General features: G+C 71.1%; 55 protein-coding genes, 2 rRNA genes and 1 riboswitch (1 of these 58 only partly in view). Of the genes, 22 read left to right on the top strand and 35 right to left on the bottom strand.

Going from position 1 to position 55,452, the window contains the following annotated elements; all coding sequences use genetic code 11:
- Both AB0L89_RS14870 and AB0L89_RS14865 read right to left on the bottom strand, forming a co-directional pair.
- Positions 1-288, bottom strand: the 5' portion of a protein-coding gene (locus tag AB0L89_RS14870; RefSeq protein ID WP_365140018.1) for an SH3 domain-containing protein. The gene continues 87 nt to the left of window position 1, outside the view; only the first 288 of its 375 coding nucleotides appear in the window; it begins with the start codon at positions 286-288; the stop codon falls past the left edge of the window.
- 175 nt (positions 289-463) lie between these two features.
- Complete coding sequence (locus AB0L89_RS14865) at positions 464-766, bottom strand: hypothetical protein (RefSeq protein WP_365140016.1); 303 nt, start codon at positions 764-766, stop codon at positions 464-466.
- 174 nt (positions 767-940) lie between these two features.
- On the opposite strand from AB0L89_RS14865, the gene AB0L89_RS14860 reads away from it, so the two are divergent.
- The 3 genes from AB0L89_RS14860 (at position 941) to AB0L89_RS14850 (ending at position 3,284) form a co-directional block, all read left to right on the top strand.
- A complete protein-coding gene (locus tag AB0L89_RS14860; protein WP_365140013.1) occupies positions 941-1,603 on the top strand; it encodes a HEAT repeat domain-containing protein in 663 nt (220 codons plus the stop codon).
- A 3-nt stretch (positions 1,604-1,606) separates the two neighbouring features.
- Positions 1,607-2,626, top strand: a complete 1,020-nt coding sequence (locus AB0L89_RS14855) for a MerR family transcriptional regulator (protein WP_365140010.1) — start codon at positions 1,607-1,609, stop codon at positions 2,624-2,626.
- Positions 2,627-3,104: 478 nt separating this feature from the next.
- Positions 3,105-3,284: a hypothetical protein gene (locus AB0L89_RS14850; protein WP_365140007.1), complete on the top strand. Its 180-nt coding sequence runs from the start codon at positions 3,105-3,107 to the stop codon at positions 3,282-3,284.
- A 73-nt stretch (positions 3,285-3,357) separates the two neighbouring features.
- Here the strand turns inward: AB0L89_RS14850 and AB0L89_RS14845 are convergent, their stop codons facing one another.
- Positions 3,358-4,080, bottom strand: a complete 723-nt coding sequence (locus AB0L89_RS14845) for an HAD-IA family hydrolase (protein WP_365140004.1) — start codon at positions 4,078-4,080, stop codon at positions 3,358-3,360.
- 70 nt (positions 4,081-4,150) lie between these two features.
- Between AB0L89_RS14845 and AB0L89_RS14840 the strand changes: the two genes are divergently transcribed.
- Entirely contained in the window at positions 4,151-4,648 is a 498-nt protein-coding gene (locus tag AB0L89_RS14840; RefSeq protein WP_365140001.1) for a nuclear transport factor 2 family protein, read from the top strand.
- Between the two features lie 228 nt (positions 4,649-4,876).
- Positions 4,877-6,607 (top strand): apolipoprotein N-acyltransferase, encoded by a 1,731-nt coding sequence (gene lnt / locus AB0L89_RS14835; RefSeq protein ID WP_365139998.1) that lies wholly within the window; start codon positions 4,877-4,879, stop codon positions 6,605-6,607.
- Here the strand turns inward: lnt and AB0L89_RS14830 are convergent.
- Entirely contained in the window at positions 6,525-7,436 is a 912-nt protein-coding gene (locus AB0L89_RS14830) for a Gfo/Idh/MocA family oxidoreductase (protein WP_365139995.1), read from the bottom strand. The two genes, lnt and AB0L89_RS14830, sit on opposite strands and share 83 nt — an antisense overlap.
- 540 nt (positions 7,437-7,976) lie before the next feature.
- Between AB0L89_RS14830 and AB0L89_RS14825 the strand changes: the two genes are divergently transcribed.
- Positions 7,977-8,366 carry a hypothetical protein gene (locus AB0L89_RS14825; RefSeq protein ID WP_365139992.1) on the top strand — a complete coding sequence of 130 codons (390 nt, stop codon included), beginning with the start codon at positions 7,977-7,979 and terminating at the stop codon, positions 8,364-8,366.
- On the opposite strand, the gene AB0L89_RS14820 is transcribed toward AB0L89_RS14825, so the two are convergent.
- Positions 8,350-9,576, bottom strand: coding sequence for an FAD-dependent monooxygenase (locus AB0L89_RS14820; protein ID WP_365139989.1), 1,227 nt, complete (start codon positions 9,574-9,576; stop codon positions 8,350-8,352). The two genes, AB0L89_RS14825 and AB0L89_RS14820, sit on opposite strands and share 17 nt — an antisense overlap.
- 131 nt (positions 9,577-9,707) lie before the next feature.
- On the opposite strand from AB0L89_RS14820, the gene AB0L89_RS14815 reads away from it, so the two are divergent.
- Both AB0L89_RS14815 and AB0L89_RS14810 read left to right on the top strand, forming a co-directional pair.
- The gene (locus AB0L89_RS14815) at positions 9,708-10,301 is read left to right on the top strand and encodes a TetR/AcrR family transcriptional regulator (protein WP_365139986.1); all 594 of its coding nucleotides are present in this window, start codon (positions 9,708-9,710) and stop codon (positions 10,299-10,301) included.
- A gap of 289 nt (positions 10,302-10,590) precedes the next feature.
- Positions 10,591-11,079: a hypothetical protein gene (locus AB0L89_RS14810; protein WP_365139983.1), complete on the top strand. Its 489-nt coding sequence runs from the start codon at positions 10,591-10,593 to the stop codon at positions 11,077-11,079.
- Positions 11,080-11,230: 151 nt separating this feature from the next.
- On the opposite strand, the gene AB0L89_RS14805 is transcribed toward AB0L89_RS14810, so the two are convergent.
- Both AB0L89_RS14805 and AB0L89_RS14800 read right to left on the bottom strand, forming a co-directional pair.
- Entirely contained in the window at positions 11,231-11,719 is a 489-nt protein-coding gene (locus AB0L89_RS14805) for a hypothetical protein (protein WP_365139980.1), read from the bottom strand.
- 95 nt (positions 11,720-11,814) lie between these two features.
- On the bottom strand, positions 11,815-12,870 hold the full coding sequence (locus AB0L89_RS14800; protein ID WP_365139977.1) for a WYL domain-containing protein: 1,056 nt from the start codon (positions 12,868-12,870) through the stop codon (positions 11,815-11,817).
- A gap of 211 nt (positions 12,871-13,081) precedes the next feature.
- Here AB0L89_RS14800 and AB0L89_RS14795 point away from each other — a divergent pair, with 211 nt between their 5' ends.
- Positions 13,082-13,546: a DUF3224 domain-containing protein gene (locus tag AB0L89_RS14795; protein ID WP_365139974.1), complete on the top strand. Its 465-nt coding sequence runs from the start codon at positions 13,082-13,084 to the stop codon at positions 13,544-13,546.
- Positions 13,547-13,575: 29 nt separating this feature from the next.
- On the opposite strand, the gene ung is transcribed toward AB0L89_RS14795, so the two are convergent.
- The 6 genes from ung to AB0L89_RS14765 form a co-directional block, all read right to left on the bottom strand.
- Positions 13,576-14,259, bottom strand: a complete 684-nt coding sequence (ung, locus tag AB0L89_RS14790; protein WP_365139971.1) for a uracil-DNA glycosylase — start codon at positions 14,257-14,259, stop codon at positions 13,576-13,578.
- Between the two features lie 121 nt (positions 14,260-14,380).
- Positions 14,381-15,901 carry an ABC transporter substrate-binding protein gene (locus AB0L89_RS14785; RefSeq protein ID WP_365141039.1) on the bottom strand — a complete coding sequence of 507 codons (1,521 nt, stop codon included), beginning with the start codon at positions 15,899-15,901 and terminating at the stop codon, positions 14,381-14,383.
- 235 nt (positions 15,902-16,136) lie between these two features.
- Entirely contained in the window at positions 16,137-16,892 is a 756-nt protein-coding gene (locus AB0L89_RS14780) for an SDR family oxidoreductase (protein WP_365139968.1), read from the bottom strand.
- 17 nt (positions 16,893-16,909) lie between these two features.
- On the bottom strand, positions 16,910-17,671 hold the full coding sequence (gene fabG, locus AB0L89_RS14775; RefSeq protein ID WP_365139965.1) for a 3-oxoacyl-ACP reductase FabG: 762 nt from the start codon (positions 17,669-17,671) through the stop codon (positions 16,910-16,912).
- A gap of 189 nt (positions 17,672-17,860) precedes the next feature.
- The gene (locus tag AB0L89_RS14770; protein WP_365139962.1) at positions 17,861-18,259 is read right to left on the bottom strand and encodes a DUF3037 domain-containing protein; all 399 of its coding nucleotides are present in this window, start codon (positions 18,257-18,259) and stop codon (positions 17,861-17,863) included.
- Positions 18,256-19,044, bottom strand: coding sequence for a HipA family kinase (locus AB0L89_RS14765; RefSeq protein ID WP_365139959.1), 789 nt, complete (start codon positions 19,042-19,044; stop codon positions 18,256-18,258). Before AB0L89_RS14765 ends, AB0L89_RS14770 begins: the two co-directional genes overlap by 4 nt.
- An 86-nt stretch (positions 19,045-19,130) precedes the next feature.
- Here AB0L89_RS14765 and AB0L89_RS14760 point away from each other — a divergent pair, with 86 nt between their 5' ends.
- The gene (locus AB0L89_RS14760) at positions 19,131-21,269 is read left to right on the top strand and encodes a prolyl oligopeptidase family serine peptidase (protein ID WP_365139956.1); all 2,139 of its coding nucleotides are present in this window, start codon (positions 19,131-19,133) and stop codon (positions 21,267-21,269) included.
- Positions 21,270-21,301: 32 nt separating this feature from the next.
- Positions 21,302-21,814 carry a Rieske (2Fe-2S) protein gene (locus AB0L89_RS14755; protein ID WP_365139953.1) on the top strand — a complete coding sequence of 171 codons (513 nt, stop codon included), beginning with the start codon at positions 21,302-21,304 and terminating at the stop codon, positions 21,812-21,814.
- Here the strand turns inward: AB0L89_RS14755 and AB0L89_RS14750 are convergent.
- Positions 21,811-22,455: an isochorismatase family protein gene (locus AB0L89_RS14750; protein WP_365139949.1), complete on the bottom strand. Its 645-nt coding sequence runs from the start codon at positions 22,453-22,455 to the stop codon at positions 21,811-21,813. The two genes, AB0L89_RS14755 and AB0L89_RS14750, sit on opposite strands and share 4 nt — an antisense overlap.
- Before the next feature lie 165 nt (positions 22,456-22,620).
- On the opposite strand from AB0L89_RS14750, the gene AB0L89_RS14745 reads away from it, so the two are divergent.
- A complete protein-coding gene (locus AB0L89_RS14745; RefSeq protein ID WP_365139946.1) occupies positions 22,621-23,088 on the top strand; it encodes a pyridoxamine 5'-phosphate oxidase family protein in 468 nt (155 codons plus the stop codon).
- A gap of 168 nt (positions 23,089-23,256) precedes the next feature.
- Here AB0L89_RS14745 and AB0L89_RS14740 read toward each other — a convergent pair whose 3' ends face one another.
- Positions 23,257-24,159, bottom strand: a complete 903-nt coding sequence (locus AB0L89_RS14740; RefSeq protein WP_365139943.1) for a LysR family transcriptional regulator — start codon at positions 24,157-24,159, stop codon at positions 23,257-23,259.
- A gap of 74 nt (positions 24,160-24,233) precedes the next feature.
- Between AB0L89_RS14740 and AB0L89_RS14735 the strand changes: the two genes are divergently transcribed.
- Positions 24,234-25,262 carry a DMT family transporter gene (locus AB0L89_RS14735; protein ID WP_365139940.1) on the top strand — a complete coding sequence of 343 codons (1,029 nt, stop codon included), beginning with the start codon at positions 24,234-24,236 and terminating at the stop codon, positions 25,260-25,262.
- A 51-nt stretch (positions 25,263-25,313) separates the two neighbouring features.
- Here the strand turns inward: AB0L89_RS14735 and AB0L89_RS14730 are convergent, their stop codons facing one another.
- A complete protein-coding gene (locus AB0L89_RS14730) occupies positions 25,314-26,645 on the bottom strand; it encodes an aminotransferase class I/II-fold pyridoxal phosphate-dependent enzyme (protein ID WP_365139937.1) in 1,332 nt (443 codons plus the stop codon).
- A 128-nt stretch (positions 26,646-26,773) separates the two neighbouring features.
- On the opposite strand from AB0L89_RS14730, the gene AB0L89_RS14725 reads away from it, so the two are divergent.
- Entirely contained in the window at positions 26,774-27,484 is a 711-nt protein-coding gene (locus AB0L89_RS14725) for a pyridoxamine 5'-phosphate oxidase family protein (protein ID WP_365139934.1), read from the top strand.
- On the top strand, positions 27,484-28,125 hold the full coding sequence (locus AB0L89_RS14720; protein ID WP_365139931.1) for an FMN-binding negative transcriptional regulator: 642 nt from the start codon (positions 27,484-27,486) through the stop codon (positions 28,123-28,125). Before AB0L89_RS14725 ends, AB0L89_RS14720 begins: the two co-directional genes overlap by 1 nt.
- Before the next feature lie 154 nt (positions 28,126-28,279).
- Here the strand turns inward: AB0L89_RS14720 and AB0L89_RS14715 are convergent, their stop codons facing one another.
- Together AB0L89_RS14715 and AB0L89_RS14710 are read right to left on the bottom strand one after the other, a co-directional pair.
- Positions 28,280-29,251, bottom strand: a complete 972-nt coding sequence (locus AB0L89_RS14715; RefSeq protein WP_365141036.1) for an EamA family transporter — start codon at positions 29,249-29,251, stop codon at positions 28,280-28,282.
- A 246-nt stretch (positions 29,252-29,497) separates the two neighbouring features.
- Positions 29,498-30,043, bottom strand: coding sequence for a Clp protease N-terminal domain-containing protein (locus tag AB0L89_RS14710; RefSeq protein ID WP_365139928.1), 546 nt, complete (start codon positions 30,041-30,043; stop codon positions 29,498-29,500).
- A 199-nt stretch (positions 30,044-30,242) separates the two neighbouring features.
- Between AB0L89_RS14710 and AB0L89_RS14705 the strand changes: the two genes are divergently transcribed.
- On the top strand, positions 30,243-30,431 hold the full coding sequence (locus AB0L89_RS14705) for a hypothetical protein (RefSeq protein WP_079036666.1): 189 nt from the start codon (positions 30,243-30,245) through the stop codon (positions 30,429-30,431).
- A 99-nt stretch (positions 30,432-30,530) separates the two neighbouring features.
- Here the strand turns inward: AB0L89_RS14705 and AB0L89_RS14700 are convergent, their stop codons facing one another.
- A complete protein-coding gene (locus AB0L89_RS14700) occupies positions 30,531-31,331 on the bottom strand; it encodes a putative protein N(5)-glutamine methyltransferase (protein ID WP_365139924.1) in 801 nt (266 codons plus the stop codon).
- Between the two features lie 315 nt (positions 31,332-31,646).
- On the opposite strand from AB0L89_RS14700, the gene AB0L89_RS14695 reads away from it, so the two are divergent.
- Positions 31,647-32,075 (top strand): SRPBCC family protein, encoded by a 429-nt coding sequence (locus AB0L89_RS14695; protein WP_365139921.1) that lies wholly within the window; start codon positions 31,647-31,649, stop codon positions 32,073-32,075.
- Positions 32,076-32,229: 154 nt separating this feature from the next.
- Here AB0L89_RS14695 and AB0L89_RS14690 read toward each other — a convergent pair whose 3' ends face one another.
- A complete protein-coding gene (locus AB0L89_RS14690) occupies positions 32,230-32,877 on the bottom strand; it encodes a PadR family transcriptional regulator (RefSeq protein WP_365139918.1) in 648 nt (215 codons plus the stop codon).
- A 281-nt stretch (positions 32,878-33,158) separates the two neighbouring features.
- On the opposite strand from AB0L89_RS14690, the gene AB0L89_RS14685 reads away from it, so the two are divergent.
- Positions 33,159-33,980: a PhzF family phenazine biosynthesis protein gene (locus AB0L89_RS14685; RefSeq protein WP_365139915.1), complete on the top strand. Its 822-nt coding sequence runs from the start codon at positions 33,159-33,161 to the stop codon at positions 33,978-33,980.
- A gap of 52 nt (positions 33,981-34,032) precedes the next feature.
- On the opposite strand, the gene AB0L89_RS14680 is transcribed toward AB0L89_RS14685, so the two are convergent.
- Complete coding sequence (locus AB0L89_RS14680; protein WP_365139913.1) at positions 34,033-34,815, bottom strand: type II CAAX endopeptidase family protein; 783 nt, start codon at positions 34,813-34,815, stop codon at positions 34,033-34,035.
- A 188-nt stretch (positions 34,816-35,003) separates the two neighbouring features.
- Here AB0L89_RS14680 and AB0L89_RS14675 point away from each other — a divergent pair, with 188 nt between their 5' ends.
- On the top strand, positions 35,004-36,779 hold the full coding sequence (locus AB0L89_RS14675; protein ID WP_365139910.1) for a substrate-binding and VWA domain-containing protein: 1,776 nt from the start codon (positions 35,004-35,006) through the stop codon (positions 36,777-36,779).
- Positions 36,780-36,798: 19 nt separating this feature from the next.
- On the opposite strand, the gene AB0L89_RS14670 is transcribed toward AB0L89_RS14675, so the two are convergent.
- Positions 36,799-38,316: a glutamate--cysteine ligase gene (locus AB0L89_RS14670; RefSeq protein ID WP_365139907.1), complete on the bottom strand. Its 1,518-nt coding sequence runs from the start codon at positions 38,314-38,316 to the stop codon at positions 36,799-36,801.
- 492 nt (positions 38,317-38,808) lie between these two features.
- Here AB0L89_RS14670 and AB0L89_RS14665 point away from each other — a divergent pair, with 492 nt between their 5' ends.
- Positions 38,809-39,393, top strand: a complete 585-nt coding sequence (locus AB0L89_RS14665; protein ID WP_365139904.1) for a hypothetical protein — start codon at positions 38,809-38,811, stop codon at positions 39,391-39,393.
- A gap of 308 nt (positions 39,394-39,701) precedes the next feature.
- Positions 39,702-39,908: a DUF5999 family protein gene (locus AB0L89_RS14660; RefSeq protein WP_055703066.1), complete on the top strand. Its 207-nt coding sequence runs from the start codon at positions 39,702-39,704 to the stop codon at positions 39,906-39,908.
- A 145-nt stretch (positions 39,909-40,053) separates the two neighbouring features.
- On the opposite strand, the gene gcvP is transcribed toward AB0L89_RS14660, so the two are convergent.
- Positions 40,054-42,942: an aminomethyl-transferring glycine dehydrogenase gene (gene gcvP, locus AB0L89_RS14655; protein WP_365139901.1), complete on the bottom strand. Its 2,889-nt coding sequence runs from the start codon at positions 42,940-42,942 to the stop codon at positions 40,054-40,056.
- Between the two features lie 192 nt (positions 42,943-43,134).
- Positions 43,135-43,234: riboswitch (glycine riboswitch) on the bottom strand.
- A 144-nt stretch (positions 43,235-43,378) separates the two neighbouring features.
- On the opposite strand from gcvP, the gene AB0L89_RS14650 reads away from it, so the two are divergent.
- Positions 43,379-43,759 (top strand): PRC-barrel domain-containing protein, encoded by a 381-nt coding sequence (locus tag AB0L89_RS14650; RefSeq protein ID WP_365139898.1) that lies wholly within the window; start codon positions 43,379-43,381, stop codon positions 43,757-43,759.
- Positions 43,760-43,912: 153 nt separating this feature from the next.
- On the opposite strand, the gene AB0L89_RS14645 is transcribed toward AB0L89_RS14650, so the two are convergent.
- The 12 genes from AB0L89_RS14645 to AB0L89_RS14590 all read right to left on the bottom strand — a co-directional run.
- Positions 43,913-45,331 carry a DNA polymerase IV gene (locus AB0L89_RS14645; RefSeq protein ID WP_365139895.1) on the bottom strand — a complete coding sequence of 473 codons (1,419 nt, stop codon included), beginning with the start codon at positions 45,329-45,331 and terminating at the stop codon, positions 43,913-43,915.
- Between the two features lie 37 nt (positions 45,332-45,368).
- Complete coding sequence (locus AB0L89_RS14640; RefSeq protein WP_365139892.1) at positions 45,369-45,986, bottom strand: MerR family transcriptional regulator; 618 nt, start codon at positions 45,984-45,986, stop codon at positions 45,369-45,371.
- A 169-nt stretch (positions 45,987-46,155) separates the two neighbouring features.
- Positions 46,156-46,629: a bifunctional nuclease family protein gene (locus AB0L89_RS14635; RefSeq protein ID WP_063795355.1), complete on the bottom strand. Its 474-nt coding sequence runs from the start codon at positions 46,627-46,629 to the stop codon at positions 46,156-46,158.
- Positions 46,630-46,704: 75 nt separating this feature from the next.
- On the bottom strand, positions 46,705-47,448 hold the full coding sequence (locus AB0L89_RS14630; protein WP_365139888.1) for a MerR family transcriptional regulator: 744 nt from the start codon (positions 47,446-47,448) through the stop codon (positions 46,705-46,707).
- Positions 47,449-47,491: 43 nt separating this feature from the next.
- On the bottom strand, positions 47,492-48,454 hold the full coding sequence (locus AB0L89_RS14625; protein ID WP_365141033.1) for an FHA domain-containing protein: 963 nt from the start codon (positions 48,452-48,454) through the stop codon (positions 47,492-47,494).
- 82 nt (positions 48,455-48,536) lie between these two features.
- Complete coding sequence (locus tag AB0L89_RS14620; RefSeq protein WP_365139885.1) at positions 48,537-49,364, bottom strand: DUF881 domain-containing protein; 828 nt, start codon at positions 49,362-49,364, stop codon at positions 48,537-48,539.
- 5 nt (positions 49,365-49,369) lie between these two features.
- A complete protein-coding gene (locus AB0L89_RS14615) occupies positions 49,370-49,702 on the bottom strand; it encodes a small basic family protein (protein WP_003988855.1) in 333 nt (110 codons plus the stop codon).
- Positions 49,699-50,598, bottom strand: a complete 900-nt coding sequence (locus AB0L89_RS14610) for a DUF881 domain-containing protein (RefSeq protein ID WP_079036893.1) — start codon at positions 50,596-50,598, stop codon at positions 49,699-49,701. Before AB0L89_RS14610 ends, AB0L89_RS14615 begins: the two co-directional genes overlap by 4 nt.
- An 89-nt stretch (positions 50,599-50,687) precedes the next feature.
- Positions 50,688-53,183 carry a mannose-1-phosphate guanyltransferase gene (locus AB0L89_RS14605; protein WP_365141030.1) on the bottom strand — a complete coding sequence of 832 codons (2,496 nt, stop codon included), beginning with the start codon at positions 53,181-53,183 and terminating at the stop codon, positions 50,688-50,690.
- Positions 53,184-53,296: 113 nt separating this feature from the next.
- Positions 53,297-53,905 carry a CDP-alcohol phosphatidyltransferase family protein gene (locus tag AB0L89_RS14600; RefSeq protein ID WP_365139880.1) on the bottom strand — a complete coding sequence of 203 codons (609 nt, stop codon included), beginning with the start codon at positions 53,903-53,905 and terminating at the stop codon, positions 53,297-53,299.
- Between the two features lie 169 nt (positions 53,906-54,074).
- Positions 54,075-54,191: ribosomal RNA gene (gene rrf, locus AB0L89_RS14595) — 5S ribosomal RNA — on the bottom strand.
- A gap of 86 nt (positions 54,192-54,277) precedes the next feature.
- Positions 54,278-55,452 (bottom strand): 23S ribosomal RNA (locus AB0L89_RS14590); the annotation flags it as partial.

Raw genomic sequence — 55,452 nt, 5'->3', positions numbered from 1 at the left:
GTGCCACCACCGGCTCTCCCCGTGCACGCTGGTCCCGTTGGTCCAGCAGTGGAAGTACACGCCGTCGTCGTAGTTGAGTACGCCGGTGGAACCACAGCTGGTGTGCGGTCCGGTGCGAACGTTGACGCCGTTGCCGATGATGCGGCCGGTCTTGGACGACTTGTTGCTGTAGCCGTGGCTGCAGCTCATGGCATCGGCGGCAGCCGCCGGCGCCGCGACGATCAGCGGTGACGCCATGAGCGCGAGGGCGCCGACGGCCACTCCTGTCTTGCCGAGCACGGTACGCATATTTCCCCCCGGTCAGGTGGTGTGGTCACACACCAGAGTGGTGGAACACCGCCGGCGGGTCGTCGACCGAGGGGTGTGCATCCGGGTAAACCGTGGCGGTATCCCATCGCGTCGAAAAGAGGGGACTTCGGGGCTCGGGCGAGTCGCCAGGGGATCGACGAGTACCGGCACGCTCTCAGGAGAGGACACAGACGAGTACGCCCGTGGGCACGAGCGTGCCGAAAAGGCCGAGCGGCCAGAAGTGGGCCGCGCGGAGTGCGGTGCGGCGGGCGAGTCGCGAGTTGGCCGCCCACCAGAGGAATCCACAGGCCGCGACGATGGATCCCAGCGCGATGACGACGACGGCCAGCCCGTCGTTCTCCTCGGGCGCCGGGTGCGCCCACGTGGCGACGATGAAGTAGAGCATCCATATCGGGACGACGGCGGGAATGCCGAGCAGAACGTTCACACCCAGCACCGCGTACCAACGGCTCACCATTCCCCCACCGCGCCCTCTCTCCCCTCACGGCCCTGCGCCTCCGGCCTCGCGCACGGCCCGCCGACAACCTAGCGAACCTGGGACCCGGTTCATGGTGTCCGCGACCAAGCCGCCCCCGTCGTTTGACCTTGACACGGTGACAAGGCCTTCACTGCTCGCCAAGGAGGTGGTCCCATGACGATCACGACACAGGACACGGAAGCACTCCGGGCGCTGCGGGGGCTGGACGACGACCGTTCTTCGGTGCGGCTGCGGGCCGCTCTGGCGGTCGGCACGACGCCCGACCCCCGCTTCGTCGACAAGCTCGTCGAGCGGTGCGCGGTCGAGCCGGAGTTCTTCGTACGCGACATGCTGACCTGGGCGCTCACCCGCCACCCGGTGTCCCTGACGCTCCCCGCACTGCTCCGCGAGGTCCGTTCGGAGCGTACGCAGGCACGGAGCCAGGCGCTGCACACCCTGTCCAAGATCGGGGACCCGCGGGCATGGCCCGCGATCACGCGGACGCTGTTGACCGACGCCGACGACGAGGTGGCCCGCAGCGCCTGGCGTGCCGCGGTCCTGCTCGTGCCCGAGGGCGAGGAGCCCGCGCTGGCCGAGGTGTTGGCGACCCAGCTCGGGCGCGGCGGGCGGGAGACGCAACTGAGTCTCAGCCGGGCACTGGTCGCGCTGGGCGAGGTGATCGTGCCCGCGCTCCACGCGGCGACGACGGCCACCGCCCCACGCGTACGCACCCACGCGCTCGCCACCCAACGGCTGCTGCGCGACCCGGACACCGGATTCGAGTTCGCCGTCGAGGAGGCGAAGAAGGTCGTGGCCCTCGGCGGCGAGGGACAATAAGGCGTGTTGATCGGTGAGGTGGCGCGACAGTCCGGGGTCAGCGCCCGCATGCTCAGGCATTACGAGTCGCTCGGCCTGGTGCGCCCTTCGGGGCGTACGGGCTCCGGTTATCGGGAGTACTCCGACGACGACATCCGGCGGATCTTCCACATCGAGAGCCTGCGCTCGCTGGGTCTTTCGCTGCGCGAGATCGGGCGCGCGCTCGACGACCCCGGTTTCACGCCCTCGGCGCTCGTCGGCGACCTCATCCGTCAGACGCGCGAACGCATCGCCGCCGAGACCGAGCTGCTCACCCGGCTGTCCCGGATCGGCGCCGCGGAGCCCGCCGGCTGGGAGGACGTCCTCCAGGCCGTCGCCCTCCTCCAGGCACTGGGGTCGAAGAGCCCCGCCGCACGCCAGCGCGCGGCGCTTTCCTCGGCCTCCTCGGTCGACGAGATCCCGGTGCCGGTGGAGGCCCTGGTCGAGGCGGCCCTCGGCGAGACGGAGCCGAACGTCGCCGGTGCGCTTCGCTGGGCGCTGGCGCGCTCCGGCGACGACGTCGGCGCCCCCGCACTGCTGGCCGACGCCCTCGGCTCACCGGTGGCCGCCGTGCGGGAACGCGCCGTCCAGTCCCTCGCCGCGCTGCCCGGCGCCGAGGCCACCGGCCGGCTGCGGGACGCGCTCACGCACCCCGACGCCGTGGTCCGCGGGTACGCGGCCCTGGCGCTCGGGACACAGGGAGTGGCCGACGCGGTCCCGACACTCATCGACATGATCGTGGCGGGCAGGAACGACACCGACGCGGCCGACGTCCTGAGCGTGCTGGCGGCCGGGACCGCGACGGCGGAGCGGATCGCGGCCCGGCTCGTCGACCGCCTCGCCCACGACGCCACGGAAGCTCCCGCGCGGGGGCGGCTGACCCAGGCGCTGGCCGGCATCCCGGGGGCGACGGCGACTCGTGCGCTCGCGGAGCTGTCGCGGGACGAGGACCGGGCCGTCGCGGTGACGGCCACGTACCTTCTACGTCTGCGCGGAGCGCATTGACGCACAGCGACGGGCCGCGGGAGCCGCGGACACGGCAGTGCCGCTGGCGTCATGCACCTCCATACACGACGCCAGCGGCTGCCGACTCATCCGGAACGGGGGCCCGGTCCCGGATGTCCCGCAGTAACTTCGGCAGGGAGCACCCATCTGGATGCACCCCCACCAATTCAGACATACGTACGATGATCACGGCCCGCTCGCGCACCCCCGACCTCGGAACCGAGGCGGCGGACACGGCGCTTCAGGACTGAGGACGGCTGCCGTGATTGGCCGCGTGCTTACGGCGGGCTTTCTTCTTGCGGCGTCGCTTCGAGGACATGGCTTCACCAACCGCCTTCGGTAGAGGGTGAGTGTTTTGTCACCATTTCCACCGTTCCACAAGGGTCCGGGACCGGCGACCGGGCGCCGTGATCACGTGGCGGAGGTGTGTGGTAGCTGACAGTTCCGAATGTCTTGGCCATCCCCTAGGCTTGAGGCCATGCCCTTAACCCCACCACCCCATGGTTCCGTGCGGCCTTCCGTCGAATTGAACGAGCGGATCCGCGGCCTGTGGCTGCGCGCCGGCGGCCGGCTCACCGCCGAACAACGCCGTGAGTACGAGCAGTTGGTGACGGAGTGGGCCGCCGCGGTCCGCGAGGAGGTCGTGAAGGCCGCGTAGGCGGCGCAGGCAGTACGGGCGGCGGGACGGACCCGGCCGTCCCCGCCGAGGCGGCCTCGCCCGCGTCGGCCCCTCACATGGCGCCGCCCCGCAAGAACGCCTCGATCCGGCCCAGCGTGTCCGCCGTCTCCCTGTGGACATGACCCGCGATACCCAGCGCCCGCGCCGCCTCGACGTTCTCCGTCACGTCGTCCACGAACAGCGTCCGGCCGGGCTCCGTCGCCGTGCGACGCAGAGCGATCCCGTAGATGCGGGGATCCGGCTTGGCGCAGCCCACCTCGCAGGACAGGACCAAGTGATCGGCGACGTCCAGGAGTCTCCCCTCGGTCATCCTTCTCCGCAGGTCCGGCCAGGTGTTGCTGACGAGCGCCGTCACGACACGCCCCTCCCCGCTCCCGCCCCCGTCGGCTCCCCCGTGCACACCGCCCCGCAGGCCCCGCAGCCGCGCCACGAGGGCTTCGTCCCATGTCTCCCGTGCCGCCAGATCCCGCCGCACCTCGGCGACGACATCCGCGCCGACCCCCAGCCGCCGCCCGACCGTGCGCCACCACGCGTCCTCGGTGACGGTGCCGATGAGCACTCCGGAGTCGTTGCCTTCGTAGAGCGCCGCGAGGAAGTCCCGCGCGGAGATGCCGAGCCGCGCGCCCCACGCGGCAGCCGCGGCGGGCAGGTACTCCCGGACGAGCACTCCCCCGACATCCATCAGCACGCCCTTGGACCGCGCCGGGACCGGCCCGGCGCCCGCCGTCCGCGGGACCCGCCGCATCCCCCGCGTCCGCACCCTGGACGTATCCACGTCCCCCACGCTAGCTCTTCCTCCCTGCACGCCCCTTGGCTCGGCACCTCCCGTGCCCAACACTGAGCCGATGACGCAGCGTGTGGAACTCGCCGCCGTGACCGACCGGTTGGCCATCGACGCCCTGATCACCGAGTACGCCGTGACCGTCGACGACGGCGACTGGGACGGCTACCGACAGCTCTTCGCCCCCGACGGCCGCGCCGACTACCGCTCCGCGGGCGGCATCGAGGGAGGAGCCGACGAGATCGCCGCATGGCTGGCGGAATCCATGCGGTTGTTCCCGATGCGCCAGCACCTGATCGTCAACCGCAAGGTGGAGTTCGGGACGCGCGAGCAGGACATCGGCGACACCGCGCGCGTCCAGGCCGACTACTTCAATCCGATGCGGTTCACCCCGACCGCGTCCACCGGGCCGAGCGGCGCGCCGGACTTCGTCTGCGGCGGACGCTACGCCTTCTCGCTCCTGCGTACGCACAGCGGTTGGCGGCTGCGCCGGGTGGCCGTCGCGGAGAAATGGCGTCAGATGGCCGAGGAACGACAGCCCCAGACGTCCGGAGACGTCTAGGCACCCGCACCACCGGGACCGGGCCCTCCCACCCCGCATCACCTCAGGTCCCGTCGCGGGTCCGGCCCCTGGCCGGGCCACGGGCCCCGGCCCCGCACCTCTCCCCGGGCCGCCTCACCACCGCGACGCGCCCCCGTCGCCACCACGGCCCACGCCCACTGTCCTAGATCGTCACGGGCGCGCACACTGGAGGCACGGCCGGGCGTCGGGGACCGAGGGAGGCGCTGCATGGATCTGTTCGGCGACGACCGGAGGGGACGGCTCCGACAGCGTGGCGTGCGGCTGCTCGACTCACGCCGGTGGCGCGGGGCCATCGCGGTCGTGGCCGGGGCACTGCCCGCCCTGGCGTTCCCCGCGCCGTCGCTGTGGTGGTTCGCGTACGTCGCCCTGGTTCCCTGGATGCTGCTCGCCAGGTCGGCCCCGACCGGGCGGCGGGCCGCGCTCGACGGCTGGCTCGGCGGCGCGGGCTTCATGCTGGCCGTGCACCACTGGCTGCTGCCGAGCCTGCATGTGTTCACGGTGGTCATCGCCGCCCTGCTCGGCCTGTTGTGGGCGCCCTGGGGCTGGCTGGTGCGGCGGTTCCTCGGCGGAGTGCCGACGCCCGCGCGCGCCACCGCCGCGCTCGCGGTGCTGCCCTCGGGCTGGCTGATGGTCGAACTGGTCAGGTCGTGGGAGGGGTTGGGCGGCCCCTGGGGACTGCTCGGCTCCAGCCAGTGGCAGGTGGAGCCCGCGCTGCGGCTGGCGTCAGTGGGCGGGGTGTGGCTGGTCAGCGCGCTGGTCGTGGTCGTGAACACGGCGGTCGTGCTGCTGTCCGTGGCCGCGACGGCATCCGTACGTACCGACGTGCCCGTACGCGCCGACGCCCCGATCCCCGCCCAGGCAGCCGCCGCCACCGGACCCGCCGCCTCTTCCGGCTCCACGCGCCCCACAAGACCCACCCGCTCCCCCGGCCTCCCCGCCCTCGCGGGGCTCCTCGCCGTCGTCGTGGTCACCGGCGCCACCTGGGCCTGGGCGCCCCGCCCCGAGGCCGCCGGGCACGTCCGCGTGGCCGTCGTCCAGCCCGGCGTCATCGACGGGATCTCCGGCGCGGGCAAGCGGCTGGCCCGCGAGGAGGAACTGACCCGCGCGCTCGTGGGCCAGGACCCGGACCTCGTCGTATGGGGCGAGAGCAGCGTCGGCTACGACCTGGCCGACCGGCCCGACGTCGCGCGCCGGATCGCCGCGCTCTCCCGCGAGGTCGGCGCGGACATCCTCGTGAACGTCGACGCGCGCCGCTCCGACCGGCCCGGCATCTTCAAGAGCTCCGTCCTGGTCGGCCCGGAGGGGCCCACCGGCGACCGCTACGACAAGATGCGGCTCGTCCCGTTCGGCGAGTACATCCCCGCGCGTTCTCTCCTCGGCTGGGCCACGTCGGTCGGCAAGGCCGCCGGCGAGGACCGCAGGCGGGGCGACCGGCAGGTGGTGATGGACGTGGGCCACGGCCTGCGGGTCGGTCCGCTGGTCTGCTTCGAGTCGGCGTTCCCTGACATGAGCCGCCGCCTCACCCGCGACGGCGCACAGGTGCTGCTCGCCCAGTCCGCCACGTCGACGTTCCAGCACAGCTGGGCGCCCGACCAGCACGCCTCGCTCGCGGCGCTGCGGGCGGCCGAGACGGGCCGCCCGATGGTGCACGCCACGCTGACCGGCATCTCCGTGGTGCACGCCCCGGACGGCTCGCGCGTCGGCGCCCCGCTCGGCACCTCGGCGAGCGCCTCACGGGTCTACGACGTCCCTCTGGCGAAGGGCACCACCGCGTACGTGCGCTGGGGCGACTGGCCCGTGCACGCCGCGCTGCTCGTGCTCGCCGCGCTGTGCGCGGCCGGTGGCGTACGGACGCTCAGGCGCCCCGGGCCTGCTCCTGAGCCGCGAGCACCACGCGCTCGCACAGCTCATGGGTCGCCAGCGCGTCCCGGGCGCTGAGCACCTTGCCCGCGCGCACGGCGTCGAGGAAGGCGAGCACCGCCTGCTCGATGCCGCGCTGACGGGCCACCGGCACCCAGTCGCCGCGCCGCCGCACGCTGGGCTGGCCCTTGTGGTCGACGACCTCGGCGAGGTTGAGCACCTGCCTCTTGGTGTCCTGACCGGAGACCTCGAGGATCTCCTCGGTGGAACCGCTGAGCCGGTTCATCACACCGATCGCGGTGAACCCCTCGCCCGCGAGCTGCAGCACGACGTGCTCCATCAGGCCGTCCGCGACACGGGCGCGCACACCGACGTGGTCGACGGGTCCCGGCGCCAGGAACCGCAGCGTGTCCACGACGTGGATGAAGTCGTCGAGGACCAGCGTGCGCGGGTCCTCGGGCAGCCCGACGCGGTTCTTCTGCATGAGGATCAGCTCGCGCGGGTGCTCGGCGCACTGGGCGTACCCGGGGGCGTAGCGGCGGTTGAAGCCGACGGCGAGGCTGACGCCGCGGTCCTCGGCGAGCCGCACGAGCCGCTCGGAGTCGGCCAGTTCGTACGCGAGGGGCTTGTCGACGTACGTCGGCACGCCCGCCTCGACGAGACGCGTGACGATCTCCGGGTGTACGGCGGTCGGCGCGTGCACGAACGCGGCGTCGAGGCCCTGGGCGAGCAGCGAGTCCAGGTCGGTGTGGCAGTGCTCGTCCGGGACGTGGTGGACGCCGGCGACCCGCGCGAGCGTCGCGGGCGTCCGCGTCTGGAGGTGCAGTTCGACGCCCGGCTGGGTGGTGAGGACCGGCAGATACGCCTTCTGCGCGATGTCGCCGAGTCCGATGCAGCCGATCCTCATACCGCGGTTTCCGCTGGTCCTCACCGCTGCGACCTCACCATTCGTGTCTTGAGTCGGGCCGTGGTCCGTCCCTGATCAGACCTCGATTGTGCCCTGACCCCACCCAGGGCTGCCCCTCCGGGGGTCCCGTCGTGGCCGCCGGCGGTGAGCGGATGACCGACCACCGCACGGGGTCCGGGTGCGATGGCGGAGACTGCGCCTGATCCACCATTGAAATGCATATATCTGCCGAACGGAAGAGCGCGCCCATGCCGTCTCGGCGATGTGGGGTCGCGGTGGGCTTCCGGCACGTGAAGTTGCGGTGGAGAGGTGACACGGAGTCAACTTCTCCGTGGCCTCTCCACGTAACGTGCGGCCGGTTCATGTGCTGCGCGCGGAGGCCGCGTGTCTCCGCCGCAGCTCGCCGACAGGTGACCGCAGAGGGGCGACATGATGCTGAAGCTTGACGCGCCGGGCACATGGCCTCAAAGCGCATTCTCCGACCGCAGGTACGCGGACCAGGAGGCCGTCCACAGAGGCTCCGGCCCGGGATGGAGCTGGATGTGGGTCCCTTTTCCCTTCAGCTCGCACTTCGTGCAGGCCAGTTACAGCCCCTTCGTCTTCACGCAGCACCTGACGGCACTCGACGATCTCCGGGCCTTCGTCGGCGAGAACCTCGCCGCCGAGGACGGCGAGGACCAGTGCTCGGCCAAGGAGGCCAAGAAGCGCTCCAAGGCCGCTGTCGCCGCCCTGCGAGGCGTCACCGCGCGCGAGTTCGTCCTGGTCTGCTCACACGTCTGGGCGTGTGCCGCTTTCGAGGTCCCCTCGGGCCGGAGCGCGGAAGCGGGGGCGGCCTTCTACAACAGGTGGGTCGGGGGAATGAACACCGACCCCACGGCCCCGTACGTACTGATGGCCGCCGAGAAGCCGACCGTCATCGCCGTGAGGTGACCGGGCTCTTGGGCTCTCCGGTCGCTGTTCCCGCGGCGCAGGGGGCCTGCGGGGGCCGCCAGTCGGCGATCGAGGAGAAGCCGCGCATGATGAGGTCCGGGCCGAGGCGCGACACCGTCGAGATGAGGGTGTCGCGCACGGCGATGAGCGGGGCGCTGGTGAGGTGCGTGACGCGGGAGGCGCGCGCGGCCCGTCGGACGATCTCCGTGGTGCGGGGGACGCGCGCCGCGCTGTAGGCGGCCAGGCCCGCCGGGAGGTCGCCGCCGGGCGCGGCGTGGTGGGCGAGGACGACGGCGTCCTCGATGGCCTGGTTGCCGCCCTGGCCGAGGCTCGGCGTCATGGCGTGCGCGGCGTCGCCGATGAGGGCGACCCGGCCGTGGTGGTAGTGGGCCAGGGGCGTCGGCAGGTGGCGGACGTCGTGGCGGAGGACGTCCTCGGGTGCCACGGCGGCGATCAGCGACGGAATCGGGTCGTGCCAGTCGGCGAAGCGGCGCGCCAGCTCGGCCTTCTCGTCGTCGGGCGCCCTGCCGCCCGCGGGGACCCGGGCGGTGGCGTACGCGTAGATCCTGCCGTCCTTGAGCGGCTGGGTGCCCCAGACACCGCCGCGCCCCCAGGTCTCGTGCGGCGCGAAGGGCCGGTCGGGCGCGGGGATGACGAAGCGCCACGTGGTGAACCCCGCGTAGACGGGCGCGGGATGGGCCGGGAAGAGCGCCGCGCGCACGGCGGAGTCGATGCCGTCGGCGCCGACGACGAGGTCCGCCTCGATGTCACCGTCGTCGGTGGTGACGACGGCGGGGCGGTCGGCGGCGCCGGGGTCGGTGAGGCGGGCCGACGCACCCGTGCGCAGCGCCCGCTCGGGCAGCGCGGCGACCAGCAGGTCGACGAGGGTCGCGCGGTGCAGCAGTACGAGGGATCCGCCGTACGTCGCCTCGGCCTCGGCGGCGCTCGTACGCACCAGCCAGCGGCCGCTCTGGGCCCGCATGCCGCCCTCGCCCTGCCAGGCGGCGAGGGCGCGGACGCGGTCGCCGAGGCCGAGGACGTCCAGGGCGCGCTGGGAATTGGGGGCGAGGCCGATGCCGGAGCCGACCGGCTCCAGCGTGGCCGCGCGCTCCAGGACCGTGACGCGCCACCCGGACTCGTGCAGGCCGATGGCCGTGGCGAGCCCGCCGATGCCACCGCCGATGACGACGGCGTGGGGCTGCTGCTTCATGGCTCCTCCTCTGCGGTCCCGCACGCGTACGCCGCGCACGCGCGCACGTCACCCACACCCTTCGACTACAGCTGTAGTGAGCGACAGAGCGACCGTACTACACCTGTAGTGAGCGAGGTAGGGTTTCCGTCATGTCCGTACGCAGCGCGGGAGGCTCCCGCACCGAACTGATCGCCGACACCGCCCTCGACCTGCTCGTCGAGCGCGGCATGCGCGGCCTCACCCACCGGGCCGTCGACGAGGCCGCGGGGCTGCCGCAGGGCTCGACGTCCAATCACGCGCGCACCCGGCTCGCCCTCCTGGAGGCGGCGGTGCGGCGGCAGGCCGAGCGGGAGGCGGAGGTCCTCGACCCCACCGGGATGCCGGGCCCCGGGGCCGGCCGCGAGGCGCTGGCCGCGGGCCTGGCCCTGGCCCTGCACCGTTTTCTCGGCGGCGACCACCGCCACCTGCTCGTCTCCCGCTACGAGCTGGCCCTGGAAGCGACCCGCAGACCGGAGCTGCGCAGCTACTACGACGCGACGGGCGCCCGGTTCCGCGAGCCCCTGGAGGCCCTGATGCGCGCCGCGGGCTCCACCGACCCCGAGCGCCACACGCTCTCCCTGGTGGCGTGGTGCGACGGCCTGATGTTCTCGTGCGTGGCCGGCTCGTACCACGCCACGGTGCCGACCCAGGAGGAACTGCGGAGCAGCGTGGGGGAGCTGTTGCGGGGGATGCTGGGGGACTGAGCGTCCACGGAACGCCACGCTCGACTTGTGCGGCGCACCTCGCTCGCACCGCGCCCGGACCCCACCCGGCCCCGGCCGCCTGTCGCACCGCGCCCCGTCCGGACCTGGCCGCCGCTCACACCGCGCCCCACCCGACACGGCCGCCGCTCACACCGCGCCCCACCCGACACGGCCGCCGCTCGCCCCAGGTCACCGCCGCCGCGCCGGACCGTTCCGCGCCGTCACCCGTGCGGGGCAACCTCGCGCCCTTTCCCCACCAAGAGGCGCCCACCTCAGCAGAGTTGGGCGCGTGCCCCGATCGACGACCACCTCCGCGCTCCTCGTCTCCGTGGCCGTCTCGGCCGCAGTCTCCGGCTGCGTGAGCGTCGAGCAGCCCTCCGGCCCCCGTCCCGCCGCGGCCACCGTGTCACCGCCCGGCCCGCATCCCGACGGCAAGGACCGGCCGCAGAACGTGCAGGCCCCCGCCCGCGAGGTGCTGCAACGCATGGACCCGCCCCATCGCGCGGCGCCCCCGAGCACCGCTTCCGAGACCCGTCCGGCACTCCCGCCACCCCGCACCCCACATCCCCCGGCACCCCCGGTCCGCAGGCCCGCGCCGTCCCGGCCGGACGCGGGCGCCACCCGCCCCGCCCCGGCGCGCACCACCCCCGGGAGCGGCGGCGGCCCCGCCGCCCGCCCCGACACCGGCACCGACGTGTGCGCACTCGGCGAGGCCTACGGAAACTGGCGGCCGGACAGCCCTCAAGCCGTCATCTGCCGGGACACATACGGCCGTTGAGTCCTCGGCGATGGAGCGGTGGGGGTGGGTCGTACGACGGCGACACCCCCGTGGCCGCCGCCGCACGACCCACCCTCACCACCCCACCCCCGCCGCTACGGCGCCCGCCCCCTGGCACCCGCCTGCGCCGCGCGCACCTGCTGACACCCCCTCACTCCTCCTCGCTCCCCTCCCCCACCTCCTCCTCCATCCTCGCGATGGCCGACTTGATGGTGGTGCCGTAGCTGTCATCCTCCAGGGAGCCCACCGCCGCGCGGGCCCTGCGCAGGTGACTGCGGGCCGCTTCCGGGCGGCCCAGTTTCGCGTAGTCCGCCGCCAGGTTGAGGTGCAGCGAGGGGTAGAAGCCGCGCACCGCGAGCGACTTGTGGTGCGCGGTCAGCCGCTCGTCCGTGAGCTCGTCCGCCGCCGACAACGCCCGCAGGTCCCACGCCAGTTCGTCCGAGGGGTCCACCTGTGTGTCCGCCATGTAGTGCGCGAGCGTGCAGCGGTGCAGCGGGTCGCCGTCCTCGCCGATCTCCCCCCACAGGCCGAGGAAGCGGTCCTGCGCCTCCTCCCGGTCACCGCCGTGATGCAGCATGACCGCCTGTCCGATCCGCGTCATCATCGCGTCCTCCGCCGTCTGCTCCTGCTGCTCCGTCACCGGATCCTCCGTGGTCGTGCGGCCGTCGCCCATCTCTCACGACGCTAGCGGCCACCACTGACAATCCCGGTCAGGCACGTTCGGACGCGGGGCGCTCACGCGTAGCGCTGGGCCAGCCCGGTGACGGTCCTCGTCACCTCGGCCCGGAGTTCGGGCGGTCCGAGGACCTCCGCCTCAAGGCCGAGCCTGAGGATGTCGGACACCGCGACCGACAGCCCCTCCACCTCGATGTCCACCGCGGTCCAGCCGTCCCCGTCCGGCTCGCCCGCACCGGCCGCGGCCCGCTCCCCCGGCGCCCCGAACAGCGCGGGCAGCAGCCTGCGCCCCGCCGGGGACACCCTCAGCCGCGCCCTCCCCCGCAGCACGCGCGCCTCAAGACCGCGCGAGGCCTCCGTCCAGTACGCCGCGAGGTCGAACCCGTCGGGGCGGACGCAGGGCTCTTCCCCCACCGTCGCCGCCAGGAACCGCGACACCCGGTACGTCCGCACGGCGGTGTCGGAACCGGCGCGGGCATCTCCGCCGCCGCTCCCGCCGTCACTGCTTCCACCGTCACCGCGCCCGTCGTCACCGCCCCCGCCGCCACCGGGGACGGCCGATGCCACCAGGTACCAGTTGCCCGCCTTGAGGACGAGCCCCAGAGGATGCAGCGCACGGCGGACGTCCCCGCCCCAGCGCCGGTAGTGCGCCGACAACACCCGCTGGCGCCACACCGCGTCGGCGACCACCGCGAGCAGCGGCGCCGGATCGGCCGTACGGAACCACGCCGCCGCGTCGAGGTGGAAACGGTCCTGGATGCGTCGCGACCGCTCCCCCAGGCCCGCGGGCAGTGCGGCCGCCAACTTCAGCTGCGCGGTGGCCAGTTCCGCGCCGAGCCCCAGGTCGGCCGCCGCCCCGGGCATACCGGCGAGGGCCAGGGAGTCGGCCTCGTCGTCGGTGAGCCCGGTCAGGCGGGTGCGGTAGCCGTCGAGGAGCCGGAAGCCGCCGGCCGGTCCGCGCTCGGCGTACACGGGTACGCCGGAGGCCGCGAGCGCCTCGGCGTCGCGATAGACGGTCCTGACCGAGACCTCCAGTTCCTCCGCGAGTTCGGGCGCGGTCATGCGCCCGCGGTTCTGGAGCAGCAGGAGGAGGGCCAGGAGCCGGTCGGCACGCATGGGATCGAGTCTCCCTCAGTACCTGACAGAAGGTGTCAGGTACGTACGCCAGAGTCTTCCTCGCGGCGCCGCACAGAGCCGCACAAGGCCCGGCACCGCTCGGGCCGCGCAAGGCCCAGCACCGCGCAAGGCCCGGCGCTGCCCAAGGCCACACGAGCCCCGCCCCGCAAGGGGCCGGCGCCCCCACACCGATCCCCCGTCGAGGAGACCCATGACCACGCACGCCGCCACCGCCGCCGACCCCACCACCGCCTCCCTCGCCAGGACCACCCGTGCCGTCACCGGCACCTTCACCTTCGCCAGCTGGGACGAGAGCCCGGTCACCGGTGTGGACGGCGGCGCGCGCATCGCCCACGCCGCCGTCACCAATGACTACACCGGCGCCGTCGAGGCGAAGGGCGCGTCCTGCGAGTACTCCATCGCGTATGCGAGCGAGACGGTCGGCGCGTTCGTCGGCCACGAGCTCGTCGACGGGACCCTCGACGGCCGCAAGGGGTCCTTCGTGATCGAGCAGCGCGGCTCCTTCACCGCGGACGGCACCATCGAGTGCGCCTTCACCGTGCTGCCCGGCTCGGGCACCGGCGAGCTGTCCGGGCTCACCGGAACCGGTTCGTTCACGGCACGGACCGGGCAGGCCAGCACCCCGTACTCCCTCGACTACGCCCTTGAGGGCTGACGGAGCCCCCTCGGGCCCACGCCGTCGGCTCAGCCGATGTCGGGGATCCGCCAGTCGATCGGCTCGTGCCCCTGCGCCGCCACCGCTTCGTCGATCTGCGTGAAGGGGTGCGAGCCGAAGAACTTCTTCGCGGACAGCGGCGAGGGGTGCGCGCCCTTCACGACGACGTGCCGCTCCTCGTCGATGAGCGGGAGCTTCTTCTGGGCGTAGTTCCCCCAGAGCACGAAGACGGCGGGGTCGGGGCGGTCGGCCACCGCGCGGATCACCGCGTCCGTGAACTTCTCCCAGCCCTTGTTCTTGTGGGAGTTGGCCTCGCCGGAGCGGACCGTCAGGACGGCGTTCAGCAACAGGACGCCCTGCTGGGCCCACGGCATCAGATAGCCGTTGTCCGGCACGGGGTGGCCGAGCTCCTCCTTCATCTCCTTGTAGATGTTCCGCAGGGAGGGCGGGGTCTTCACACCGGGGCGCACGGAGAAGCAGAGGCCGTGTCCCTGTCCCTCGCCGTGGTACGGGTCCTGGCCGAGGACCAGGACCTTCACCTGCTCGTACGGCGTCGCTTCGAGGGCGGCGAAGACCTCGTCGCGCGGCGGGAACACAGGTCCCTTCGCCCGCTCCTCCTCGACGAACTCGGTGAGCTCCTTGAAGTAGGGCTTCTGCAGCTCCTCGCCGAGGACTCCGCGCCAGGACGCGGGCAGCATGGCGATGTCGGTCACGTCAACAACCTCCGGTGTGCGGTCACTTCTCACCACAGAACCTACCGGCGCCCACTGACAATCGACCGGCTCCCCCGAACCACCGGGGCCGTCCCTCCGACGCGCTTCCCCGGACCGTCCGCTACCAGCTCGTCTTGCGCTGGAGCTCCCACATCATCATGATCGCCGAGGGGTCGAGCGCCCGCTCGCCGCCCGCGATCTCCTCGCTGGACATGATGTACTGCTTGCCCTGCCACAGCGGGAGCAGCCGCACGTCGTCGACGAGGATCTCCTGCGCCCGCTCGAACTGGTCGATGACCGCTCCCCGGTCGGACTCCCTGCGCTCGCGCGGCAGCACCTGGTCGGTGATCTCCTTGGAGAGGTACGGCGTGTTGAGCACGTTCTTGGGGCCGACGAACGGCGCGATGAAGTTGTCCGCGTCCGGGAAGTCGGGGAACCAGCCGCGTCCGAAGACGGGGTACTCGCCATTGCTGTAGCCCTCCTGGAACTCGGTCCAGGGACGGCTCTTCAGCGTGATCCTGAACAGGCCCGATCCCTCCAGCTGCCGCTTGAGCTCGGCGAACTCCGGAGCGGTCGCCGATCCGTAGCGGTCGGAGGTGTACCAGAGGGTCAGCGGGACCGGCTCGTTGATACCGGCGTCGGTGAGGATCTTCCTTGCCTTGGCCACGCTGGGATTGCCGTACTTGTCGAAGAAGCCGGTGGCGTGGCCCGTGAGCCCCCTGGGGACCATCGAGTACAGCGGCTCGACGGTGTCCTTGTAGATCTTGTGGGCGATCGCCCCGCGGTCGACGAGCTGCGCGAAGGCCCGCCGGACCGGCAGCTTCCGCGCCCAGGGGTCCTTGGTGTTGAACACCAGGTAGCGGATCTCGGTGCCCGCCCCCTCGACGAGCTCGATGTCCTGCTCGCGCCTGCCCTTGCCCTGCATGGCGATGATGTCCTCGGAGGCGAGACCGCGGAAGGTCACGTCGATCTGCTTCGCCTTGAGGGCGTCGACCATCGCCGACGACTTCTTGAAGTAGCGGATGGTGACGGCGTCGTTCTTGACGTCGGCCGCCCCCTTGTACTTGTCGTTCTTGACCAGCTCGGCCTTCTCGTTGCGCGTGTACGCGTTGAGCGTGTACGGACCGGAGCCGGTGACCTGGTCGCCCTCGCGGAGCTTGTCCGCCGGGTACTCCTGGGGGTCGACGATCGACATGGCGGGCGTGGCGAGGACGAAGGGGAAGGTGGCGTCGGGCTTCTTGAGACGGAAGACCACGGTCCGCTCGCCCTTCGTCTCGACCTCGTCGAGCGAGCCGAGCAGCCCCATGGGCCCGCCCTTGACGACCCCCTTGTCGTCGAGGGTCCGCATGCGGTCGAAGGAGTACTTGACGGCCGCCGCGTTCAGCTCGTCGCCGTCGGAGAACGTCAGGCCCTCGCGCAGCCGACAGGTGAAGACCGTGCTGGAGGAGTCGCTGAACTCGCAGGACTCGGCGGCGTCCGGTTCGGGTTCGGTGGCCCCCGAGGGGAAGCTGAGCAGCGTCTGAAAAACGTTTCTGTAGAGCTCCCAGGAGCTGTCCCAGGCCTTCGCCGGGTCCAGGGTGCTGGGCGCGCTCATCGTGCCGACGGTGATCTGCTGGTCCTCGTCCGACCCTTCCGAGGACAGCACCCCGCAGCCCGCGAGCAGGGATATCGACGTGAGCGCCGCCACCTGCCGCACACCCCTCTTCCGCTTCGCAAGGGGAACTTCACTGAACACGCGCACGCTCCTCGATCGGCCATGCCATGGGGTCGGGAGACCATATCGCAGTGCCCCGCCGGTCCAACTCGACATACCGACGGGGCACTTGATGCGGTTAAACGTCGCTTTTGACGCCCTAATCCGCGGTAGTTCGCAGTCGTCAGCCGACGCCCGCATTGAGGAAGATGCCGCCATCGACCACGAGTGTCTGTCCCGTGATCCAGTCGGACTGGGCGGACGTGAGGAACGCGGCCGCGCCCCCGATGTCCTCGGGCACGCCGAGCCGGCCGAGCGGGTAGGCGGCGGCTGCCTCCTCCTCGCGGCCCTCGTACAGCGCCTGGGCGAACTTGGTCTTGACGACCGCCGGCGCGATGGAGTTCACCCGGACCCTCGGCGCGAACTCGTGCGCGAGCTGAAGGGTGAGGTTGACCATGGCGGCCTTGCTCATCCCGTACGCCCCGATGAACGGCGAGGCGGAGACGCCGGCGACGGAGGCGATGTTCACGATCGCGCCGCCGTGCTCGCTCTGCCACGCCTTCCACGTCTGCTGGGCGAAGCCGAGCGCGGAGATGACGTTGGTCTCGAACACCTTGCGTGCCACATTGAGGTCGAGCTCGGCCATCGGCCCGAACACCGGGTTCGTACCGGCGTTGTTGACCAGGAAGTCGACGCGGCCGAACGCCTCCATGGCGCGCTCGACGGCGATCGCCTGGTGCGCCTCGTCGTGGGCCTTGCCCGCGACGCCGATGACCCGGTCGGAGCCGAGCTTCTCGACGGCCTCCTTGAGGGCGTCCTCGTTGCGTCCGGTGATGCAGACGCGGTCGCCCCGGGCGACCAGGGCCTCGGCGATGCCGTATCCGATGCCGCGGCTCGCGCCCGTGACGAGCGCGGCCTTCCCACTGTCCTGCACAGCCATGTTCCTTGCCTTCCGGGTCAGTTGAGCGGGCCGCCGGCCACGTACATGACCTGCCCGGAGACGAAGCCCGCGGCGTCGCCCGTGAAGAAGGCGATGGCGTTGGCGATGTCCTCGGGACGGCCGACGCGCTGCACCGGGATCTGGGTGGCGGCCGCGGCCTGGAACTCCTCGAAGTCCATGCCGACGCGGTCCGCGGTGGCCTTGGTCATCTCGGTGACGATGAACCCGGGGGCGACGGAGTTGGCGGTGACGCCGAACTTGCCGAGTTCCTTGGCGAGGGTCTTGGTGAAGCCCTGGAGGCCGGCCTTGGCCGCGGCGTAGTTGACCTGGCCGCGGTTGCCGAGCGCGGAGGACGAGGAGAGGTTGACGATCCGGCCGAAGTTCGCGTCGACCATGTGCGACTGGACGGCACGGGACATCAGGAAGGCGCCGCGCAGGTGCACGTTCATGACGGTGTCCCAGTCACCGGCGCTCATCTTGAAGAGCAGGTTGTCGCGGAGCACGCCGGCGTTGTTGACGAGGATCGTCGGCGCGCCCAGCTCCTGGGCGATGCGGGCGACCGCGGCTTCGACCTGGGCCTCGTCGGACACGTCGCAGCCGACGGCGATCGCCTTGCCACCGGCCGCGGTGATCTGCGCGACGGTGTCCTTGCAGGCGGCCTCGTCGAGGTCGATGACGGCCACGGCACGGCCTTCGGCGGCGAGCCGTACGGCGGTCGCCGCGCCGATGCCTCGCGCGGCACCGGTCACGACAGCGACGCGCTGCTCAGTGGTGGACATGCTGGTTCTCCTCGCCCTTGGGATGCGGCTCTACGGTACGCCCCGATGGTGAGCGACCGCTTAGTACCTTCAGCTGGACGAGACGCTAGAAGCCCTGGCACCGGGTGTCAACGGCACACAGGAGAGCTGTGATTCTTTACCCCGCCGGGACGCTTCGCCACGCCACCGGGACGCTTCCCCCGGGACGCCTCACCGCACCAGCAGCTCCAGAAGGCGGTCCACCTCGGCCTCGGGATCCGCGGTCAGGCCCGTGTGCACCGGACCGGGCTGGAGAACCGTCGAACGCGGCGCGATGAGCCAGCGGAAACGCCGCCCCGCGTCGTCGCCCGCGGCCTGCCCCGCGGCCTCGCCGCCCGCGCAGATCCGCTCGACGGCGCCGAGCGCGGCCCTGATCCCGGCCACGTCGGCCGCCGGGTCCAGGGCGAGGAGCTTGCCCTCGTCGAGGTGGGTGCGGGCGGCCACGAACGACTTCGCGCGGCAGTAGAGCACGACGCCCGCGTTGAACTGCTCGCCGCGCTCCACGCGCGGCACGACGCGCACCAGCGCGTACTCGAAGACGTCCCGTGCGGGCCCGGTCTGCTCGCTCACTTGGTGGCGCCCTTCGGCTCGGTCCCCGGCAGCGTGATCCGCTCGTGGACGGTCTTGGCGCGCGCCAGCAGCGCCGCCACGTACGCGCGGCGCACCTCGTCGGCGTCCGCGAAGCCCGGCTCGTCCGCCAGCCACTCCCCCGGCACCCGCGCGGTGACCTCGGTGAGCAGCTCCTCGGTGACGCGGGGGGCGAGCTCGGCGGCGGCCGCGGCCACGTCGGGGCCGTACGGCGCGAGGACGTGGTCCGAGGCGTCGTACGGCTTGGCGGACGCGGTCTCCGCGGTGCGCCAGTTGTGGTGCCAGATCATGCTCGCGCCGTGGTCGATGAGCCACAGGTCGCCGCGGAGCACGAGCAGGTTGGGGTTGCGCCAGGAGCGGTCCACGTTGTTGATCAGGGCGTCGAACCAGACCACGCGCCCCGCCTCGGCCGGCTCCACGTGGTGGGCCAGCGGGTCGAAGCCGAGGGCACCCGACAGGAAGTCCATGCCGAGGTTGAGGCCGCCGCTCGCCTTGAGCAGCGCCTGCACGCGCTCGTCGGGCTCGCCGAGGCCGAGCACCGGGTCGAGCCGCATCCCCACGAGCCGCGGCACCCGCAGGCCGAGCTCCCGGGCCAGTTCACCGCAGATCACCTCGGCGACGAGCGTCTTGCGGCCTTGTCCCGCGCCGGTGAACTTGATGACGTACGTCGCGTACGTGCCGTGGTCGTCGGCCTCGACGACCCCCGGCAGCGAGCCGCCCTCGCGCAGGGGCGTGACGTAGCGGACGGCGGTGACTTCGCTGAGCATGGCCCCAGATTACTGCCGCTTCCACGCTGTTCGATCATCCGCTCCGAGGTGTTCGACCAGCCACGGGTCTGCCTACAGTGCCCGCCATGGACTCCCTTGATCTTCCGCTCCAGTTCGCGCGCACGCGGCGCTTCTCGCTGGGGGTGCCGCGCGGCTTCACGGTCTCGCCGGACGGCGAGCGGGTGCTGTTCGTCCGCTCCACCGCGGGCGACGACCCGGTCAGCAGGCTGTGGGTGTACGAGAACGGCGCCGAGCGGCTGCTCGTCGATCCGCTCGGCCTCGGTGCGGAGGGCCCGCTGCCGGAAGCCGAGCGGGTGCGCAGGGAACGCGCGCGGGAGTCGTCGCAAGGAGTGGTGGCCTTCGCGACCGACCGCCACGCGCGCGTGGTCGCCTTCTCGCTCGGCGGCGCGCTGTGGGTGGTGACGACGGACGGCGGCGCGCCGCGCCGGATCCGCACGGCGGGCCCGGTGATCGACCCGCGCCCCTCGCCGGACGGGACACACGTCGCGTACGTCACCGGGGGTGCCCTGCGCGTGGTCGGCGCCGACGGCGCGGGGGACCGGGCGCTCGCGGAGCCCGAGGGCGACGCGGTGACCTACGGTCTCGCCGACCATGTGGCCGCCGAGTCCATGGACCGGCAGCGGGGGTTCTGGTGGTCGCCGGCGAGCGACGCGCTGGTCGTCGCGCGCGTGGACGCCTCACGGGTGCGGCGCTGGTGGCTGTCGGACCCGGCACGGCCCGGACTCCCGCCGCGCGCGGTCCGCTATCCGGCGGCGGGCACGGCCAACGCGGAGACGTCCCTGCACGTCCTGTGTCTGGACGGGACGCGCACGGAGGTGCGCACTCCGGAGAAGGTGCCCGAGGAACACCACCTCTCCGGAGAGTGGACCGATGTCGCCCTGGAGTACGTCCCCACGGTGTGCTGGGACGCCCACGGCCCCCTGATCACGCTCCAGACCCGCGACCAGCGCTCGCTGTACGTCCTGGAGGTGGACCCGGAGTCCGGTGGGACGGAGCTGGTCTCGCACCACCGGGACCCGGCCTGGCTGGAGCTGATGCCGGGCACTCCCCTGCGCCTGGAGAGCGGCCGGGCCGTGCGCCACTGGAACGTCGCCGGACACACGCGCGGCCTGCGGGTGGGCGACACGAGGACGCCCCCCGGCCTACAGGTGCGCGAGGTCCTCGGCGGAGTGGGCGACCGGGTGTGGTTCACGGCTTCGTACGACCCCATGGAGACCCACGTCTGGTCCTTCGACCACCAGGACGACGAGCCGGACCCGGAGCGCCGCACCGGCACCCTGCGGCAGATCAGTGCAGGTCCCGGTGTGCACACGGCCGCCGTCGGCGGGGACACCGTCGTCCTCGACAGCAGGACGCCCGACGGGCAGACGGTGACGGTGCTGCGGGGCGGCGAGCCCGTCGGGCGGATCGCGGTGTTCGCGCAGGAGCCGGTGGTGACGCCGCGGCCCCGGCACCTCACCCTCGGGGAACGGGAGCTGCGCGGCGCGCTGTATCTGCCGTCCTGGCACGAGCCCGGCTCGGGAAAGCTGCCGGTGCTGCTGTGCCCGTACGCGGGTCCAGGAATCCAACTCGTGGTCCACGCGCGCGCGTGGTGGACGATCGTGGCGCAGTGGTTCGCGGAGCAGGGCTTCGCGGTGCTGATCACGGACGGGCGCGGCACGCCGGGGCGCGGCGAGGACTGGGCACGGGCGGTGCACGGCGACCAGCTGACGCCCGTGCTCGACGACCAGGTGGACGCGCTGCACGCCGCCGCCGAGCGCTTCCCCGACCTGGACCTCGCGCGGGTGGGCATCCGCGGCTGGTCCTTCGGCGGCTTCCTCGCGGCGGGTGCCGTGCTGCACCGTCCGGACGTCTTCCACGCGGCGGTGGCGGGTGCCGCCCCGACGGACCTGCGTCTCTACGACACGCACTGGAAGGAGCGCTACCTCGGTCATCCCGACGTCCAGGCCGAGCAGTACGAGCGCTGCTCCCTGGTGGCACACGCGCACCGTCTGTCGCGGCCGCTGATGCTGGTGCACGGCCTCGCGGACGACAACGTCCTGCCCGTCCACATGCTGCGCTTCTCCTCGGCGCTGCTGGCGGCGGGCCGCCCGCACACCGTGCTGCCGCTGCCCGGCGCGAGCCACCTGGTCTCCCAGGAGGAGGTGGCGGCGAACCTGCTCCGGTTCGAACGGGACTTTCTGCGGAAGTCCTTGAGCGGTTGAACACCGCGGGCTCCGGCCGCGTACCACCGGGCATGACGACTTCTGACGAGACCGCCTCCGCCGAGGAGAGCGTCTCCACGCCCTGCCGCCGTACCGTCGTGGCCACGATCGGTGCCGCGGGCCTCGCCGCCGCCCTCAGCGCCTGCGGTGGTGGCGACGGGGGTGGCGGGGACGGAGATGGCAGCGGCGACGGTGGCGGTGGCGGCAAGGACTCCACCGATTCCGCCGGGGCGGCCCCCGAGGCCGGCGCCGCCGCAGGGGCCGTCCTCGCCAGGACGTCGGACATCCCCGTGGGCGGCGGCAAGATCTTCAAGGACGAGGGGGTAGTGGTCACCCAGCCCACGAAGGGCGAGTTCAAGGCGTTCTCCAGCCGCTGCACCCACAAGGGATGTCCGGTGACCAGTGTCGAGGGCGGCACCGTCAACTGCCCCTGCCACGGAAGCAAGTTCGACATCGCCGACGGCAGCGTGCGGGGCGGACCCGCGCCGCAGCCGCTGCCCGCGGCCGACATCGCGGTGGCGGGAGGCTCGATCAAGTTGGCCTAACCGGCGCGGCCGGGCCGCTTCCAGGCGCCGAGGACGTCGTTCGTGGTGGTGATGGTGGCGACGAGCGCGAGGGTGTTGCGGACCATCACGGGGGTGTAGTCGGCGGGCACTCCCGCGATGGCGTCGGCGGGCACGACGGCCGTGTAGCCGAGGTTCACGGCGTCGAACACGGCGTTGGGGATCGCGACGTTCGCCGAGACCCCGGTGATCAGCAGGGTGCGGCAGCCGAGGTTGCGCAGGAGGGGGTCGACGTCGGTGCCCGCGATCGGCGACAGACCGTGCAGGCGTCGTACGACGAGGTCCTCGTCGGCCACCTCGACGGGAGGGGCGATCCGTACGGCGGTGGTGCCCGCGATCTGCTGGACGGGCAGCCGTTCGGCGGCGCGGAAGAGGCGGGCGTTGTGGTTGGCCCCGCGGCCGTCGGGCCGCCGCTCGGCGACCGCGTGCAGGACCTGGACACCGCTGTGGTGGGCCGCGGACACCAGCCGCGCGACATGGGCGAGGGCGCCCGAGGCCCGTGCCTCCTTGGCGAGTTCGGGCAGCGCGCTCTCGGTGCCGACGACACCCTGCTGGCACTCGACGGTCAGCAGGACGGTGGTGGCGGGGTCGAGGAGTTCCCTGAGCTGTGCGGAGGACGGCATGGCTCTCCCTGTCGCGGACGCCCGGGGCACCGGCCGGCCGGCTGCCGCCCTCCTGCGCCCGGAATCCGCGCGAGGCTAACGGCCATTGCGCCACGAAGGAAGAGCCCTCATTCTTTCCTGACGCACAGTCAGACACGCCTGGCGGGACACCACTCGGGAGGACACATGGCCGTCACGCAGCGCCGTGGCCGCAGGATCATGATGACGCCGGACGAACTCGACGCGTTCCTCACCGCGGAGCGCACCTGTCGGGTGGCGACCGTCTCCCCCGACGGCGCCCCGCACGTCAGCACGCTCTGGTTCGCCTGGGACGGCACCTCGCTGTGGCTGTACTCGATCACCCGCAGCAAGCGCTGGGCCGACCTGCGCAAGGACGGCAGGATCGCCGTGGTGGTCGACGCCGGGGAGGAGTACGGCGAACTGCGCGGCGTCGAGCTTTCGGGCACGGTCGAGTTCGTCGGCGAGGCACCGCGGACGGGCGAGCCCTGCCCCGAACTCGTCGCTCCCGAGCGGCTGTTCGCGCGGAAGAACTTCGGCATGGACGAGCTGCCGCACGACGGCCGCCACGCCTGGGCCCGCCTGACGCCGGACGCGATCGCGTCGTGGGACTTCCGGAAACTGGCGCGGCTGTGACGGCCTTGCCCCGGCGCGACCGCGGTCCGGGACTCCGTCCGGGCACCGGTCCAGGCACCGGTCCGGGTCTCCATCCAGGCACCGGTCCAGGCACCGGTCCGGGTCTCCATCCAGGCACCCATCCCGGCACCGGCCCAGGGCCCAGCGCCTACGGCACCGGCACCGGCCCTAACGCAACCCCGCCCCCGCCGCCCGCAGCGCCCCCACCGCCGCCCTGATCGACGGGCGGCGGTCCGCGTCCGCCCGCCAGACCACGTACACATGCCGCCGCACCCGGTGCCGCACCGGAACCGTGCGCACCCCTTGGGGCATCGGGTCGCGGCCCAACTGCGGGGCCACGCACACGCCGAGCCCGGCCGCGACCAGCGCGAGCTGGGTGTGGTGCTCCTCGGCGCGGTGCGCGACGCGCGGCTCGATGCCCTTGCCGCGCAGCGTGAACATCAGCCACTCATGGCAGAACTCGCCCTCCGCCCAGGTGATCCACTCGTCGTCCGCGAACTCCTCAAGGTCGACCTCGGCGCGGTCGGCGAGGGGGTGCGCCGCGGGCATCGCGACATCGGCGGGGTCGTCGAGCAGGGGCGCCTTGGCCAGGCCTTCGGGGATCGGCAGCGGCTTGTTGTACCAGTCGAGGACCACCGCCATGTCGATGTCGCCCCGCACCACGGCCGCGACCGCGGGCGTCGGCTCCATCTCGTGGCAGCCGACGCGCAGTCCGGGGTGGTCGGCGCGCAGCGCGGTCAGCGTGGCGGGCAGCAGACCGCGCATGGCCGTGGGGAACGCGGAGATCCGCAGTTCGCCGACCGCCTTGCCGCGCTGCTCCTCCAGGTCGGCCTGGGCCAGCTCGACCTGCGAGAGGATCCGCGCGGCGTGCTCGGCGAGCAACCGGCCCGCGTCGGTCAGGCGCACGCCCCGGCCGTTCTTGGCGAGGAGTTGCTGGCCCACCTCCCGCTCCAGCTTCGTCATCTGCTGCGAGACCGCGGACGTCGTCACGTGCAGGCCCGCGGCCGCCCCGCTGACCGAGCCGTGCCGGGCGAGGGCGTCGAGCGTGCGCAGGCGCTCCAGGTTCAACATGTAAGCGATGCTACGCTATACCGCGCAACAAATCTCGCTTGTGCTACGAGATCGTTGAACCCATCGTGGGACACATGAGCACCCTCACCCCGCCGCCCCTCACTCCGCCACCCCCCAGCGCGCCATCCGCCGACACACTCGCCCTTCCCACCACTTCAACCGCTTCTGCCACAACGGCCGCCACCGCGCCCCGGCGCCCCGCCCTCGACTGGCGCGTCCGCTTCGGCATCCTCGCGGCGATCTGGGGCTTCAGCTTCCTGCTGATCAAGGTGGGCACGGAGGGGTACGCCCCCTTCCAGGTCACCCTGGGCAGGCTCGTGTTCGGCACGGCCGTGGTCGCCGCCGTGCTCGTGGTGAAGCGGGAGCGGCTGCCGCGCGGCGTGCGGACCTGGCTGCATCTGACGGTGGCGGCCTTCCTGCTCAACGCCCTGCCGTTCTCGCTCTTCGCGTACTCGGAGCTGACGATTCCGTCCACGCTCGCCGGGATCTGCAACGCGACGTCGCCGCTGTGGGGCATGGCCCTGTCGCTCGTCGCGCTCTCCGAGGACCGGCCGACGCGGCGCCGGGTCGCGGGCCTCGGCATCGGCTTCTTCGGGGTGCTCACGGTGCTCGGCGCCTGGCAGGGCTTCAGCGGCCTGGACCTCCGCGGCACGGCCATGGCACTGCTCGCCTCGCTCAGCTACCCGATCGGCTGGATCTACGTGCGTCGCACCCTGGCCGGGTCCGGGTACTCGAACCTCTCCCTGTCCGGCGCGCAGCTGCTGGTCGCGACCGTCGAACTGGCCGTGGTGACCCCGCTGTTCACCTCGCTGCCGACGCACTTCCCCGTCGTGCCGCTCCTGGCGGTCGTGGCTCTCGGCGCCCTGGGCACGGGGCTCGCCTTCCTGCTCCAGTACGGGCTGGTCGCCGAGGTCGGCCCGACCACCGCGCAGATGGTCACGTACTTCATCCCGGTCATCGCGACCGCCGCGGGCGTCGCCCTGCTCGGCGAGTCCCTGAGCTGGTCGACGCCGATCGGCGCGGTGATCGTCCTGGCGGGCGCGGCGCTCACCCAGTCCCGGCCGCGCGGCCGGTCCAAGGCGCGCGCCACGGCAGCCCCCTAGGGAGCCTCGGAGGGGCGCCCCCGCCGACGCCCCGTCAGCCGTAGCGCCCCATCAGCCGTAGCGCCGCGCCGGCGCCGGCCCCACCGCGGCGGCGACCGCGTCCGCCATCGGCACGATGTCCTCGTCGTCGAGCGCGGCCACGGTGATCCGCACCCCGGGCGGCGCCTCCATCCGGAACCGCGCTCCCGGGGCGACGGCCCACCCCGCGTGCAGCAGCCGCGCGACCGCCCCGGTCTCGTCGGGCACCGGCACCCACACGTTCATGCCGCTGCGTCCCTGCGCGGGCACGCCCCGCTCGGCGAGCGCGGCGATCAGCGCGTCCCGGCGCCGCCCGTAGGACGCCGCGACCACGCGCGCGTCGACGGCACCGTCGGCCCAGAGCCGCACCACCGCACGCTGCACGATCCTGCTCACCCAGCCGGGCCCGAGCCGCTGGCGCCCCTGCACCCGGTCGACGGTGACGGGGTCGCCGGTGAGTACGGCGAGCCGCAGGTCGGGGCCGTACGCCTTGGCGGTCGACCGGACCAGGGCCCAGCTCCGGGTCACCCCGGCCAGCGGGTGCAGCGGCAGGTCGACGATGCCGTGGCCGTGATCGTCCTCGATGAGCAGGACATCCTCGTGCGCGGCGAACACCTTGCGCAGGGCACGCGCGCGTGGCGCGGTGACCGCGGCACCGAGGGGGTTCTGCGCGCGGTCCGTGACGACGACCGCGCGGGCGCCCGCCTCCAACGCCCGCGCCACATCGGCGGGCAGCGGCCCCTCGTCGTCCACGCCGACCGGCACGACCCGCAGGCCGAGAGCCGGGACGAGGTCGAGGAGACTGCCCCAGCCCGGATCTTCGACGGCCACCGCGTCGCCGGGCTTGAGGTGGACGGCGAGGACCCGCTCGATGGCGTCGAGTGATCCGGACGTGACGGCGACGGGACCGGCGGGAATGCCGTCGGCGTCGAAGGCCTCGCGCGCGTACCGCTCCAGTTCCGGATCGACGGCGCTCTCTCCGTAGAGCACGGGTTGCGCGTCGGACTGCACGGCCGCGGCCGTGAACGCCATGACGAGCGGGGGCAGCAGCGCCGTGTCCGGATTGCCCTTGGCGACGTCCCGCACTCCGGGGGGCACGTCCACCCGCATGCGTTCGCGCGCGGTGGTGGCGGGCTTCGGGCGCACGCGACTGCCCCGCCGCCCCGCCGTCTCGATGACCCCGCGCTCGCGCAGCGTGCGATACGCGGCCGCGACCGTATTGGGATTCACGCCCAGCCGGGCCGCCAACTCACGCATGGGCGGCAGCAGTTGCCCGGGTTCGAGGCCGCCCTCACCCACGGCTCGCTCCACGCTCGCCGCAATCTCTGCTGCGCGCCGACCCTCGATCGGATACTCTCCTAGCACAAACCAGATTATGCACTAGTGCAAAATTGACCGCAAGTCGCAGGCGGGGCGCACACGGAACGGCTCATCGAGCACACCCGGAACAGCCCGGCAGGCGCAGACGGATCAGGCCAGTACAGGGAGTAGCCATGCAGACGACGCGGACCACCACCGACACCCCCACGCCGGACAGCGCCGCGTACGCACCGACCGAGCGCACCGTCCCCACCCGCTCCCGGGAGCGCGCTTCCTACGACCACGAGTCGGTGCACGCGATACTCGACGAGGCGTACGTCTGCCACCTCGGATTCGTCCGGGACGGCGCCCCCGTCGTCCTGCCGACGCTCTACGGCCGGGTCGGCAACCGCCTGTACGTGCACGGCTCGACGGGCTCCCGGCCGCTGCGGATGGCGGGTGCCGCCCGGGGCGAGGAGCAGGACCCGGGCCTGCCGGTGTGCCTCACCGTCACCCACGTCGACGGCCTGGTGCTGGCCCGCTCGGCCTTCCACCACTCGATCAACTACCGCTCCGTGGTGGTCCACGGCACCGCCCACCAGGTCACGGACCCCGAGGAGAAGCGGATGGCGCTGGACGCGCTGGTCGACCACGTCGTGCCGGGCCGCTCCGCCGACTCCCGCCCCGCCGACGCCAAGGAGCTCGCGGCGACGGCCGTGCTCCGCCTCGACCTCGACGAGGTGTCGGCCAAGGCCCGCACCGGCGGCCCGAACGACGAGCCCGAGGACATGGGCCTCCCCCACTGGGCGGGCGTCGTCCCGCTGCGCAAGGGCCACGACACCCTGATCCCCTCCGCCGACCTCGCACCGGACATCGAGGTGCCCGACTACCTCGTCGAGCTGTGATGCTGATCCACCCCTGGGACGCGGCCCGCACCGACGCCGAATGGCAACGGTGGCTGGCCGCCCACGACTTCGGGCAGCTCGCCGTGAACGGCCTGCCGGGCGAGCCCCCGCACGTCCAGCCGATGCATTTCGCGTACGAGCCCGAGCCGGGCCCGCACGGCCGGGTGCTCGCCCACCTGGCGCGCCCGAACCCGCTGTGGCCCGCCCTTGAGGCCTCCCCCGAGGTGCTCCTGAGCGTGGTCGACGACTACGTGTACGTGCCGGGCCCCTGGCAGGCCGCCCCGGACACCCCGGCCGAGCACGGCGTGCCGACCAGCTTCTACACGGCCATCCAGCTCCGCTGCACCGCCCGCGTCATCGACGACCCGGCCGGGAAGGCCGACGTCCTGAACCGCCAGATCGGCCACTTCCAGCCGGAGGGCGGGTCCGCGCGGGCCGCAGAGGGCGAGGCACCGTACGGCCGCATGCTCGCCGGCATCCGTGCGCTGTGCCTCGACGTGACGGACGTACGGGCGAAGTTCAAGTACGCGAGCCACAAGCCGGCCGAGGTGCAGGACCGCATCGCCGCCGGCCTCGCGGAGCGGGACGGCGCGCGGGACGCGGCCGCCCTCGCGCATCAGCTGCGCCGTCGCGAGCGCTGAAGCCGAGCGGGCGGGCCTCCTCACGCGGCGGCCCGCACTCCCGGGGTGGCCGGCACTCACGGGGTGGTCCGCCCTCACACGGCGAACCCGCGCACCCGTCACGAGCCCGTCCACCCGTCACGAGCCCGTCCTCATGTGACGGGTTCGCCCCCGCTCAGACCGGAGCCACCTCGTCGGTGTCCTCGGCCGGGCTCCCGTCCGCCGACGGCCCCGGCGCGGGCCGCACGACCTCGTGGACGGCCGGCTCGGCCGGCGCGGACGACTGGGCGATGAGCGCGCCCAGGAGCACGACGGCGCCACCGGCGATCTGCGGCGCCGAGAGGTGCTCACCGAGGACCACCCAGGCCAGGGCGGTCGCGATGACCGCTTCGAGGCAGGCCACGACGCCGGCCACCTGGGGCGAGAGCCTGCGCACGGACAGCACTCCGGTGACGTACGCGACGACGGTCGCGATCAGGACGATCCAGACGAGCAGGGTCCAGGCGGGGACCGTCGAACCGTCCAGGTCCGCGCCGCCCGCGAGCACCGACCAGTCCATGCCCCAGGGCCGCGCAACGACGGTGAGCACGAGGGTCCCGACGAGCAGGCCGTACGCGATGACGCCGAGCGGGTCGGGGGCGCGCTCGCCCGCGTCACTGCCCTGGTCGGACAGGACGAAGTAGCCGACCTGGCAGCAGGCGGCCCCGAGCGCGAGCAGCAGTCCGACGGTGTCGAAGCTCAGCCCGGCCCACACCTCGACGACGCAGGCGAGTCCGCCGACCGCGAGCACCACGCCGAGCGCGGCCGCCCGCGTCACGGGCCGCCGCTGCACGAAGCGCACCCAGCCGAGGACGAGCGCGGGCGCGAGGTACTCGATCAGCAGCGCGACACCGACAGGGATGCGGGAGAGCGCGGCGAAGTAGAACGCCTGGACGCCCGCGACGGCGAGGAGGCCGAACCCGGCGAGCAGCGCGGGCCTGCTGCGCAGCAGGCCGCGGTGGCGCCAGGCCACCGGCAGCATGACCAGGGCGGCGCCCGCCACCCGCAGCCACACCACGTGGAGGGGGTCGAGACCCGCTTCGATCAGGGGTTTCGCCGCGACACCGGAGCCGCCGAAGGCGACGGCGGACACGAGGGCGAGCCCCAGGCCGACGCCCTTCCCACGCCCCGAACGCTCGCCGTGGCCCCCGGAACGACCCGAGTCCCCCCGGCCCGCCCGGCTCTCCTGAATCCCGTCAGACGCTCGCACCGGCACATCATGACAGCCGATGTCATGAGCGTCACTCTTGATGGCGCCTGTCTCAACCGGCGGACGGCACGCCCGCACCGGAACGACGCTCAGCGGTTTCCGCGGCGGGGCTCCCGGCAGACCGCCGTGCCCCGCCGGCCCGACTCAGCCGTGGCCCCCGGACGCGTACTGCCTGCATCCCGCCTCGACACGGCGCAGCAGCGTCCCGACGTCGACGCCGGCCCGCGCGAGGACCTCGACGGCGCGGCAGTCGGGGTCGACGACGAGCCCGGCGAGCAGATCCATACCCAGGGCCCGCGGCTCACCGCGCAGCTCGGCGCGGTCCAGGGCCACCTCCATCGCGGTGGTGGCGGCGGGCGACCAGCCCGCCTCCTTGACCGACGTCACCACCGGTACGGCGCCGGAGTCCTCGACGGTGCCCTGCCACTGCAGGCCGTAGCCGATGCTGCGCTGCACGAGATAGCCGAGGAGCCGCACCACCTGCGCGCCGGTCTCGAAGACGGCGCGCACCTCGGGGTCGGTCTCCAGAAGGGAATGGAGCAGATGGGCGGTGTCGATCTGCCGATCCCCGTCGCGCACGGCGCGCCGGCGCGCGCCGGCGACCACCGACGTCAGCTCTGGGCTGAGCCGGGAGTCGAGTTCCACGTGGGTCGGGTCGGGTTCGGCGCCCGACGGGGTACGGCTTTGCACATCTTCCACCCCATCAAACTCCAGCGGCATATGCATCGGCGGCGGGAAGCATTTCCGCATCCGACGCAGGTTGGGCACCGGTGCGATGGTTGTCCTCCTTACGGATGAGATCTCACCGTAGTTCCGGCCGGGGGCGCGCGCCGCCTTGCTCTACGCCCCACACGCAACCATGGCGCACCGCCATACGTCCCTCACAGGCATGGAGAGCAGGTGCTGGATGGTCGCCCTGCCGGCGATCGACGGCAGGCAGTACGTGTACCGGGTGTACGCACCCGACGACGCCCTGCCCGCCGACCTGTTCTGGGAGGCCTGGCACTGCCACGACGAGGGCCCGTTCCCGAGGGCGTCGGACCTGTTCGACGCGGCGGTGATACGCCGGGTCGGCTGACCGGGGCCGACGGGCGGGGCCGCTCGGCCGCAAGAACGTCAGGCCCCGGAAGGCAGGCCCACGGAACATCGGACCGCCCCACGTCACCCGCCCGGCACGTCAGACACTCCCGCCCCACGTCCCGATGACGACCGTCGCGTACATCTCCTCGTCCTCGACCACCCGCGCCGTCAGACCGGCGCGCTCGACGGCACCGACGGCCGCGGGCACCTGGTCTTCGCTCGTCTCGAAGAGCAAATGACCGCCGGGCGCCAGCCACGCCGGTGCCTCCTCGGTCACCCGCCGCAGCACGTCGAGCCCGTCCGTGCCGCCGTCCAGCGCCACCCGCGCCTCGTGGACGCGGGCCTCGGCGGGCAGCAGGCCGACCTCTTCGGTGGGGACATAGGGGACGTTGGCCAGCAGGATGTCGACACGGCCGCGGAGGCCGCGGGGCAACGGAGCGTAGAGATCCCCCTCGTACACCTCGCCCCCGACGTCGGCGACATTGCGGCGGGCGCAGCGCACGGCCGCCGGGTCGATGTCCGCGGCGTGCAGCTCGACCCGGTCGAGAAGGGCGGCGAGCGCGGCCCCCAACGCCCCCGAACCGCAGCACAGATCGACGACGACGGCTTCGCGCCCGGCGAGCTCTGCGGCCCGGCCGACGAGGAATTCGGTGCGCCTGCGCGGCACGAAGACCCCCGGGTCGACGGCGATCCGCAGCCCGCGGAACTCGGCCCAGCCCAGGACGTGTTCGAGCGGCAGACCGCCCGCGCGGCGTTCGACCATGGCGGCGAGTTCGTCCGGGGTGCGGGCGGCGGAGAGGAGCAACTCCGCCTCGTCCTCGGCGAAGACGCAGCCGGCGGCGCGCAGCGCGGTGACGGTGGTGGAGTGGTGTGCGGTGGAGAAGAGTGAGACCGACATGCGAAGAAAACCTTTCGGGATCCCGATGGGGCTCCCTCGGGTCACCTAGGCCGGGTGAACCGCGCGGTCGTGGAATTCGTCAGAGGGGAGCACCCGACCTGCCATTGCGGTAATGGGTCTCACCTCCCGAACTCGTCGCCCGCGTCCGTCGCGGGGCAAGGGAACAGTACCCCACCTCCGCAGGAGGTGGGCGCCCGAGCGCCCCGGCGGATCTGACGGTTCATCAGTATTGAATGTTCCGGGCCCTGCGGCTACGTTCCGTCCGCGACACCGCAGCTGCGGCTGTCGCAGCACCCGACGGGAAGGGGTGGCCGCATGGCCGAAGTCAGCGCGGAAGCACGGATCGACGCACCCACCGAGAAGGTCTGGGCCCAGCTCACCGACTTCACCGCGTACGGCGAGTGGAACGCCACGCACACGAGCTTCCCCCAGGGCGGCCCCACGGCGCTGGAAGTGGGCGGCACGTTCGTGGAGAACATGAAGCTGATGGGCTTTCCCGCCGAGGTCAACTGGACCATCGAGGAGCTGGAGACCGCCCGCACCCTGGCCATCACCGGCAAGGGCCCGATGGGCGTCACCGTCGGCACCCGCTACCGCCTCTCCCCCGACGGCCCGGGGACGCTGGTCCGCATCGAGGGGGAGTTCACCGGCGCCGCCGTGTCCCTGATGGCGGGCAAGCTGAAGGACTCGGCGACCGCGGCCCTCAACGAGTCGCTGCGCAAGCTCGACGGCCTGGTGACCTGACGCCCGGTCCACGACCAGCCCCTGGCCCCGGCCCGGTGCGCCGACCGCGCACCCCGACCACACGACAGAGGCACCCCGACCACATGAAAGAGGCGCCCCGCACGCATGGTGTGGGGCGCCTCATCTGTGGTGCGGGTCGTCGACCCGCACCACCTCAGTCCTCATCGGCAAGGATCAGGTACAGCTTCTTGCGCGCGTCGTTGATGACGGTGAGCGCCTTCTCGCGCTGCTCCTTGCTGCCGGTCTTCCAGACCTGCCCGAACGCCTCCATCAGACCGAAGCCGGCCTGCCGGATCTCGTTCAGGGTCTCCCAGTCGACGCCGCGCCCGGCCTCTTCCCAAGGCGCGTCGGGACCTTCCTCGGCCGCCTCGGCGCCGGCCTCGGTGAGCGAGAAGAGCTTCTTGCCGCCCTCGCTCGCGCTGCTGATCAGGCCCTCGTCCTCCAGGAGCTGGAGGGTCGGGTACACCGAACCGGGGCTGGGCTTCCACGCCCCGCCGCTGCGCTCGGCGATCTCCTGGATCATCTCGTAGCCGTGCATGGGCCGGTCCTTGAGAAGGGCGAGGATCGAAGCGCGTACGTCACCGCGCCGCGCCCTGCCCCGCGGTCCGCCCCGTCCACCGCGGCCGCCCCAGGGGCCACCGGGCCCGCCGAAGCCGGGACCGAACGGGCCGAACGCACCGCGCCGCCCCTCGAATCCCCCGAAGCCGCCGAATCCTTCGCGGCCGAAACCCTCTCGGCCGCCCTGGTGGCCGCCGCCGTGGCGACCGCGTCCGTGCTCGTGTTCAAAGCCATGGGAACGCATGACGATCACTCCTTCTGAGTGTCTGCTCGAAAATCTCTGACCTTCGATCTCCGATAACCGATCTTTGATCAGTCGCGTCTCTGTCGCGATGCGTCAACGATATATCGGAACTGTCCGGATGGCAATCCCCGGCGAAAGGCGCCACCGACATCCCCCCGGACCGCCGCACGTGCGCCGTACCGCCGGTCGACCCCAGAGACACACCTTCAAAGCCACAAAGCAGTCCAGTAACCCCGAATTGGCCTTACCCCACCCCGATGCGGCCCCCTACCGTCGATCCCATGCCGACTTCCCACCGCATCCGCATCGTCGACGCCTTCACCGACCGCCCCTTCGCGGGCAACCCGGCCGGGGTCCTCCTCCTCGACGCGTTCCCCGACGACACCTGGCTCCAGCAGGTGGCCAGGGAGGTCAACCACGCCGAGACCGCCTTCGCCCACCCCCTGCCCGCGGGCGGCGACGCGGACTGGGCGCTGCGCTGGTTCACGCCCGCCACCGAGGTCGACCTCTGCGGTCACGCCACTTTGGCCACGGCCCACGTCCTGCACACCACGGGTGCCGCGGCGGGCACCGTGCGCTTCGCCACCCGCAGCGGCGTCCTCACCTCCACCGCGCACGAGGACGGCACTCTCGCCCTCGACTTCCCGACGGCCCCGCTCACCGCCACCGAGGTCCCCGACGGCGTCGCCGAGGCCCTGGGCGCCGGGCCGCTCACCGCGTACGACACCGGCCGGAACCTCGGCGACCTGCTGGTCGAGCTCGCCGACGAGAAGACGGTCCGCGCCCTCACCCCCGACCACAGGGCCCTCGTGCGCCACTCCGAGCGCGGCATCATCGCCACGGCACGGGCCGCGGACCCCTCGCGGGGCTACGACTTCGTCTCGCGCTGCTTCTTCCCGCGCGTCGGCATCGACGAGGACCCGGTGACGGGCAGCGCCCACACCGCCCTCGCCCCCTTCTGGTCCGAGCGCCTCGGCCGCACGGAGCTGACCGGTCTGCAGGCCTCGGCCCGCACCGGCCTGGTCCGCACCCGGCTGGAGGGCGACCGCACCTTCCTGACGGGCCGTGCGGTCACGGTCATCGAAGGCGAACTCTTCGCCTGACGCGACCGGGAGGGGCGTATCCCGGCGCATCCCCGCCACAAGGTGACGCTGCCTACGAAGGCGTAGGCAGCCACCCCACCTTCCCCGCGAGCAGCGCGTACCCGACGAACGCCCCGATGTCGAGCAAGGAGTGGGCCACCACCAGCGGCCCCACCCGCCCCCACCTGCGGTAGAGCAGCGCGAAGACCACTCCCATCGCCAGGTTCCCGAGGAACCCGCCGATGCCCTGGTACAGGTGGTACGAGCCGCGCAGCACCGAGCTGCCGATCAGCGCGGCCATCGGGGTCCACCCCAACTGCCCGAGCCTGCGCAGCAGATACCCGACGACGATCACTTCCTCGAGCACCGCGTTCTGCACCGCGGACAGCACGAGCACCGGGTACTTCCACCACACGTCGGGCAGCGCCTCCGGCACCACCGTGAGGTTGAAGCCGAGCCCGCGGGCGGCCAGGTAGAAGGCGATCCCCGTGCTGCCGATCAACGCGGCGATCGCGGTGCCCCGCCCCAGGTCCGGCCAGGGCCGCGAGCGGTCGAATCCGATCGTCCGCAGCCCCGCCCCCTCACGCAGCAGGAAGTGCGCGACCAGCGCGACCGGCACCAACGCGCTCGCGATTCCGAACAATTGCCATGCGAGATCAAGCCATGGCCGGCCCGGCGCCGCCGACGCGTTCATCGTGGCCGCCTGATCCTTCAGGCCGCCCGGTTTGGTCACCGATCCGACAAAGCTGATCAGCGCGGACACTCCGCTCGCCCCGAGCGAGAGGGCCAGGACGAGCAGCGTCTCGTCCCTCAGGATCCGCCGCGCGGGCCCGTCCGCCGGAAAAGAACCAGCCATCGCCCCCGGCTCGTCTTGCACGTGCGCCTCCAGTTGAGTAATCCCGCCTCATCCCCATCCTCGCCCCGCTAGGGTCTCGAAAGAAGTTACGAAGATCGTGCGCGACAGGCCGAGGGGGACGGACGCCGATTTCGGGCGTACCGCCCCCTCTTTCCTTGCTTCATCATTCAAGGAGGGGCACCACCGCCATGGGACGTCACAGCTTGCCCGATGAGGACGGGACGGGTGCGCCCGACCCCCGACCGCGCGCCCGCGGCCGCACGGTCGCCATCGCCACGGCTCTCGTACTCGTGGTGGCCGGAGGCACGGCGGCGGCGGTCCGCGGCGGGCTGCTCTCCTTCGGCGGCTCCTGCGAGGACGACGCAGTACGCCTCGACGTCGTCGCGGCGCCCGATGTCACCCCCGCCCTGCGCAAGGCCGCCGACACCGCCCGCGAGCAGGAGATCACCTCGGACGGGCACTGCATCGACGTCCGCGTGACCGCGCGCGACTCGTACAAGGTCGCCGACGAACTCCGCGCGGGCAAGGACGACCCGGGGTACGACGTGTGGGTCCCGGACTCCGACCTATGGGTGCAGCGCGTGGGCCTCGGCACCAAACAGACCAAGATCTCCCCCGCCGGCAACATCGCCTCGTCGCCCGTCGGCGTCGGCATGATCCCCTCCGCCGCCGAGTCGATGGGCTGGCCCAAGAAGACGTACGCCTGGCCGGAGTTGACCATGGCCGCGTTGAAGAGCGACAAGCTGCGTCTGGGCGCGGCCGACCCCGCGCGCAGCGCCACCGGGCTGCTCGCCCTGGCCACACTGGGCGCGTCCGCCAAGAAGCAGGACGGCAAGGAGGGCGACACCCGGGCCGCCGCCATGGCCAAGGCCCTCGCCAGCCGCACCACGGACAGCGACGGCCTGCTCCTGGACACCCTGGCCCGCGACGACTCCGGCACCGAGCAGGGCAACCCCCGCCGCAATCAGGCGGTGATCCTCTCCGAGCAGGCCGCCTTCGCGCACAACGCGTCGGCGGGCGAGGAGAACAGCATCGACCTGTTCTATCCCACGGACGGCTCGCCCCGGCTCGACTATCCGTACACGCTCGTCGAGGACGACAAGATGTCCACCGACCTGAGCCGCGCGGCCCTGCGCTTCATGACGATGTTCAGCGACGCCGACGGCCAGAAGATCCTGACGGACCACGGCTTCCGGACCGACCCCGACCAGCCCTCCGACCGGCTCGTCACCGCCGCGGGCGGCCGCACCCCGCAGCCGTACGCGGACGAGGCCACCGACCCGCCCACGGACAAACAGCTCCAGGAGACCCTGGGCATGTGGACGATCACGGTGCAGAGCGCCCGACTCAACACGGTCGTCGACGCCTCGGAGTCCATGAACCAGCTCGTCCCGGGCCGCGCCCAGTCCCGCATGGAGGTCACCAAGTCCTCGCTGCTGCAGGCGCTCGCGGGCTTCACCGACGAGGACGAGATCGGCCTGTGGGAGTTCGCCACCGGGCTCGACGGCACCCGCGACTACCGCAAGCTCCAGCCGACCGAACGGCTCGGCGACCGCAAGGGCAACGCCACCCACCGCGACAGGCTGGCGGCGGCCTTCGGCGACCTGCAGCCCGTGCCGGGCGGCGCCACCGGCCTGTACGACACCACGCTCGCCGCGTACAAGGAGGCCAGGTCGACGTACGCGCGGAGCAAGTTCAACGCCCTCGTGATCCTGACCGACGGCGCCAACCAGGACCCGGGCAGCATCTCGCGCAGCTCCCTCATCGCCCAGCTGGAGGAGCTCTCCGACCCCAAGAAGCCGGTGCCGATCATCGCCATCGCCGTCGGCCCCGCCGCGGACAAGGACGAGGTGCAACAGATCGCCGCGGCGACCGGCGGCTCCGGTCACCAGGTCGACGACCCGGCGCAGATCCACGCGGTCATCCTGAAGGCCATCATGGAGGCCGGCAGCACCCAGGGCTGACCCTCGCGCGCCCGGGGACTCAGCCCAGCGGCACCGGTTCCGGCAGCCCCACGGGCCAGGTGTGCACCGGTTCGCCCTCGTGCATCAGCTCGAAGTACCGCTTGGTGGTCGCGGCGAGCGCGTCCTCCCTGCCGAGCCCCCTCTCCAGGGCCCGGTGGTAGGTGGCCGCCTGCCACGACGCGCCGTTGACCCGCCGCCGGCACCGTTCCTCGATCACCCCGAGGTACAGGTCCCGGTCGGCGGGCTCCACGCCCCACGCGTCCAGTCCGGCGGCGGCCAGCGGCAGCAGTTCGTCGCGCACGAGCTGGACGGCCGCCACCTCGCCGACGCCGCCCAGTCTGCCGCGCCGCGGCCACAGCAGGCGGGCGTCGATGCCGTGGCGGCAGGCGGCGTCGAAGTTGCGGGCCGCGGCCTCGAAGGGCAGCCGCGTCCACACGGGCCGCGCCTCCTCGGCCAGCGCCCGCACCAGCCCGTAGTAGAAGGCGGCGTTGGCGATGACGTCGGTGATGGTGGGGCCGGCCGGCAGCACGCGGTTCTCCACGCGCAGATGCGGTACGCCGTCGGCGATGCCGTACACCGGGCGGTTCCAGCGGTACACGGTGCCGTTGTGCAGGACGAGTTCGCCGAGCCGCGGCACCCCGCCCGCGTCGAGGACGCCCAGCGGATCCTCCTCGTCCATCAGGGGCAACAGCGCCGGGAAGTACCGCAGGTTCTCCTCGAAGAGCTCCAGCGGTCCGGTGAGCCAGCGCTCCCCGAACCAGGTGCGCGGGCGCACCCCCTGGGCCTGGAGCTCGGGCGGCCGGGTGTCGGTGGACTGCAGGAACAGCGGCGGCCGTGACTCTCGCCACAGCTCGCGGCCGAACAGGAACGGCGCGTTCGCGCCCACGGCGATCTGCGCCGCGGCGATCGCCTGCGCCGCGTTCCACACGTCCGCGAACCGGCCCGGCGTGACCTGGAGGTGCAGTTGCACGGAGGTGCACGCCGCTTCGGGCGCTATCGACGCCGACGTGCAGGTCAGCCGCTCCACACCGTCGATGTCGAGGACGAAGCGCTCACCGCGCGCCGCCACGATCTGGTCGTTCAGCAGGGCGTAGCGGTCCACGTCCGAGAGGTTCGCGGAGACGAGATCGGCGCGGTTCAGGGTCGGCAGAATACCGATCATGACAATTCCGGCGGAGAGCTCGTTCGCTTTCCGGTGAGCGTAGTTGAGACCCGTGCGCAACTCTTCGGCGAGCTGGTCGAGAACGCGTCCGCCGAGCCGGTGCGGGGCAATATTCACTTCCAGATTGAACATTCCGAGTTCGGTCTGGAAATCACGGCTCGCGATCCGCTCGAGAACCTGCGCATTCAACATTCTCGGAAGCCCGTCGGGACCGGCCAGATTCAGCTCGATCTCCATGCCCATCAGATTCTTCGGGCGGTCGAACCGCTGCTCCTCCAGCAGCCGCTCCAGCCCCGTCAGACACTCCCGGAGCTTCCTTCGGTAGTGGTGCCGGTCGGTCAGGTCGAACGTGCCCGCCACGACCTTCTCGCCCATCGAAGCGTCCTTCCTCGATCGGGCAGCCACCCGTCCGGCCGCTGTGTACGGGGGATGATGCCCAGGCAATGTGATCGATAACGCCCCGCGCGGGACCATGAACCAGTAGTCTCGACGGAGTTGCACCGCGGCACATTCACCAGGCATGCGGCATGGTGAAGATTCGCTTCCGAGATGCCTGGTCAAAAGTACCGGCGAAATCCGGCCTACCGCACATCTCGCGAAATGCGAGGTGGCGGAAGCGGGGCTCCCGCGAAATCGGGAGAAATCCCTCACAAGGACGACCGGTTGAGGTCTTGCTCGGAATATCCACCGCGCCTAGAGGAAACACGGCCCGAACCCGACTCGTATAAACTCCGCAATCTAGGCAGAGAGTTGGCGCTCGCGGTCCCCGGCCCCCGCCCCTCTGACCCAGATGTCCCAGAGCTGACAGCGCCGTCACGCACCCGCCCCTGCTCCACCGTGCCTGTCGAACGAGAGAGGCGACCCACCATGCCGCTGCATGTCCCCCCGGCTCCCGCGCCCGCCCTGCGCAGCGTCCTCGCGGCACTCGGTTCCCCCACGGCCGTACGCGAGGCCCGCACCCCGTCCCTGCGTGCCGCGCAGGGTCCAGCCAGCCCGGAACTCCCGCTGCCCGTCCACGTCCTGGACCGCATCACCCCGGAGGGCACCTCACCCACCCGCCTCGCCGGCTGGCGCTTCCTGATCCGCTGCGGCGAGCGTGCCGTCGCGGCGGCCGACACGATGCTCACCCCGGACGGCTGGGCCTTCTCGCACTTCTTCGAGGGCCCCTACATCGCCTCCACCGAGCGGGCCCTGCGGCATGCCGAGGCGATGCCGATGCCGTGCCAGCCGCGGCTGCTCTCGGTGCCGGAGCTGTACATGCTCACGCTCTGGCTGCACCGCGACTGCTCGGACGACGGCGCGCAGGGCGTGCTGGCCGCCACCGATCTGCTCGTGCCGCTCGCGCCCGCCCCGCCCGGCATCGCGGCCCACCGCCCGCACCGCGTCGCCGAGCTGCTTCCGATGCTCAACCACCGTCTGACACCGGCACCGCTGCTGGGCTCGCCCGCCTGACGGCTCCCTCTCGCCTCTTGTGCCCCGCCGCCTTTGGGCCGCGGGGCACAGCTCTGCCCCCACCCAAGTGGACTAGCCCGCATGGGCCACCCCGAACCACCCGAAGAGACAAGCAAGTTGGGCTGAACCGTCCGGCCGGGTGATACGTCCTTAAGCAGTAGGAGCCGCTGCAGCAAAATCCCTGCGGATTGACAGTCCATGGGGCAACACTGGGATCGGACCGATTACAACGGGGGGCGGTCATGAACACCGCATCGAGTCACAGGACAGACGTCACCACCATCTCACCGCAGCGAAAGAACCCTTCCATGTGCCAGCACCAACCACCGTGCCCGACAGCCGACTCCGCCGACCGGGAAGCCGCCTTCCTCATGGCGAGCCACCCGGAGCAGGGCTGGAGCCTGCTGTGCAACGGCGTCCTGCTCTTCGAGGACACCGGTGAGCTGCTGCCGGACGGCCAGATCATCGCCCCGCACCGACCGCTGGGCACCGACCAGGTCATGACAGCGGCTTGAGCACACCGGCACACAGCCGATCAGGGCGCACAGCCGCACGACCGCACCACCGAAAAACACAGCACCACCGAAAGACGAGGGGCCGGCCCGGAGAAGATCTCCGAACCGGCCCCACCGCATGCCCGCCTCGCACGGGCGCGGTGCATCAGTCCTCGTACGCATCCAGCGGCGGGCAGGAGCAGACCAGGTTCCGGTCGCCGTACGCCTGATCGATGCGGCGCACCGGCGGCCAGTACTTGTCCGAGGCGGAGACGCCGGCCGGGAAGACGGCCTCCTCACGGGTGTAGCCGTGCTCCCACTCGCCGCCCAGCGCGGCGGCGGTGTGCGGCGCGTTGCACAGCGGGTTGTCGTCGGCGGCCCACTCGCCGGAGCCGACCTTCTCGATCTCCCGGCGGATCGCGATCATCGCGTCGCAGAACCGGTCGATCTCGCCCAGGTCCTCGCTCTCCGTCGGCTCGATCATGAGCGTGCCCGCCACCGGGAACGACATGGTCGGCGCGTGGAAGCCGTAGTCGATGAGCCGCTTGGCGATGTCGTCGACGCTGACACCGGTCGCCTTGCTCAGCGGCCGCAGGTCGATGATGCACTCGTGCGCGACGAGCCCGCCGGGGCCGGTGTAGAGCACCGGGTAGTGCGGCTCCAGGCGCTTGGCGATGTAGTTCGCGGAGAGCACCGCGACCTGGGTGGCGCGCTTGAGGCCCTCGCCGCCCATGAGGCGTACGTACGACCAGGAGATCGGCAGGATCCCGGCGGAGCCCCACGGCGCCGCGGAGATCGGACCGACGCCGGTCTCGGGGCCCGCGGCCGGCTGGAGCGGGTGGTTGGGCAGGTAGGGCGCGAGGTGCTCGCGCACACCGACCGGGCCGACGCCCGGACCGCCGCCGCCGTGCGGGATGCAGAAGGTCTTGTGCAGGTTCAGGTGCGAGACGTCGCCGCCGAAGTGACCCGGCTTGGCGAGGCCCACCAGCGCGTTCAGGTTGGCGCCGTCGACGTACACCTGACCGCCGGCCTCGTGCACCTGGGCGCAGATGTCGGCGACGTGCTCCTCGAAGACGCCGTGCGTCGACGGGTAGGTGATCATCAGCACGGACAGCTCGTCGCGGTGCTTCTCGATCTTGGCGCGCAGGTCCTCGACGTCGATCTCGCCGTCGTCGGCGGTCTTCACGACGACGACCTTCATGCCGGCCATCACGGCGCTCGCGGCGTTCGTGCCGTGCGCGGAGGACGGGATGAGGCAGACGGTGCGCTGCTCGTCGCCGTTGGCGCGGTGGTAGCCGCGCACCGCGAGGAGCCCGGCCAGCTCGCCCTGCGAACCGGCGTTGGGCTGCAGCGAGACCTTGTCGTACCCGGTCACCTCGGCGAGCCGCTCCTCCAGCTCACGGATGAGCGTGAGGTAGCCCTGCGCCTGCTGGGCCGGGGCGAAGGGGTGCAGCTGGCCGAACTCGGGCCAGGTGACCGGCTCCATCTCGGTGGTCGCGTTGAGCTTCATCGTGCAGGAGCCCAGCGGGATCATGCCGCGGTCGAGCGCGTAGTCGCGGTCGGCCAGCCTGCGCAGGTAGCGCAGCATCGCCGTCTCGGACCGGTGCTCGTGGAAGACCGGGTGCGTGAGGTAGTCGTCGCCGCGCAGCAGGCCCTCGGGCAGCGCGTCCGCGGTGTCGGCATCGAGTGCCTCGACGTCGGCCTCCACCCCGAAGGCACCCCACACGGCGGCCAGTTGCTTCCGCGTGGTGGTCTCGTCGCAGGCGAGGGAGACGTGGTCGGCGTCCACCGGGTGGACGTTCACGCCGGCCTCGCGGGCGGCGGTGACGACCTCGTCGGCCTTGCCGGGCACGCGCACGGTCAGCGTGTCGAAGTACGCGCCGTGGACGACCTCGACGCCACCGGCGGTGAGCCCGGCGGCGAGCAGCGTCGCGTACCGGTGGGTGCGCCGCGCGATCGACTTGAGGCCCTCGGGCCCGTGGTAGACGGCGTACATACCGGCCATGACCGCGAGCAGCACCTGGGCGGTACAGATGTTGCTGGTGGCCTTCTCACGGCGGATGTGCTGCTCGCGGGTCTGCAGCGCCAGCCGGTAGGCCTTGTTGCCGTCGGCGTCGACGGAGACGCCGACGAGCCGGCCCGGCAGGCTGCGCGCGAACTTCTCGCGCACGGCCATGTATCCGGCGTGCGGGCCGCCGAAGCCCATCGGCACGCCGAAGCGCTGCGTGGTGCCGACCGCGATGTCGGCGCCGAGCTCGCCGGGCGAGGTGAGCAGCGTCAGGGCCAGCAGGTCGGCGGCGACGGTGACGACGGCACCGATCTCGTGCGCCTGGTCGATGAGCGGCTTGATGTCGCGTACGGCACCGGAGGCGCCCGGGTACTGGATCAGCACGCCCACGACACCGCGCTCGACGACCTCGGCGGGGATGCCCGCGCTCAGATCGGCGACGACGATGTCGACACCGGTCGGCTCGGCGCGGGTCCGGATGACGGCGACGGTCTGCGGCAGCGCGTCGGCGTCGACGACGAAGACGCCGTTCTTGACCTTGCCCATGCGCCGCGACAGGGCCATGGCCTCGGCGGCCGCGGTGCCCTCGTCGAGCAGCGAGGCCCCGGAGGTGGGCAGGCCGGTCAGCTCGGCGACCATCGTCTGGAAGTTCAGCAGCGCCTCGAGCCGGCCCTGCGAGATCTCGGGCTGGTACGGCGTGTAGGCGGTGTACCAGGAGGGGTTCTCCATGACGTTCCGCAGGATGACCGGCGGCGTGAAGGTCCCGTAGTAGCCGAGACCGATCATGGAGTCGAGGACCTGGTTCCGGTCGGCCAGGGAGCGCAGCTCGGCCAGCACCTCGGCCTCGGTGCGCGCACCGGGCAGCGCGAGCGCCTCGGCGTTCTTGATCACATCCGGCACCGCGGCGGCGGTCAGCTCGTCGAGCGAGCCGTACCCGACCTGGGCGAGCATCTTGGCCCGCGCTTCCGCATCGGGCCCGATGTGCCGCTGCTCGAAGGGGATGCCCTGCTCGAGCTCGGAGAGCGGGATGCGATTGGTGGCAGTCATTGCGGAGGCCTCCTGGTCTGCGCGACCTACGAGGGGTACCACGGCGCGGGTACCCGGACGGCCTCCCCCTCTGTCATCTCAACCTGAGAGCTTCACAGGCCCGTCCAGTCCAGCGACAGATCTGCTTTCACCGTCGGTGAGGAAGGGTCCGGATCGTGCCCGCCCGACGCCCGCCCTGCTTTCCAGAGTGACCTCGTCCGTGCGGTACGGGTGCCTGAGAGATTCCGGGGAGGATTTGCTCCTTCGGCGCCTCCGGAAATCACGTCCCGGAGAGCTCTCCCGCACGGGGTCAGCAGCCAGCCGCCAGCCTACCAGCGAGGACAACGGCCGATCCTTCGAGTGGCCACCTGCCCCGAAGTGCTCTTTCGTAGTGAGTACGAGCGATTAAAGATGAGTTACACCCATATCCGAATCCCCTCGACCAGCTGGAGGGCCCGTGCAGACCGACATCGATCCGCGGAACCTGATCGGCCGCAAGGCGTTCGACCGGAACGGGGCGAAGATCGGCACGATCGACGAGGTCTATCTCGACGACGCCACCGGCACTCCGGAGTGGGCGGCCATCCGCACCGGCCTGTTCGGCCGTGACGCCTTCGTCCCGCTGGAGCCGAGCGAACTGGTCGACGACGGCACCCTGCGCATCCCCTTCGACCGCGCCCTCATCAAGGACGCCCCGGACTTCGGCGTGGGCCGCCATCTCTCCCCCGAGCAGGAACTCCAGCTCTATCACCACTACGGCCTGGACATCACGCCCCCGAGCGCCCCACCACCACCCGACCAGTCCTTCGGACAGATAGCCGGCCAGGACAGTCCCTGACGGCACAGCGCAGGTACTGGCACCGGCACAAGCAGCGGCAGCGGCAGCGGCAGCGGCAGCCACCGAAACGACCGGCCGACCGGTCCGCGGCAGGTCACCGTCCCGGCACGCCGGCCGACCCGTCCACGGCAGGCCCTCGCCCCCCTTTCGGCCTCACCCCACCCCCTCCGCCCCGACCCCCACCAGCGGCAACGGCTCCGCGGGCACCAGCTCCGGGTCATCGGTCCTGAACGTCCGCACCCGCCCCGGCGCCGACCCGGGCGTCTCGAAGCGCACCGTCACCCGCCCCAGGCCGCTCCCCTGTACCCACCCGTGCCCGTACTCGGCGTGCCGCACGTCGTGCCCGGCCGCCCATCTTCGCTCGGCGGGCACCGCCGGCGCCTCGTCCCCGCCCCCCGCGGCCTCGACGGCCACGGCCTCCGCACGCCCCACCTCGTCCGCCTCGGCCGCCTCGGCCGCGGGCTCCCCGTCGGCCGCCTCCTCGGCCGCCTGGGCCTGCGCCTGGGCCTGGGCGAACAGATCCTCCTGCGTGTAGTCGGCGAGCCCCGTGACGCCCACCCCCAGCAGCCGCACGCCCCCTGTCGTGTCCACGGACTCCAGCAGCCGCGCCGCCGCCTCCCGCACCACCCCGGGGTCGTCCGTGGGCCCCCGCAGCGTCTCGGACCGCGTGAGCGTCGAGAAGTCGAAGCGCCGCACCTTCAGCACGATGGTCCGCCCCGAGTGCCCGGCCGCCCGCAGCCGCTGCACGCACCGGTCGGCCAGCCGCGCGACCTCCGTGCGCACGCGGACGCGGTCATGGATGTCCACGTCGTACGTGTCCTCCACGCTGACCGACTTCGTGTCCCGCTCGGCCACCACGGGCCGCTCGTCCTGAGCGAGCGCCATCGCGTACAAGGACCCGCCGTGCGCCTTCCCCAACAGCCGCACCAGCTCGTCCTCACCGGCCTCCGCGATCTCCTCGACCGTGGTGATCCCGGCCCGCCGCAGATGGTCTCCCGTGGCCGGCCCCACCCCGGGCAGCGTCCGCACCGACATCGGGCCCAGCAGCGCCCGCTCCGTCCCCGGAGCTATCAGCCTCAGCCCGTCCGGCTTGGCCTCCTCGGAGGCGATCTTCGCCAGCATCTTGCAGACGGCGAGCCCCACCGACCCGCTCAGCCCGGTCACCGCCCTGATGTCCGCCCGCAGCCGCTCCCCCACGGCCCGCGCCGACGCCTCGTCGTCGGCGACGCCCCCCGCCTCCAGATCGACGAAGGCCTCGTCCAGGCTGAGCGGCTCCACCAGCGGTGAGAGCTCCCGCAGGAGCCTCATCACCTGCTCGCTGATCTCCCGGTACAGACCGAAGCGGGGCACGAGATACGCGGCGTTGGGCGCAAGCCTGCGCGCCTGCCCCATCGGCATCGCGGAGTGCACCCCGAGCCGCCGTGCCTCGTACGACGCGGTGGCGACCACGCCCCGTGGCCCGAGCCCGCCCACGACCACGGCTTTTCCGCGCAGGCTCGGCTTCGCGGCCTGCTCCGCGGACGCGTAGAAGGCATCCATGTCCAGATGCAGAATCGTCGGGGCGCTTCTCACCTCTCCGATGCTGCCCTACGCCACTGACAACGGGGCCTCAGACGGCCCTGTTGCGCCGCCTGGCCAGCTCATCGGCTGGGTTGTGCCTGATGAGCGTCTCACCGGTGTCGATGCGCTCTCCGTGCAGCTGGGACAGCGCGGACTCGACGTCCCGCCAGACGACCCCCACGGCGATCCCGAAGACACCCTGACCGCCCTGGAGCAGGTCATGGACCTCGCTGGGCGACGTGCACTCGTAGACGGTCGCCCCGTCGCTCATGAGCGTCATCCGCTCCAGGTCACGGAACCCGCGCTCACGCAGATGCTGCACCGTCGTCCGGATGTTCTGCAGCGACACCCCGGTGTCCAGGAACCGCTTCACGACCTTCAGGACGACCACGTCACGGAAGCTGTAGAGGCGCTGCGTGCCGGAACCACCGGCGGCGCGCACACTGGGCTCGACCAGGCCGGTCCTGGCCCAGTAGTCGAGCTGTCGGTACGTGATGCCCGCGGCCGCGCACGCGGTGGGACCGCGGTAGCCGATCTGCTCCGATTGCTCGAACGTAGCGTCCCCGCTCCCCTGGACCGCCATCGGTCGTTTCGGAGAGTGATCGGCCGTGCTGCCGTGAAGCGGGTACGGACCGCCCATCGCCGTACCGTCGCCGCTGCTTCTCACGCCGACCTCCCTCCTTGACCTGCCTTCTCGACGGTAGGCAGTCGCCAGGGGCTCGTCAACGATCGCCACACTCGGCACGCCGAGTGATAATCACCCTGAGAGTGGTTTCCCGTACCTCACCGCGGGGAAAGGCTAGCCGAATGGTCCGACGCGGGCCGCCGGAAGCGGCTCACTGGCTGTTGGTACCGAAGTCCTCGGGCGAGATCTGGTCGAGGAACTCGCGGAACTTCTCCACCTCGTCCTCCTGCTCGTCCGGGATCGCGATGCCGGCGTCGTCGAGGACGCCGTCGCTGCCGAAGATCGGCGTCCCCGTGCGCAGCGCCAGCGCTATGGCGTCCGACGGCCGCGCGCTCACCTCGACACCGCTGGCGAAGACCAGTTCGGCGTAGAAGACGCCTTCGCGCAGGTCGGTGATGCGCACTTCGGAGAGCTCCTGGCCCACCGCTTCCAGCACGTCCTTGAACAGGTCGTGGGTCAGCGGCCGTGCGGGTGCCATGCCCTGCTGTGCGAAGGCGATGGCGGTCGCCTCCCCTGGTCCGATCCAGATGGGGAGGTACCGGTCGCCTCCCACTTCACGCAGGAGCACGATCGGTTGGTTGGAGGGCATTTCGACCCGGACACCTACGACGTCGAGCTCGTTCACACAGCAACCCTAGGACGTGGCTGGCAGGTTTGGGTAGTCGGGCACCCGTCGAGTACCGGCCGGGCGCCGGCCGCGTCAGGGCAGGCGGACCCCGAGCGCGGTCTGCACGAGGGCGGAGTGCAGCCTTCCGGTCAGCCCCGCCAGCTCCTTGGTCCGGGCCTCCGCGTGGGCCCTGGTCTGCGGGTTGCGGTGCCGTCGCAGCGGCGCGACCACCTGGTCGACCAGCCCGGCCTCACGCTCCGCGGCGGCCTTCATGGCACGCAGGTGCCGTGGCTCGATACCGAACCGGCCGAGTTCGACGACGAGCGAGGCGACCGTGACGGCCTCCGCGTCGTAACCGCCGTCCGGCAACGGCGCGACGAGCCCGTACGTCTCCCACTCGTCGAGCTGTCCTTCGTCGATCTCGGCGGCGGCCAGCAGCTCGTCGCGGCCCACACGAGCCGCTGTCGGCCCCTCGGCCTCGTCCTGGCCCTGACCGTCGCCGGCGTCGCGCTGACGCCCCAGAGACGGCAGCGGAGGCCTCTCACCGCGCTCCAGCGCGTCCAGGTGCTCACGGATGACCTTGAGCGGCAGATAGTGGTCCCGCTGCATCCTCAGGACGTGACCGAGCCGCTCGACATCCTCCGGGCTGAACTTCCGGTAGCCGGAAGGCGTGCGCTGTGGCTCGATGAGCCCCTCGGCCTCCAAGAACCTGATCTTGGAGATCGTGACCTCGGGGAACTCGTCACGCAGCGCGTTCAGCACGGAACCGATGCTCATCAGCCGGCGGTCCGCGGCGGCGGTGCCGGTGCCGGCACCGCCCCTCGGTGTTTGAAGCATGGACCTTCCCTGGGGATCTCCCCAGACGGAATCTGGGGGTGGTTCAGATGCCCCGCTGGCTCGCATAGAAGACCAGGCGGTACTTGCCGATCTGCACCTCGTCGCCGTTCGACAGCGCGACGGAGTCGATCCGCTCCCGGTTGACGTACGTGCCGTTGAGGCTGCCCACGTCGGCGACGGTGAAGGAACCGTCCTGGACGCGACGGAACTCCACGTGGCGACGCGACACCGTCACGTCGTCCAGGAAGATGTCGCTCTGCGGGTGACGGCCCGCCGTGGTCAGATCGCCGTCGAGCAGGAAACGGCTGCCCGAGTTCGGACCGCGACGCACCACCAGGAGCGCCGAGCCCAGCGGCAGCGCGTCGACCGCCGCCTGCGCCTCCGGAGAGAGCGCCGGGGACGGGGTCTGGCCCGTCGTCTCCGCGTCGTAGGCCTCAAGGCCCGAGATGGAGATCGTCGAGGTCGTCTCGGACGCGCGCTCCGGGGTGGCCCCGGGGCGCAGCGGCGCACCGCAGTTGGAGCAGAACCGACTCGCCTCGGCGTTGCGGTTGCCGCACCTCGTACACACCAAAGCCATGGACGGGTCCTCCTGCCGCGGCTGCCCCGCGGGGGCATTCGATGCGTACGGGTCGGGGGTAAACCCTCCACCCGTACTTGAGGTTGACGGTTCTCCGAAACCTATGCGGCCGGGACCGGCAGGGTCAACAGATGACGCGCCCTGTCCGCCCGAAATGTCACCACCTGGACCAGCGACCTGATCCCGGAACATCGGGCGACCCGCGCCCTGCTCCTCGCCATCCCCATGGCGCGGGGCACGGTGTCGGGCAGTGGCGGGATTGCCGCTGTCCTCACGTGCACTCTTGCCGAACAACTTCGCAAACAACTTCACGGGCGATTCCCCTTGACCGAAACAGACCCGCCCGTGGGGCAGGACGAACCCTGATTGCACACACCGGCATTCATCGGTGAACCGGACATCCTCACAACGTCCGTATCCACCAAACAGTTTCCACCACGCACCACGCTTCCGGTGCGCCGACCCCCCGCAACCTCATGCCCTCGCCTGGCGACCCCCATGCGCCCGCCCCTCACTGGGAGGACGACCGAGCGTAGTCAGGCCGCTTCGCAGGTCGCAAGGCGCTCACGACGATCTTCTCCGAGCGTTCCACGGTGACCGTGGCCTGCTCCTTCTCCAGAGTCTGCACCACACCTCCCGGGATGTTCAGCGCAGGCTCCAGATCCTGGGGCTTGCCGATCACCTTGAAGAGGTACGGCGCGGCGACCTTGCGGCCGTCCACCCGCACGCCACCGTCGGCGTCCGACAGATAGGTGTCGGCCACCACGCGCACGTCATTGATCTGGATCGCCTCCGCGCCGGCGGCGCGCAGCTCCTGAATGGCGTCGAGCAGCATGTCCGCCTCGATCGCCCCCTTCTTGTCCTCGATGGTCAGCGTGATGCCGGGCCCTTGGGCCGCCACCGTGCCTGCCAGGATGCCGAGTTGCCTCTCCCGCTCGACCGTCTGCTTGCGGGCCTCCTCGGCCTGGTCCGAACTGTTCTCCAGTCCGGTCCGCTGTTCCTCGAGGCGTCGCTTCTCTTCTTCCAGACGCTCAGTTCGGTCATCCAGTTCATCGAGAATGCGAACGAGATCTTCTTGTCTCGCACCGCGCAGCGCGCTGCTGTCGTTGTTGGACCGCACCTGGATGGCCAGGCCCAGGCCCAGCACGAACAGCAGCAGGGCCACGATGAGTTGCGGCCGGGTCACCCGCGGCGGCCACAGCCCTTGGGCCAGCCGCTGCCTGCCGGTGAGCCCGGGCTCCTTCTCGGGCTCCGGCGCGGTGGACGGCTCGGGCGCGCTCGGGACCTCCGCGGGGAGTTCCCTGCGCCGGTTGTGGTCCGGCCTCTCGTCAGCGCTCATCGGCCTCACGCCCGGAAGACGTGCCGACGGATCGCCGCGGCGTTGGAGAAGATCCGGATGCCGAGGACGACGACCACACCGGTCGACAGCTGGGCACCGACGCCCAACTTGTCGCCCAGGAACACGATCAGCGCGGCCACCACCACGTTCGACAGGAACGACACCACGAACACCTTGTCGTCGAAGATGCCGTCGAGCATCGCGCGCAGCCCTCCGAACACGGCGTCCAGGGCCGCGACCACGGCGATCGGAAGATACGGCTCGACCACCGCCGGAACCTCGGGCCGAACCAACAATCCGGCCACGACTCCCACGACGAGGCCCAGTACGGCGATCACGTTGTGCCCTTTCCTGCCTTCGGCTCTGCTGTACGTACGGTCACGCTCGGCGCTGCCGGCAGCCGGAGCTCGTCCGACACCGAAATGCTGGTCCGGATGCCGAAGTTCTCCTGCAGGGCGTGCAGATACTGACCGTCGCGGCTGTTCTGGAACCGGGTGCTCAAGCGTTTCCCGTCCCCCACCGCGAGCACCGTATACGGCGGCACCAGCGGCCTGTTGTCGACCAGTATCGCGTCACCCGCGGCTCTGATCGCCGACAGCGCGGTGAGCCGCTGGTCGTTGATCGAGATCGCCTCGGCGCCCGACTGCCACAGACCGTTGACGACGCGCTGCATGTCGCGGTCCCGCACCCTCCCGGTGTCGGAGAACCCGGAACTCTCGCGCGGTCCGCCGCCGCCCTGATCGGCTTCCTTCTTGTCGTCCACGACCAGCTTGACTCCGGGCCCCTCGACCTCGGTGGCACCGGACAGCAGCCCCACCAACTCGCCCTGACTCCCGCCGTGCTTCTTCAGCGCGGCCCGCTGCCGCTCGCCCACGTCGTCGCGGAGCTCGTCCACGTCGTCCTCGAGCTTGTCGGCCCCGGCCGTCGCCTCCTCGACGCGGTCGATGAGCTCCTCACGCTCCTTGGCGACCACCGGCGCAGCTATCCGCGCCTGCGCGGCCCCCACCGTGACCACCAGGGCGGCGAGCACGAGGCCGGCCGCGAGGCCGAGCTTGGCCCGCAGCGGACGAGGGACACCGCTGTCCCCTCTGGCCTTCTTCCGCGCCGCCGCCTCCGCGTATCCCTCGTCGAGACTGTGGTCCATGACGGTGGTGAGCAGCGACATGGACGCGTCCGGACGCCGGGGGCGCGAGGGGGTGCTCCGAACGGGGGGCTGCTGCGGCATGCCGCACATCGTCGCACGTCGTGGGCCCTACCTCCGAATGGCCCCACCGGCGCGCCGGACAGCACCTGTTGCGGGTGCCGCCCGACGCCCGGAAAGCCTCAGCGACCGGCGCTGTCGACCACCGCGGACCACTCGTCCAGCAGCGCCTGGGCGGACGCCTCATCGGGACCCTCGGCCCACAAATGAGTGACGGCCTCGGCCGGATCGGGAAGCACCAGGACCCAGCGCCCGTCGGTCTCCACGACCCGCACACCGTCGGTGGTGTCCACCGACCGGTCCCCGGCCGCCTCCACCACACGCCGCATCACGAGCCCCTTGACGGCCCACGGAGTCGCCAGATCACGCCGCTGCACATGGGCGCGCGGAATCCGCGCGTCGATCTGGCTCAGCGTGAGCTGCGTACGCGCCACCAGCCCGATGAGCCGCACGAACGCGGCCGTCCCATCGAAGACGCCGCTGAACTCGGGCACGATGAACCCGCCGCGCCCGTCGCCGCCGAAGATGGTCGAGTCGCCGCGCCCCACCCGCGTCAGATCGTCCGGCGACGTGGTCGTCCAGTCCACCTGCGTGCCGTGATACGCGGCGACCTGCTCGGCGATGCGCGTCGTCGTCACCGGCAGCGCCACCCGCCCGCTGCGCCGCTCGGCGGCCACCAGGTCGAGCATGACCAGCAGGGCCCTGTCGTCCTCGACGATCCGCCCCTTCTCGTCCACGAGCGACAGCCGCTCGCCGACCGGGTCGAACCGCACCCCGAAGGCCGCCCGCGCGGACGCCACGATCTCCCCGAGCCGCACAAGACCGGAACGGCGGGCATCCGCGGTCTCCGTGGGCCGCGACTCGTCGAGCCCCGGGTTGATGGTCAGCGCGTCCACACCGAGCTTGCCGAGCAGACTCGGCAGCACGAGCCCAGCACTTCCGTTCGAGGCGTCGACGACGACCTTCAGCCCGGACTCGGCCACCCCTGTGGTGTCGACATTCCGCAGCAGGGACCCCGTGTACGAGTCGAAGACGCTGGACGGGAAGTGCAGGTCACCGATCTCACCGGGGAAGGCACGGCGGTACTCCTGGCGCGCGTACACCCGGTCCAGCTTCCGCTGGCTCCCCTGCGACAGGTCCGCGCCCTGCCCGTCGAAGAACATGATGTCGACGGAGTCCGGCACACCGGTCGTCGTCCGGATCATGATCCCGCCGGCGCTGCCGCGGGCCGTCTGCTGCCGCGCGACCGGCAGGGGCACGTTCTCCAGATCGCGTACGTCGATGGCGCTGGCCTGCAACGCGGAGATCACCGCCCGCTTCAGCGCCCGCGCTCCTCGTGAGTGGTCACGCGCGGTGGTGACGGTCGAGCCCTTCTTCAGGGTCGTCGCATACGCCCCCGCAAGGCGCACGGCGAGCTCCGGTGTGATCTCCACGTTCAGGATGCCGGAGACCCCGCGGGCGCCGAAGAGATGCGCCTGACCGCGGGACTCCCAGATGACCGAGGTGTTGACGAACGCGCCGGCCTCGATCGTCTTGAACGGATAGACCCGCACATTGCCCTGGACGATCGATTCCTCACCGACCAGGCACTCGTCACCGATGACCGCGCCGTCCTCGATACGGGCGGCCCGCATGATGTCGGTGTTCTTCCCGACGACACAGCCCCGCAGATTGCTGTGCTGCCCGATGTAGACGTTGTCGTGCACGACGGCCTTGTGCAGGAAGGCGCCGTCCTTCACGACGACATTGGAGCCCACGACGGTGTGCTCACGGATCTCGACGTTCGCCTCGACCTTGGCGTAGTCGCCGACATACAACGGCCCGCGCAGCACGGCATCGGGATGCACTTCGGCCCCTTCGGCCACCCACACCCCGGGCGAGATCTCGAATCCGTCGAGTTCGACGTCGACCTTGCCCTCCAGCACGTCGGCCTGCGCCTTGACGTAGCTCTCGTGCGTGCCGACATCCTCCCAGTAGCCCTCGGCGACATACCCGTAGATGGGCTTGCCTTCCTTCATGAGCTGCGGGAACACATCGCCCGACCAGTCGACCGGCACATCGGCCTCGACGTAGTCGAACACCTCGGGCTCCATGACGTAGATGCCCGTATTCACCGTGTCGGAGAAGACCTGCCCCCAGGTCGGCTTCTCCAGGAAACGCTCGACCTTTCCCTCGTCGTCGACGATCGTGATGCCGAATTCCAGAGGATTGGGAACACGCGTCAGACAGACGGTGACAAGCGCCCCCTTTTCCTTGTGGAAGGAAATCAGCTCGCTGAGGTCGAAGTCCGTGAGAGCGTCACCGGAGATCACGAGGAAAGCATCGTCCTTCAGCGCTTCCTCGGCGTTCTTGACACTGCCGGCCGTGCCGAGCGGCTTCTCCTCATTGGCATAGGTGAGCTCCATCCCGAGCTCTTCGCCGTCGCCGAAGTAGTTCTTGACGAGCGATGCCAAGAACTGCACTGTCACTACGGTCTCGGTGAGCCCATGCCTCTTCAGCAGGCGCAGCACATGCTCCATGATCGGCCGATTGGCCACGGGCAGGAGTGGCTTGGGCATGCTCGAGGTCATGGGGCGAAGGCGAGTGCCTTCACCACCGGCCATCACGACGGCCTTCATGTCGGAAACGTCCTCCTCAATAGACGACGATCTAGCCGACTTAGCCCGCCAGGATGAGCCCACATATGTCGGATGCGGGCCTTCGAGCTTCTACAGCCGCCGAATCGGCAAGCTCAATCGGCCGTGCTGTCCGCCTTGACGAGTCGGCGGACCTGAACCACGTAGAGGATCCCTGCCCACCAGTAGAGCGTTGTACCCCATCCGGCGAACGCCCATCCGAAAATAGCAGCGAGTGACGCGATCCAGCCACTTCCGTCACTGAGCAGCAGTAGTGGAAATGCGTACATCAGGTTGAAGGTGGCCGCCTTGCCCAGGAAGTTCACCTGGGGCGGCGGATAGCCGTGGCGCCTGAGGATCCCGACCATCACCAGCAACACCAGTTCACGCAGCAGAAGCGCCGCGGTCAGCCAGAGCGGAAGAATCTCGCGCCATGTCAGGCCGACCAGCGTCGAGAGGATGTAGAGCCGGTCGGCCGCGGGGTCGAGCAGCCGGCCCAGGCTGCTGATCTGGTTCCAGCGTCGCGCGAGCTTGCCGTCGAGGTAGTCGCTCACACCGCTGAGCGCCAGGACCAGCAGCGCCCAACCGTCGCTGTTGGGCCCTCCGAACTCCGGCCTGAGGATCAACCACAGGAAGAGGGGCACGCCGGCGAGACGCGCCATGCTGAGGATGTTCGGGATGGTGAGGACACGGTCCGTCTGGACACGCGTCTCCTGGACCTCCACCCGGGGGCCTCCTGTGGGAAAGAGCCAATGATGCCCCCTGACCTTACCCTCAGTTGCCGCACATCGGTGCAGAGGGGTGGCCGGGTGGCGTATGAACAGAAGAACAAGAAAGCCCTGAAAAACAAGAAAGCCCCGGACCGTTCCCGGTCCGGGGCTTTCTTCAAAAGGAGTTCGGCGGCGTCCTACTCTCCCACAGGGTCCCCCCTGCAGTACCATCGGCGCTGTGAGGCTTAGCTTCCGGGTTCGGAATGTAACCGGGCGTTTCCCTCACGCTATGACCACCGAAACACTATGAAACTGACAACCGCACCGTACGTGACCTGTACGGGGTTGTTCGTGGTTTCAGAACCAACACAGTGGACGCGAGCAACTGAGGACAAGCCCTCGGCCTATTAGTACCAGTCACCTCCACCCGTTACCGGGCTTCCAGATCTGGCCTATCAACCCAGTCGTCTACTGGGAGCCTTAACCCCTCAAAGGGGGTGGGAATACTCATCTCGAAGCAGGCTTCCCGCTTAGATGCTTTCAGCGGTTATCCTTTCCGAACGTAGCCAACCAGCCATGCCCTTGGCAGGACAACTGGCACACCAGAGGTTCGTCCGTCCCGGTCCTCTCGTACTAGGGACAGCCCTTCTCAATATTCCTACGCGCACAGAGGATAGGGACCGAACTGTCTCACGACGTTCTAAACCCAGCTCGCGTACCGCTTTAATGGGCGAACAGCCCAACCCTTGGGACCGACTCCAGCCCCAGGATGCGACGAGCCGACATCGAGGTGCCAAACCATCCCGTCGATATGGACTCTTGGGGAAGATCAGCCTGTTATCCCCGGGGTACCTTTTATCCGTTGAGCGACGGCGCTTCCACAAGCCACCGCCGGATCACTAGTCCCGACTTTCGTCCCTGCTCGACCCGTCGGTCTCACAGTCAAGCTCCCTTGTGCACTTACACTCAACACCTGATTACCAACCAGGCTGAGGGAACCTTTGGGCGCCTCCGTTACCCTTTGGGAGGCAACCGCCCCAGTTAAACTACCCATCAGACACTGTCCCTGATCCGGATCACGGACCGAGGTTAGACATCCAGCACGACCAGAGTGGTATTTCAACGACGACTCCACGAACACTGGCGTGCCCGCTTCACAGTCTCCCACCTATCCTACACAAGCCGAACCGAACACCAATATCAAACTGTAGTAAAGGTCCCGGGGTCTTTCCGTCCTTCTGCGCGAAACGAGCATCTTTACTCGTAGTGCAATTTCACCGGGCCTATGGTTGAGACAGTCGAGAAGTCGTTACGCCATTCGTGCAGGTCGGAACTTACCCGACAAGGAATTTCGCTACCTTAGGATGGTTATAGTTACCACCGCCGTTTACTGGCGCTTAAGTTCTCAGCTTCGCCAGGACGAATCCTGACTAACCGGTCCCCTTAACGTTCCAGCACCGGGCAGGCGTCAGTCCGTATACATCGCCTTACGGCTTCGCACGGACCTGTGTTTTTAGTAAACAGTCGCTTCTCGCTGGTCTCTGCGGCCACCCCCAGCTCAG

The sequence above is a fragment of the Streptomyces sp. NPDC052114 genome, from assembly GCF_040680155.1.
Lineage (GTDB): Bacteria > Actinomycetota > Actinomycetes > Streptomycetales > Streptomycetaceae > Streptomyces.
Note: the sequence above shows the minus strand (reverse complement) of the source record. Positions and strands in the feature narration are given on the sequence as shown.

Coding starts and splice junctions, on each gene's coding strand:
- AB0L89_RS14660 (WP_055703066.1), top strand. CDS start 39,702: ATGTGCCAGCACCAACCACCGTGCCCGACAGCCGACTCCGCCGACCGG.
- AB0L89_RS14665 (WP_365139904.1), top strand. CDS start 38,809: ATGCCGCTGCATGTCCCCCCGGCTCCCGCGCCCGCCCTGCGCAGCGTC.
- AB0L89_RS14675 (WP_365139910.1), top strand. CDS start 35,004: ATGGGACGTCACAGCTTGCCCGATGAGGACGGGACGGGTGCGCCCGAC.
- AB0L89_RS14825 (WP_365139992.1), top strand. CDS start 7,977: ATGTGGGTCCCTTTTCCCTTCAGCTCGCACTTCGTGCAGGCCAGTTAC.
- AB0L89_RS14830 (WP_365139995.1), bottom strand. CDS start 7,436: ATGAGGATCGGCTGCATCGGACTCGGCGACATCGCGCAGAAGGCGTAT.
- AB0L89_RS14795 (WP_365139974.1), top strand. CDS start 13,082: ATGACCACGCACGCCGCCACCGCCGCCGACCCCACCACCGCCTCCCTC.
- AB0L89_RS14760 (WP_365139956.1), top strand. CDS start 19,131: ATGGACTCCCTTGATCTTCCGCTCCAGTTCGCGCGCACGCGGCGCTTC.
- AB0L89_RS14735 (WP_365139940.1), top strand. CDS start 24,234: ATGAGCACCCTCACCCCGCCGCCCCTCACTCCGCCACCCCCCAGCGCG.
- AB0L89_RS14685 (WP_365139915.1), top strand. CDS start 33,159: ATGCCGACTTCCCACCGCATCCGCATCGTCGACGCCTTCACCGACCGC.
- fabG (WP_365139965.1), bottom strand. CDS start 17,671: ATGTCCACCACTGAGCAGCGCGTCGCTGTCGTGACCGGTGCCGCGCGA.
- AB0L89_RS14680 (WP_365139913.1), bottom strand. CDS start 34,815: ATGGCTGGTTCTTTTCCGGCGGACGGGCCCGCGCGGCGGATCCTGAGG.
- AB0L89_RS14670 (WP_365139907.1), bottom strand. CDS start 38,316: ATGGGCGAGAAGGTCGTGGCGGGCACGTTCGACCTGACCGACCGGCAC.
- AB0L89_RS14815 (WP_365139986.1), top strand. CDS start 9,708: ATGTCCGTACGCAGCGCGGGAGGCTCCCGCACCGAACTGATCGCCGAC.
- AB0L89_RS14750 (WP_365139949.1), bottom strand. CDS start 22,455: ATGCCGTCCTCCGCACAGCTCAGGGAACTCCTCGACCCCGCCACCACC.
- AB0L89_RS14850 (WP_365140007.1), top strand. CDS start 3,105: ATGCCCTTAACCCCACCACCCCATGGTTCCGTGCGGCCTTCCGTCGAA.
- lnt (WP_365139998.1), top strand. CDS start 4,877: ATGGATCTGTTCGGCGACGACCGGAGGGGACGGCTCCGACAGCGTGGC.
- AB0L89_RS14610 (WP_079036893.1), bottom strand. CDS start 50,598: ATGTGCGGCATGCCGCAGCAGCCCCCCGTTCGGAGCACCCCCTCGCGC.
- AB0L89_RS14765 (WP_365139959.1), bottom strand. CDS start 19,044: ATGCTCAGCGAAGTCACCGCCGTCCGCTACGTCACGCCCCTGCGCGAG.
- AB0L89_RS14725 (WP_365139934.1), top strand. CDS start 26,774: ATGCAGACGACGCGGACCACCACCGACACCCCCACGCCGGACAGCGCC.
- AB0L89_RS14780 (WP_365139968.1), bottom strand. CDS start 16,892: ATGGCTGTGCAGGACAGTGGGAAGGCCGCGCTCGTCACGGGCGCGAGC.
- AB0L89_RS14700 (WP_365139924.1), bottom strand. CDS start 31,331: ATGTCGGTCTCACTCTTCTCCACCGCACACCACTCCACCACCGTCACC.
- AB0L89_RS14745 (WP_365139946.1), top strand. CDS start 22,621: ATGGCCGTCACGCAGCGCCGTGGCCGCAGGATCATGATGACGCCGGAC.
- AB0L89_RS14820 (WP_365139989.1), bottom strand. CDS start 9,576: ATGAAGCAGCAGCCCCACGCCGTCGTCATCGGCGGTGGCATCGGCGGG.
- AB0L89_RS14800 (WP_365139977.1), bottom strand. CDS start 12,870: ATGCGTGCCGACCGGCTCCTGGCCCTCCTCCTGCTGCTCCAGAACCGC.
- AB0L89_RS14690 (WP_365139918.1), bottom strand. CDS start 32,877: ATGCGTTCCCATGGCTTTGAACACGAGCACGGACGCGGTCGCCACGGC.
- AB0L89_RS14695 (WP_365139921.1), top strand. CDS start 31,647: ATGGCCGAAGTCAGCGCGGAAGCACGGATCGACGCACCCACCGAGAAG.
- AB0L89_RS14720 (WP_365139931.1), top strand. CDS start 27,484: ATGCTGATCCACCCCTGGGACGCGGCCCGCACCGACGCCGAATGGCAA.
- AB0L89_RS14620 (WP_365139885.1), bottom strand. CDS start 49,364: ATGAGCGCTGACGAGAGGCCGGACCACAACCGGCGCAGGGAACTCCCC.
- AB0L89_RS14840 (WP_365140001.1), top strand. CDS start 4,151: ATGACGCAGCGTGTGGAACTCGCCGCCGTGACCGACCGGTTGGCCATC.
- AB0L89_RS14605 (WP_365141030.1), bottom strand. CDS start 53,183: ATGAAGGCCGTCGTGATGGCCGGTGGTGAAGGCACTCGCCTTCGCCCC.
- AB0L89_RS14740 (WP_365139943.1), bottom strand. CDS start 24,159: ATGTTGAACCTGGAGCGCCTGCGCACGCTCGACGCCCTCGCCCGGCAC.
- gcvP (WP_365139901.1), bottom strand. CDS start 42,942: ATGACTGCCACCAATCGCATCCCGCTCTCCGAGCTCGAGCAGGGCATC.
- AB0L89_RS14860 (WP_365140013.1), top strand. CDS start 941: ATGACGATCACGACACAGGACACGGAAGCACTCCGGGCGCTGCGGGGG.
- AB0L89_RS14865 (WP_365140016.1), bottom strand. CDS start 766: ATGGTGAGCCGTTGGTACGCGGTGCTGGGTGTGAACGTTCTGCTCGGC.
- AB0L89_RS14630 (WP_365139888.1), bottom strand. CDS start 47,448: ATGCTTCAAACACCGAGGGGCGGTGCCGGCACCGGCACCGCCGCCGCG.
- AB0L89_RS14705 (WP_079036666.1), top strand. CDS start 30,243: ATGGAGAGCAGGTGCTGGATGGTCGCCCTGCCGGCGATCGACGGCAGG.
- AB0L89_RS14755 (WP_365139953.1), top strand. CDS start 21,302: ATGACGACTTCTGACGAGACCGCCTCCGCCGAGGAGAGCGTCTCCACG.